A 55,194-nucleotide genomic window follows, 5' to 3' on the forward strand; every position below is an offset into this window, starting at 1 on the left:
CAGCAACTGGAGATCATCCAGGACCGTGACGCGGTAGGGGAAGCTTTCGGTTACTACTTCAACAGAGCAGGTGAAGTTGTTCATAAAGTGAGAACGGTGGGACTTCAATTAGAAGATCTTAAGCACGCCGATCATGTCATTGCGGTAGCAGGTGGGAAATCTAAGGCAGAGGCTATCGCCTCCTATTTCCAACCAGGTCAAAGCAATGTATTGATCACCGATGAAGGCGCAGCAGAAGAGTTAATAAAGGGTTTTTCCCTTTAAATATATTAAGGCATTCACTCAAGGAGGAATTTTAGCATGACAGTAAGAATTGGAATTAACGGTTTCGGACGTATCGGACGTAATGTGTTCCGTGCAGCTCTGAACAATGACGAAGTAGAAGTTGTAGCGGTTAACGATCTAACAGATGCGAACATGCTTGCACACTTGCTTCAATACGACTCTGTACACGGTACACTTCCAGAAGAAGTGACAACAAACGGAGACAACTTGATCGTAGGCGGAAAAGAAATCAAAGTACTTTCTGAAAAAGATCCAGCACAGCTTGGCTGGGGCGATCTTGGCGTTGAAATCGTAGTTGAATCTACTGGTCGCTTCACTCAGCGTGACGATGCTCAGAAACACTTGGATGCAGGAGCGAAGAAAGTTGTTATCTCTGCACCAGCTAAGCAGGAAGATCTTACTGTTGTTATGGGTGTTAACGAAGACCAATACGACAAAGATTCTCACCACGTTATCTCTAACGCTTCTTGTACAACGAACTGCCTGGCGCCATACGCTAAGGTACTTAACGACAAGTTCGGTCTTAAGCGCGGTATGATGACAACTGTTCACTCTTACACGAACGACCAGCAGATCCTTGACCTTCCACACAAGGACTACCGTCGTGCGCGTGCTGCAGCTCAAAACATCATCCCAACAACAACGGGTGCTGCACAAGCAGTAGCGAAAGTTCTTCCAGAGCTTGATGGTAAGCTTTCTGGTATGGCTATGCGTGTACCAACTGCTAACGTATCCATCGTTGACCTTGTTGCAGAACTTGACCAAGACGTAACAGCTGAAGAAGTGAACGAAGTACTTCGTCAAGAAGCTGAAGGTAACCTTAAAGGTGTCCTAGGTTACAGCGACGAGCCACTTGTATCAACTGACTACAATGGCAACACGCACTCTTCTGTAATCGATGGCCTTTCTACTCTTGCACTAGAGAAGAACATGGTTAAGATCGTTTCTTGGTATGACAACGAAACTGGTTACTCTAACCGTTGTGTAGACCTTGCTGTTTATCTTAAAAACCAAGGACTGTAAGAAGACCTGAACGAAAAGAATAAGGAAAACAGGTAAAGGGGGAGGTCTCATGTCCTCCTCCTTTATCCGTGTTTCAGGCGGTCCTGTGTTTCCGTTCGTTTCTAATGTGGAAACGTACATAGGGGAGCAGGAATCCCTGACCATAATAAGGAGGTTGCAACTCATGAATAAAAAAACCATTCGTGATGTAGAAGTACAAGGGCAGACGGTCTTTTGTCGCGTAGACTTCAACGTTCCAATGAGCGGTGAAGAGGTTACAGACGACACGAGAATCAAAGCAGCTCTTCCGACAATTCAACATCTAACAGGCAACGGAGCGAAAGTCATCTTGGCGAGCCACTTAGGCCGTCCGAAAGGTGAAGTTGTTGAAGAACTTCGTTTGGACCCTGTTGCAAACCGCTTGAGTGACCTTCTTGGCCAAACCGTTACAAAAACGGATGAAGTACATGGCGCAGAAGTGGACAAAGCGATTTCTGAAATGGAAAACGGAGACGTTCTATTGATTGAGAACGTTCGCTTCCACCCTGGTGAAGAGAAGAATGACGGAGAACTTGCGAAAGCATTTGCTGAGATGGCAGATCTTTACGTGAACGATGCATTCGGTGCGGCACACCGTGCGCACGCTTCAACAGCCGGAGTAGCAGAACACATCCCTGCTGTTGCTGGATTCCTTATGGAAAAAGAAATCAACGTCCTAAGCAAAGCTTTAGATAATCCGGAGCGTCCGTTCACAGCGATTATCGGCGGAGCAAAAGTAAAAGATAAAATCGGTGTGATCGATAACTTGATCGACAAAGTAGATCACTTGATCATCGGTGGTGGACTTGCGTACACATTCGTAAAAGCGCAAGGTCATGAAATCGGTAAGTCTCTACTTGAAGAAGACAAGATCGATCTAGCGAAAGAATATATGAAGAAAGCAGACGAAAAAGGCGTTCACTTCCACATGCCTGAAGATGTAATCGTAGCCGATGACTTCTCTGACTCTGCCAACACGAAAGAAGTGGCGATCGACAGCATCCCGGCTGACTGGGAAGCGCTCGATATCGGGCCTAAAACGCGTGAGAAATACGCACAAATCATTCAAGACTCCAAGCTGGTCATCTGGAATGGTCCAATGGGCGTATTCGAACTTGAAACATTTGCAAATGGTACGAAAGCCGTCGCAAATGCACTTGCAGGCACCGAAGGTTATACTGTAATCGGTGGCGGGGATTCTGCTGCAGCCGTTGAAAAATTCGGCTATGCGGATGCCATGGATCACGTATCAACAGGTGGCGGTGCGTCACTTGAATTCATGGAAGGTAAAGAACTTCCAGGTGTAGCACTACTAAACGACAAATAATCAAGGAGAGGTGATGAACGATGCGTAAACAAGTAATTGCAGGTAACTGGAAAATGAACAAAACACACCGTGAAGCGGAAGAGTTCATTCAAGCAGCTAAAAACGAAGTACCATCATCTGACCAGGTTGAATCTGTCATTTGTGCCCCATCACTGTTTCTACAGAAGCTAGTTGAAGAAACAAAAGGGACAAGCCTGAAGATCGGTGCTCAGAACATGCACTTTGAAGAAAGCGGTGCGTTCACTGGTGAAGTGAGCCCTGTCATGCTGAAAGAGCTTGGCGTTGAGTATGTTGTTCTTGGCCACTCCGAACGTCGTGAAATCTTCAAAGAAACAGATGAAGAAGTAAACAAGAAGACACATGCTGCGTTCAAGCATGGTTTGGTTCCAATCGTTTGTGTAGGGGAGTCCCTGGAGCAGCGTGAAGCGAACGAAACGATGAATGTAGTTGAGACTCAAGTGAAAAAAGCACTTGACGGTCTAACAGACGAACAAAGCCAGCAAGTCATCATTGCTTATGAACCAATCTGGGCAATCGGTACAGGACGTACGGCTACAGCTGAACAAGCGAACGAAGTATGCTCTCACATCCGTAAAGTGGTTGCAGACTTTGTAAGTGCTGGAGTTGCAGAAGCTGTACGTATTCAATACGGTGGTTCTGTTAAGCCGGCGAACGTTGAAGAGATTGTTGGTCAATCTGATATCGACGGTGCACTTGTCGGTGGCGCGAGCCTTGAAGCCGATTCTTTCTTAAAGCTGGTGGAGGCAGGTAAGCATGAGTAATCAGAACTTAGCTGCACTCATCATTCTCGATGGATTCGCACTGCGCGATGAAGAGAAAGGAAATGCGGTAAAGCAGGCCAATACGCCGAACTTCGATCGTTACTGGAACCAATTCCCCCACTCCGAGCTTCAAGCATGTGGGGAAGCTGTAGGGCTGCCTGAGGGCCAAATGGGGAACTCAGAAGTCGGACACTTGAATATCGGTGCCGGACGCGTGGTGTATCAAAGCTTGACTCGTATCAACCTTTCCATTCGTGAAGGAGATTTCTACGAGAACGAAACACTGCTTAACGCAGTGAAAGAAGCAAAATCGAAAGATAAAGCCCTTCATGTCTTCGGCTTGTTATCTGATGGTGGTATTCACAGCCACATTGAGCACATGTTTGCTACATTGGAACTTGCTAAGAAAGAAGGCTTAGAGAAAGTATATATTCACGCCTTCCTTGATGGACGTGACGTTGGTCAACAATCAGCGAAAACGTATATCAAACAGACGCAGGATAAAGTGAAAGAACTCGGCGTCGGTCAGCTTGCTACGATTTCAGGGCGCTTCTATGCGATGGATCGTGACAACCGCTGGGAACGTGTGAAAAAAGCCTATGACGCCATTGCTCATGGTGAAGGGAAAACGTACGAAGACCCGATCCAGGCAGTAGACGACTCATACGGTGAAGAAGTATATGACGAATTCGTCGAGCCGGTCGTATTGACCGGAGAAGACGGGAAGCCAGTCGGCACAGTGAATGATGAAGATTCAGTGATCTTCTTCAACTTCCGACCTGACCGTGCGATTCAAATGTCCAAGACGTTTGCAAACGACGATTTCAATGAATTCGATCTTGGGGAAGCTCCGAAGAACCTTCACTTTGTCGGGATGACACAATACAGCGATGCGGTGAATGCCGAAATCGCATTCCCTCCAAACGACCTGAAAAATACGGTCGGTGAGGTATTGGCTGACGAAGGTATGAAGCAGCTGCGCATCGCAGAAACGGAGAAATACCCACACGTAACCTTCTTCATGAGTGGTGGACGTGAAGCGGAATTCGATGGGGAAGAGCGCATCCTGATCGATTCGCCTAAAGTATCCACTTATGATCAGAAGCCTGAGATGAGTGCTTATGAAGTGACAGACGCTCTACTCGGTGAGCTGGATGCGGACAAGCACAACGCGATCATCTTGAACTTCGCAAACCCTGATATGGTCGGACACTCAGGTATGCTTGAGCCGACAATCAAGGCGATCGAAGCTGTGGATGAGTGTCTTGGTAAAATCGTAGACAAAATCCACGAAAAAGGTGGACATGCCATCATTACAGCCGATCACGGAAACTCGGATGAGGTCATCACTGAAGATGGCGACGCGATGACAGCGCACACGACGAATCCAGTGCCTGTAATCGTGACAAAAGAAGGAATTGAACTGCGCGATGGAGGCGTTCTGGGAGATCTATCTCCTACACTGCTTCAATTGCTGGATGTTCAACAACCGGAAGAAATGACAGGAAAGTCATTAATCAAAAAATAAGGAGAGATTATTCAATGCCATATATTACTGACGTATACGCACGCGAAGTCCTTGACTCCCGTGGTAACCCAACAGTAGAAGTTGAAGTTTATACAGAATCAGGAGCATTCGGTACAGCACTTGTACCAAGTGGTGCTTCTACAGGTGAATACGAAGCCGTAGAACTTCGTGACGGTGACAAAGAACGTTACCTAGGTAAAGGGGTTCTTACAGCAGTCGATAACGTAAACGAAAAGATTGCTCCTAAGCTACTAGGAATGGACGTAACTCAGCAAGTCATCATCGACCAAATGATGAGAGAGCTTGACGGTACAGAAAACAAAGGAAACCTAGGTGCAAACGCAATCCTTGGTGTTTCCATGGCGGTTGCACACGCAGCAGCTGACGTTGTAGGTCTTCCACTTTACAAGTACCTTGGTGGATTCACGGCTACTACTCTTCCAACTCCGATGATGAACATCGTAAACGGTGGAGAGCACGCGGATAACAACGTAGACATTCAAGAATTCATGATCATGCCTGTTGGCGCGCCAACATTCAAAGAAGCACTTCGCACAGGTGCTGAAATCTTCCACGCACTTAAGAAAGTACTTGGTAACAAAGGGTACAACACTGGTGTAGGTGACGAAGGTGGATTCGCTCCAGACCTTGGTTCAAACGAGGAAGCTCTTTCTACAATCATCGAAGCCATTGAAGCAGCTGGTTACAAGCCAGGCGAAGAAGTACAGCTTGCGATGGACGTTGCCTCTTCTGAAATTTACGAAGACGGTAAGTACAACCTGAAAGGCGAAGGCGTAGTCCGCACTTCTGAAGAGATGGTTGACTGGTACGAAGAGCTTGTGAACAAGTATCCAATCGTATCCATTGAAGACGGTCTTGACGAGAACGACTGGGAAGGTACGAAGCTTCTTACAGACCGTATCGGCGACCGTGTTCAGCTTGTTGGTGACGACCTATTCGTTACAAACACTGAGAAACTAGGCCGCGCGATTGAAGAGGGCGTAGGAAACTCTATCCTGATCAAAGTGAACCAAATCGGTACGCTTACTGAAACATTCGAAGCGATCGAAATGGCGAAGCGCGCTGGTTACACAGCGGTTATCTCTCACCGTTCTGGTGAAACAGAAGATGCGACAATCGCTGACATCGCTGTAGCGACGAACGCTGGTCAAATCAAGACTGGTGCTCCTTCCCGTACAGACCGTGTTGCGAAGTACAACCAACTTCTTCGTATCGAAGATCAGTTGTTCGGTACAGCGCAATACGCTGGAAGCAAAGCATTCTACAACTTGAACAAATAATTTTCAATCTGAGCCTCTCTGATTATTCAGAGAGGCTTTTTTCTATGGTATGATGAAAGACGTAATGAAAATTGGGAGAGGTCCTAAACATGAAATCAATGATCCGACTATTACTCTTAATAGGCCTTGCCTATATATGCTTTACAGGCATCTCAATCTGGACATACGGTACAGGGGACGAAGAGCCGACGGCCGACGCTGCCATCGTTTTAGGGGCAGCACAATGGAACGGCAAGCCAAGCCCTGTATTTGAAGGTAGACTGAAACAAGGAATTGAATTATATCAGAACGATCAAGTTGACTACCTCGTGTTCACGGGTGGGGCCAGTGAGAATGCTGTTTCCTCCGAAGCGCAGGTTGGGATGAACTATGCGGTGGCGAATGGTGTTTCAAGAGACGATATCCTATTAGAAGAGAAATCCTTATTTACAAAAAGCAATGTGATTAATGCGAAAGAAGTAGCAGACAACAAAGGAATCGATTCTTACTTGCTTGTGAGTGATCAGCTTCATTTAAAGAGAGCGGTCTATCTTGCTGAAAGTCAGGGGATGGAAGTGCAGGGAGTGCCGACGAAATATTCCGCTTATCAGTCATTGGAGACCAAATTCCCGTTTTTCTTAAGGGAGTGGGGGGTTCTTATGGGACAACAGGTAAGTGATCTCATATGGCCGTTTGAGGGCTTCTGAGCATGTGTTGAATGGTAAGGATGAGGTGTTATCAATGGAATTAATCGATGCTGTAAAGAATAGACGTTCCATACACGAATTTGAACAAAAGCAAATACCGAAGCCCGACCTTCAAACTCTCTTTTCACAAGCAGCATGGGCTCCGACTCACCGAATGAAAGAACCTTGGAACCTGCGCTGTTATCAGGGTGAAGGCATTGAAGCTTATACGTCAGCTGTTCTGGCAAGTTATGAGCGTCAAGGGTTCTTCTCAAGCTATGAACAAGAAAAACGAGACAAAATGAAAACGGGGATTGAGCGGTTTCTCCAAAGTATCCCGCACCATGTTCTTGTATATATGGAACGTGAAGAAGACCTTGTGAAGTACGAAGAGGATTATGCCGCAGTCTGTGCCTTTATTCAGAACACGCAGTTGCTGGCATGGGAAAAGCAAATCGGGGTTCTATGGACGACAAGCCCGTACCTTCATGACCCTCAATTCGCATCGGATCTTCAATTAGACCCGGAAACAAAAAAGTTGGTCGCTGTTCTTCAAATGGGATACCCCAAGAGGATTCCAAAAGCGAAGGCGAGAACCCCAGTAACTGAAAAATTGACTTTTATTGAATAAAAAAAGAGCCATGAATTGCCGGAAGCAATTCATGGCTCTTTTGTATAAGAATGGTCTACTTTGCATCTGTATCACGATGCTGTTTTTCTGCGTCTTCAGGTAAAGGGTCGACAGTGTGCTTGTAGTCATAGCCCTTTGAAACCGCAGCACCAAACATCGCAGCGATTCCTAATACAATGGCGACACAAACGATCATAATAAGTGTGAAAGTCATCGGAACACTTCTTTCTGTGAAAGTATTTCTCTCCTCACACGTCTTATTGTGCCACACTTATTGGAGGATTACTACTACGATTGTGTTTTTTCCTTCACGAAGGCCACAACTTCTTCTGCTGTACCCATTGAAAGAATTTCATCTTTATAAGAAGTCATTTCTTTCTTAGAAAGCGTACGGATCTGCGTACGTGCAGGAAGAATGGATGTAGCACTCATGCTGAATTCGTCGAGACCAAGTCCAAGAAGGATTGGAATCGCGATTTCGTCTCCTGCCATTTCACCACACATACCAGCCCATTTGCCTTCTGCGTGAGCGGCTTCGATCACATTGTTGATCAAGTTCAGGATAGCCGGGTTGTATGGCTGATACAAGTAGGATACGCGTTCGTTCATACGGTCAGCAGCCATCGTGTATTGGATCAGGTCGTTCGTTCCGATACTGAAGAAGTCGACTTCTTTAGCGAATTGACGGGCAATCACAGCAGTAGCCGGGATTTCCACCATCATTCCAACTTCAATCTTGTCGGATACTTCCTGTCCTTCTGAAACAAGCTTTTCGCGTTCTTCGTCAAGAATCGCTTTCGCTTGACGGAACTCTTCCAGCGTTGCAATCATCGGGAACATGATCTTCAGGTTACCATGGACGCTTGCGCGTAGAAGAGCACGCAGCTGAACGCGGAAAATGTCATCGCGCTCAAGGCAAAGACGAATGGCGCGATACCCTAGGAATGGGTTCATTTCATCCGGAAGCTCCAAGTAGTCAAGCTCTTTATCTCCACCAATGTCCAATGTACGGACGACAACAGGCTGATCACCCATCTGCTTCAATACAGAAGAGTATGCATCATACTGCTCTTCTTCTGTCGGAAGCTGGCTTTTGCCCATATAAAGAAATTCGGTACGATAAAGGCCGACACCTTCGCCACCGTTGTTGATGATGCCTTCTACGTCGTCAGGCGTTCCGATGTTGGCTACAAGCTCAACGTGGTCACCTTCAGATGTAACGGTAGGCTCGTCTTTAAGCTTCGCCCATTCTTTTTTCTGTTGTTCGAATTGGTCCTGCTTTTCTTTATATTCTGCTACTTGCTCATCCGTCGGATTCACAATCACGTCGCCGTTGATTCCATCTACGATGATCATGGAATCCTTCTCAGCTTGTGAAGTGATGTTTTTCGTACCGACGACAGCAGGGATCTCAAGGGAACGTGCCATGATAGCGGAGTGGGACGTACGTCCACCGATATCTGTCGTGAACCCTTTAACGTACTGCTTGTTTAGTTGAGCTGTGTCAGATGGAGTCAGGTCATCTGCTACGATGACAACTTCTTCGTTGATCAAAGCAGGGTCAGGGAACGTGACGTTCAAGAGGTGAGCCATGACGCGCTTTGTTACGTCCTGAATGTCTGCAGCACGCTCGCGCATGTACTCGTTGTCCATGCTCTTGAACATGTTGATGAACATGTCCGCCGTTTCGTCGAGAGCCGCTTCCGCGTTCACATTCTCTGATTTGATTTTGTCTTCGATCGGTTGGATCAATTCAGGATCACTTAGGACAAGCAGGTGTGCAGAGAAAATCTCAGCATGCTCGTCCCCGAGTGATTTCTTAGTATGTTCCTTGATCTTTTCAAGTTCTGACTTCGAGATGTCCAATGCTTCGTGCAGACGCTTCACTTCTGCTTCTGGTTGCTCGATCTTTTCTTTGCTGTATGAGAGGTCAGGCGCCTCCAGCGGATAAACTTTCGCAATGGCGATTCCACTGGACGCAGCAATTCCTTGAAGGTGTGTCATTTATTTATTCCCCCAGGCCTTCGTTCTTCATTGTTGTAGTAAGGTGGTCGATCGCTTCCTGCTCATCGTCACCTTCCGTTGTGATCTTCACTTCTGCTCCAGCAGGGATACCAAGGCTCATGATACCCATGATGGATTTCAAGTTTACAGCCTTCTCTTTGTAGTGAAGGTTGATATCAGACTGATACTTACCTGCGTTTTGTACAAGGACAGTTGCAGGGCGTGCGTGCACGCCATCAGATGAAGTAATGGTAAATGTTTGTTCTTTCATTATCTATTCCTCCTAAAAAAGTACTTATTTTGAGAGATACCCTAACTCTCTTATTTTAAGCCTTTCTAAGGTCTTTTTTCAACAATCCTACAATAATTGCGCTGAGAATTGTTCCAGCAATAATTGCCACAATATACAGAAGAATCTGCGTGATGCCGCCTTCGATCAATGGAATGATGATCGCGCCGCCGTGTGGGGCAGGAAGGCTGATTCCGAACATCATAACGAGCATACCCGTAAGGGCACTACCAGCTACCATGGATGGAATGACACGGGCAGGGTCTGCTGCAGCGAATGGAATCGCTCCTTCTGTGATGAAGAATGCGCCAAGCGGCAGGGCAGAAATTCCTGTTTCTTTTTCTTGTGCAGTGAATTTGTTTTTGAAAATAAGTGTTGCGACACCCATCGCAAGTGGTGGAACCATTCCACCAGCCATAGCGGCTGCAATGAAGGTGAAGTTTCCGGCATCAAGTGCAGCAATACCGAATGTGTAGGCTGCTTTGTTGACGGGACCACCCATGTCTACGGCCATCATACCGCCGACAATCAGTCCGAGCAGTGCTAAGTTGGAACCGCTCATGTTTTCTAAGAAATTGAACAATCCAGTGTAAATGCTTGTTAATGGTTGGTTGATCAACAGCATAATCATACCTGTTGCAAAAATTGATAGAACCGGATAGAAGAGAACGGTCTTCAGACCATCCAATACGGCAGGAAGCCCTTCAAGAGCTTTCTTAATCAACAGTGTTAAATAACCAGCAAGGAAACCGGCGATCAAGCCGCCAAGGAATCCGGAGCCATTTCCTGCGTTCTCAGCAGATGTCTGTGTAATGGCAATCAGACCACCGACCATACCTGGAGCAAATCCTGGACGATCCGCGATACTGGACGCAATGAAACCGGCAAGTACAGGTACAAGTAAGAAGAATGCATTAGCGCCGCCGATAATGTTCAGCATCTCTGCGAAGCGGTTGTATTGGTCACTGTCAGGGTTCGCTGAGTTGATTCCCCAGAAGAACGATAGGGCAATCAGAATTCCGCCACCGACAACAAATGGAAGCATGTTGGAAACACCGTTCATCAGGTGCTTATAGAAACCTTTACGCTGTCCTTTTTCGTCAGATGAGTCGGAAGAGGATTTCCCGCCGCCTTCATAGATCGGTGCATCTTTATTGACAGCTTTCTTAATTAAGTCTTCGGCTTCGTGAATCGCTTTTGCAACGGGAACCTCAATGACGGGCTTACCGTTGAAGCCACTCATATCGACATTGACATCGGCAGCCACGATAATGGCATCTGCTTCTGCAATGTCTTCATCTGTCAAACGGTTCTTGACTCCGCTTGAGCCGTTCGTTTGAACTTTGATTGGAACATTCATTTCTTTTGCTGTTGCTTTCAATTTATCGGCTGCCATATACGTGTGGGCAATACCTGTCGGGCACGCTGTAACGGCAAGAATCTTGCCTGCAGCACTTGAAGTTTCCGGCTCTTCATCGCCTTCTTCTTCCGCTTCTTTCGCATTGATCGCTTCAATGACATCAGCTTCCGTCTTAGCAGCTTCAAGCTTTTCACGGAAAGACGTGTCCATTAGGAAGGAAGACAAGCGTGATAGAGTCTCTAAGTGTGTGTTATTCGCGCCTTCTGAGGCGGCAATCATAAAGAATAGGTTCGTCGGTTGTCCGTCAAGGGATTCATAGTCGAGCCCATCTGCAGAACGCCCGAAAGCGATAGCAGGATCCTTTACAGCGTTTGTTTTGGCGTGTGGAATCGCAATTCCTTCGCCAATTCCTGTTGTGCTTTGATCTTCGCGGGCTTGAATCGCCTGCTTGAATTCGTCACGATTACTTAGTTTACCGGCAGCATCCAGTTTGCCGACAAGCTCATCAATCGCCTCTGGCTTAGAACTTGCCTTCATGTTCAACAAAATCGTATCTGTTGTCAGCAAATCCGTAATTCTCATTTTTGTTCCTCCTCTATTGATGTAAGGCTGATTTCATTCAGCAATTTATCTACATCTTCTTTTTGACATAAATCATCTTGGAAAGCTGTTGCGCTTCCTGAGGCGACCGCGAATCGGAAAGCTTCTTCTACCGGTTCCCCTTTATGAAGAGCAGAAGCAAATCCAGCAACCATCGAATCGCCGGCACCTACAGAGTTTTTCACCTGTCCCTTAGGCACTTCAGCAAAAAGCTGTACATCTTCCCCAATATAGACAGCTCCTTGTCCCCCCATGGAAACAATGACGTGTGAGACGCCTTGTTCAAAGAGCTTCCGCCCGTAATGAGCAGCCTGCTCTTTCGTTTCGACCTCTGCTTGGAAAAGGTCGCCGAGCTCATGGTGGTTCGGTTTGATCAAGTGTAGGGATGAACCGATTAGTTGCTTCAACGCTGATCCGGATGTGTCAGCAATCAGTTTCGTTCCCTGCTCCTCGCAAAGCTTAGCAATGGTGACATAAAAGTCATTAGGCAGGGAAGAAGGGACGCTTCCGGCAATGATCAGCGTATCTTCATCGGTCATCTCTTTGATTCGTCCGATCAGCTGATTTTGTTGTTCCTCTGTAATGACAGGGCCGGGACCATTGATTTCGGTTTCATCCGAACTTTTCAATTTTACATTGACCCTGGTCTTTCCTTCTGTAGAAATAAACTCACTCTTGATATTTTCTTTTTCCAAAGACTCTTGAATGAAGGCTCCTGTGAATCCGGCTTTGTAGCCAAGAGCAATCGTTTCAACTCCGAGCCTTTTCATCACGCGGGAAACGTTGATTCCTTTACCCCCCGGGTAGAAGAACGTTTCCTTCGCTCTGTTCAATGACCCACCCTCGAATTCATCAACATGCATGATGTAATCGATTGAAGGGTTCAGCGTACATGTGTAAATCATGTTGTCACAACCTTTACTGTCGTTTTTTCCTTGTAAGGGTTCAACTCCAATTCGAAGTCATCTGTAATAATATCCGCCTCATGAAGTTCAGCAAACTTCGTGAATGAGACTTGTTCGAACTTTGTGTGATCAGCAAGAATATAGCGCTGTCTGGAGTGGTGGATGACGGCCTGCTTGATGGCCGCTTCTTCTGGGTCTGGTGTTGTATATCCGTCTGTTGCGTGGATCCCGTTCGCACCAATAAAGCATTTGTCGAAGCGGTACTGTTGTAAAGTCTGCATCGCTCCTGTACCGATGACCGCTTGTGTCCGGTGTTTGACAAGACCACCCAGGACATATGTTTTAATATGGTGTTCACTTAATAGGTCCAAATGATTCAGACCATTCGTTACCACAATAATTTCTTTATCTCGAAGGTGAGGGATCATGGCATACGTAGTCGATCCAGCATCAAGGAAAACACAGTCCCCATCTTTAATGAGAGAAGCAGCATGAAGAGCGATGCTTTCTTTCTCCTGAGCGTTTTTGATTGATTTCTCTCCCATGCTCAGTTCTTCGCTCGCCGTCTGCAAAAGGGAAGCTCCTCCATGAACACGTTGGAGGAGTCCTTTTTGCTCCAGCTGATCCAGATCTCTGCGGATCGTCGATTCGGATGACCCGGTTTGATTCACTAAGTCTTTTATTTTGACTGTATGATGGTTTTTGACAGATTCTAGAATGAGTTGTTGTCTTTCTGGAGTAAGCATCATGGCGCCTCCTTAGAACTTTCTATGTATATCATAAAAGAAAACCCTTTCATTTGCAATCAAAAACTATCAAAAACTTTCAAAACGCATCAAAAAAGTGACCACAGCGCTTCACTGTGGTCATGACGGGATATGGAGGGAAGGATTCTCCCACTCAACAAATGACTCTCCATACAATAAATGGTAGGTTTTGATGCGGTCAGGCGGTGAGTGGAACATATGATACGAGCACTGAATCGCTGACCGACAGTAGTGCTCGATTTCCTGTTTCTTCCTTTGTAATACGAATTTTTTGAATGTACGCTCGTTTTCTGTTTCTTCTATAATCACGTGGTTCAACGTCAGCTTATTTTCCTGATCGAACGTCTCCCAATATTTACAGAACCAAGAAAGATCGGGACGGGTATCTAAAGCGGCTTGCAGGAAATGATCGACGATTTGGGCGAGCTGCAGGTAATAGCATCCGTAATCGGGAAAGTTTCCTTTATTTAAATGACGCTGCTTCCGTTCAATTAATTGAAGGATTCGAACTGTGGACCGTTCGTGAACAGGCCACTGGTAAACGTGTTCGATAAGTTCATCAACAAAAATCTGAAGTTCATGTTTCCAGCATGGTTTCATATGTAATCACCTCTGATTTTATATTAATTGAAAATGATTCTCAATGTCAACTAAACTTCAGATTGTTGTTGATGCGTAAAGGCTTTTATGCTACATTTAAACTAGTCATTTGTACGTCTTTAGGAGGTGTGGCACATCATGGAAACACTCGCGATCACGCTATTAGCGATTGATACGATTGCTCTTATCGTACTTGTATTGCTTCAGTCTGGTAAAAGTGCCGGTCTTTCAGGAGCTATTTCCGGTGGGGCTGAGCAGTTATTCGGAAAACAAAAAGCACGAGGAATCGACGCTGTTCTTCACAAAGCAACGATTGTAACAGGTGTACTTTTCTTCGTATTGGCTTTCTTATCCGCTTATATCTTAGGGTAAATAGAGTAAATAAACCGCGCTTGTTTAAGCGCGGTTTTTCTATATGGTTCATAACTTCCATTAATATCCAATAAACGTATGCATTTACGCTTTTCACTATAGTGGGATAAACTAGAAAACGTATGGAATAAGAATGAAAATTATAAATTTGGAAATAGATGAAGTAAGGAGAATCAATCATGAAAATTAAACAACCTAAACCCTTTACGTTTGAGGAAGGCGAGCGTGCGGTATTATTATTACATGGCTTTACTGGGCATTCAGCAGACGTTCGGATGCTCGGACGATTTTTACAAAAGCATGGATACACAACGCATGCTCCGATCTACCGAGGACATGGGCAGGAGCTCGAAGCTTTAATTGATGCCCGTCCTGAACAATGGTGGGCGGATGTGCAGGACGCATTGAACCACCTCAAGGAACTTGGATATGAGAAGATCGCCGTAGCTGGACTTTCGCTCGGTGGAGTGCTCAGCTTGAAGCTCGCGTATTCTGAGCCGATCAAAGGCGTTGTGACGATGTGTGCGCCGATGTTCTTTGATAATGAAAAACAATTAACACAAGGATTCGAATTCAAAGCAAGACAGTACAAGCAGCTGGAAGGTAAAGATCAGGAAACGATCGATCAAGAAGTGGAGCAGATGCTCGAACGTTCCGAACCGATGTTTCATGAACTTGGCAAACTAATCGAAAGTGTTCATGACGATGTCGATCAAATCTATACACCTACCTTTGTGGTACAAGCAGAACAAGATGAGATGATTAATACAGATAGTGCACAGTACATTTATGATCAAGTAGAAGCCGATCAAAAAGATATGAAATGGTACAAAAACTCAGGACACGTGATCACCATGGATAAAGAGAAAGAAGAGCTGCACGAAGATATACTTGCCTTCTTAGAGTCTCTGGACTGGTCGTGAACGTATTCCTATACCAAAGGAGGTACGAGGAAATGAACGAAGAATTAAAGCAGCAGATTTTGGACTACTTTAAAGAATCCGCATCGAAGCCTTTGTCTGTTCAAGAACTGGAAGATGAGCTTCAACTGGAGGACGGTGCAGGCTTCAGAGAGCTTATGAAGACGTTGAATGCTCTTGAAGAGGAAGGAGAATTGGTTCGGACAAGAAAGAACCGGTTCGGGCTTCCTGAAAAGATGAATCTGATCCGAGGGAGAATCCAGATGCACGCAAAGGGGTTCGCCTTTTTAATCCCGGATGAAGAGGACAAAGACGATGTCTATCTTCACCACTCTGATTTGCATTCTGCCATGAACAACGACAAGGTGCTCGTACGCATTGAAAAGAGAGACGAGCAAGGGCAGAGACCGGAAGGGACGGTCATCCGTATCTTGGAACGTGCCACGAATCGTGTGGTCGGAACATATGAGTCGAGCCGAAACTTCGGATTCGTAGTAGCAGATGATAAACGAATACCGAACGATATCTTCATTCCGAAGGGTCAGACGAATGGAGCGGTTGATGGTCACAAAGTGATTGTTGAGATCACGAAGTTCCCGGAAGAGCGTATGAGCGCAGAAGGGGAAATCATTGAGATTCTCGGTCACAAAAATGATCCGGGTATCGACATTATCTCGATTATTTATAAACACGGAATCAAAGTGGACTTCCCAGATGAAGTGCTGCAGCAGGCAGCTGAAACGCCTGATCAGATTTCAGAAGATGAAATCAAAAACCGCCGTGATTTGAGAGACGAGACGATTGTTACGATCGATGGCGCAGATGCCAAGGATTTGGACGATGCCGTAACCGTCAAAAAATTGGATAACGGTCACTTCAAATTAGGCGTTCACATTGCGGATGTCACGTATTATGTGGACGAGAACTCCCCGATTGATAAAGAAGCACGGGAACGCGCTACAAGTGTGTACTTAGTGGATCGGGTGATTCCGATGATTCCGCACCGTCTTTCGAATGGAATCTGTTCCTTGAACCCACAGGTGGACCGCCTTACGTTGTCGTGTGAAATGGAAATCGACCAGAACGGAGACGTTGTCGGTCACGAAATTTTCCAAAGTGTGATCAAGACGAATGAACGTATGACCTACAAGGATGTGAACAGCATTCTGGAAGATGAGGATGCGGAACTGATCGAGAAATACAAAGAGCTCGTGCCGATGTTCCGTGACATGGCTGGGCTTGCTAAAACGCTGAGAGAGAAGCGGATGCGCCGTGGTGCCATTGACTTTGATTTCAAAGAAGCCGGTGTTGTCGTCGATGAGGAAGGAAAAGCCGTAGACGTGCGCTTGCGTGAACGTTCAGTGGCAGAACGCTTGATTGAAGAATTCATGCTGGCTGCAAACGAAACGATTGCCGAGCACTTCCACTGGATGGAGGTTCCGTTCATTCACCGCGTCCACCAGGATCCGGATGAAGGCAAACTGCAGAACTTCTTTGAGTTCGTCGCAAATATGGGCTATGTCGTCAAAGGAACAGCAGATAACGTTCACCCACAGGCCCTTCAAAAGGTGCTGGAGGAAGTGAAGGGAACGCAGGAGGATATGATTATATCCAAGCTGATGCTTCGTTCCATGCAGCAGGCGAAATACGACCCACAGAGTCTTGGTCACTTTGGTCTTGCGACAGACTTCTATACGCACTTCACATCACCGATCCGACGTTATCCGGACTTGATCGTCCACCGTCTGATCCGCACTTATGTGGTGGAGAAGCAATTGGACGACCGTACGCAGAAGCACTGGAAGGATCAAATGCCTGAAATCGCCCGTCACTCTTCTGAAATGGAGCGTGCCGCTGTAGATGCGGAACGTGAAACCGATGACCTGAAGAAGGCTGAATTCATGCAGGATAAAATCGGTGAAGAATACGAAGGCGTCATCAGCTCTGTGACAAGCTTCGGTATGTTCGTCGAGCTGCCAAATACAGTGGAAGGTCTCGTTCACGTCAGCACGCTGACAGACGATTACTACCAATTCCATGAAAAGCAGTTTGCGATGATCGGGGAACGGACAGGGAACGTATTCAGGATCGGTGATGAAGTCACCATTCGAGTGACGAACGTAAACTTGGATGAACGCGTCGTGGACTTTGAGATTGACGGCATGAAACCGAGAAAAGAACGCCCTCGTAAAGACCGACCGAAGCAGGTTGATTCCAAGTCCCCAGACCGTAAAGTCCGGGATCGGAAAAAGAAGAAAAAGAAAAACAAGCAGAAAGGCAACAAGCCTTTTTACGCAAATAAAGGAGTCCCGAAAAAGGGACGCAAAAAGAAGAAGTAATGCTTGTAACGCAAGGGGTGAAGAGCCTCTTGCGTTTTTTCTGCACTCAAAACGGTCTTGAAAGATGATCTCACGACCGTTTCGGAAGTGGGGCATGATGAAAAACGTCTAGAGGATGAATCTCACAACCACTTCAGCAGGAGGAGGTTGCTGAAAACGACAAGAGAGATTGTCACGTCGATTTTGGTCAAAAAAAGTGCAGGGGAGCCATTCCCCTGCACATGTTCATCTATATTAGGCACTGACAGCACTTTTTACCTGCGCAACATCCTGCTCATTCAAGTAAGCAGCGGACTGATTGAAGTCGATTTCTACACAGCGGGACCACGTGCACAAGTCGCTTTCGTCAATCTGGTGATTGTTTTTCACTAATCCGTTCTCTTTCGAGCAGATTTGGTAAGAAACGAACAGCTTGTCTTTGACTAGTTCAGCATCGTGAGCGACAGAGACGATCGTCCAGCTATCCTTCGTCGTTTCGCCCCAATCATCCGCCAGCGTATCCTCAACAGATGGCTGGTAAATGTGTGGCTCATTATGGTCAAAAAACTGTAGACGTCCTTTTTCATCTTTGAAAATATACCCTTTGTCTTCCCAAGCTTTACGTGACAATGCATGTCCCTCATCCAATAGGCGAGCGGCAAATAAAAAGTTCATATTCATGTTCCTTTCTTCGCGTTAGAAATTTTTCCTTTAAGAATTTTATTCACGACGCCAAGCAATGTCAACGGTTGTCACAGAACCATCACAATGAAAAGGCTTTATTGAGGTGAAGGGGTAAAATCAGGCTCTCATCTCTGGTTGTTTTTAACAAAAGCCCCTCTCTATCCAACATAGTCGAGGGGCTTTCATTAAGGATTAATTTATCTTTGCCAGTTTCCATACAGGATCCATGGTTCTTGTACATCATATGCCGATAAGTCCGGGATATTCTTAAAACCTTGGTCGGAAAAGTCAATCCAGCAGCCTACGTTCTCAGGGTTGTTCTTCCAATGATCTTGAAGGGTTTCAAAGAATCCAGGCTGTTCATAATGGTCGTTCCAGAAATACTTCACATGGGAATAGTCATATTTTTTCGTGTCATTGCGGATGATGACAAATCGTTCCCGGTCCGGACTGACGTAAATGCTCGACTCTTCTACATACTCATCTGTAAACAGCGCTTGATCGTATGGGAACGGATAGTAGCACTCATAAGGGAACATGTCGAGCGCATTCGTCTGTAGAGAGTGGAGCAAGGCGTACTTTTCTTCGAGTGTTTCGACAGAATGCCATACAGGACCTGGGGTGTGTCCTGTGAGCTTATCAGGCTCCTGCAGCGTCAAGTAGTGAATGACCGGTCCTTGCTCGATGCCGAGCTTTTGTAAGACACGGCGTGCCGGGATGTTGCCTAAGTGCGTGTTGGCACCGATCCACTCCACATCAGGTACTTGTTTCAGGTGATCGACAATCGGTTGAAGAAGCTTTGTCGCATGCCCCTGCTTCTGAAAACGGCGGTCGCTGCGCAGGCGGCCGAGCATCGCGAATTTCTTTTGTCCGAATAAGCTGTATCCTGCAACGGCAAGCATCTGCCCGTCCTGGAACAAACCGAACAATTCATGTGTATCCGATTCGATCAGGCGGTCATATATACGGACAACATAATCGTCCTCGATCCCTGTTTCCATGGCGGTCAGGGCGGGTAAATCATCTATTGAAAGCATCTTGACGTGTGCGACTTGTTCCATTTGTATCGCTCTCCTCTAATTCGAACTTTTCCAAAATTATAGTCTCATATCACGAAAGAAAAAGTCCACAAAAATGGCTGATAGGGAGCAAATCGAGAACTGGCTGCTTTACCATTCGACCTCCTTCCTTGGAAAGAGAATCTGAGTGTAAGTCATTGTATAGGAAGGAAGGTTTCAATAAGGTACATCGTGAGATCCCGGAAGGCGAAGCTCACAGTACCCCAAGGAAAGCGATCGATTCCCCCGACCTCCTCGGTCTCCCAATCAGTAGTGGAAAACGAGAACGCAAGAGGATGAATTGGAAATCACGTCATCATTTGATAAAATAGAAGCTACGCAATAGAGGAGGAAGACCGTTATGCCAAGAGGACACGGGAAGACAATCGCACAAAACAAAAAAGCAAGACATGACTTTGCCATTGAAGAAACCTTTGAAGCTGGAATTGTGCTTCAAGGTACCGAAATCAAGTCGATCCGTAATGGAAGAATCAACTTGAAAGACAGCTTTGCCCGGATAAATAAGGGAGAAGTATTTTTGCACAATATGCATATTTCTCCATACGAGCAGGGTAATATTTACAACCATGAACCGACGCGCGCCCGCAAGCTTCTTCTGCATCGTAAAGAGATCAACCAGCTGATCGGCCAAACCCAGCAGAAAGGTTATTCGCTCGTGCCGTTGAAAGTTTACATTAAGAATGGTGTGGCGAAAGTGTTGATTGGACTTGGACGAGGTAAGAAGAAGTATGACAAGCGTGAAGATCTGAAACGCAAGCAGCAAAACCGCGAGATTGACCGCGCGATTAAGGACAGCTTACGTTAGACTTGAAATTCGTCATGATTGTGCTATAATATTAATTGTCGCTTGAAGCGGCACACGCACAAGAGCTTGACGCTCTGTTTTAATCCTAACGGGGACGTTACGGATTCGACGGGGATAGGTCGAGCTCGGGTCGCAAGTCGAGGCGACGACTCGTAAACCGTCATTTGCCTAAATATAACTGGCGAATCTAACGAAAACCTAGCTGTAGCTGCGTAAGTAGTCTATAGCTGATCCTTCCTGGTATCGCCCATGTGCTAGATGAAGGGTCTCAAACTGAAGTGGGCTACGCGTTCTTCCACCGCCTGAGGAAGGACGAAGAGACTAATCAGGCTAGCACCTTGGAAGCCTGTCGATAGGTCGAAGAGGCTGCGAAATATAATATATCGACTACGCTTGTAGAAGCCCGAGTGCCGATATCTCCGGACGTGGGTTCGACTCCCACCGTCTCCACCAATACATACTATTGGTGGTTTTTTTATGCCTTAAGGTTCTGTTTCTTAAAACTTTCTTCCACTTATCTAAAATAAATCGAGACCAAATCCAAGTAGAGAACTGGATTTGGTCTTTTTTTAGGAAATAAATCCCCTGTTGCATATATAAGCATATACTTATATACTGATTGTCGAGGTGATGTTATGGAGAAAGCTGCAATCGAGTTAGAAGCCACTGCCAGAACATTGAAGCTGTTAGGAGATAATACGAGACTTACTGTGATGGGTCTCTTGAAAGATAGTGAATGCTGTGTTTGTGAATTTGTTGAAGTTCTGAAAATGAGCCAGCCTTCCGTAAGCCAGCATCTGAGAAAGCTTAGAGATGCTGGACTTGTAAAAGAAAGAAGAAAAGGACAGTGGATTTTTTATTCGCTGAATACAGAACATGAAACATACCCGGTGATCAGGCACGTGTTAGAACAGATACCGGATCAAAAGGAAAAATTAAGAGCGTTGGAGGAAGCAGGATTGCGTATCCAATGCGACGTGTAGGGGGATTCATTTGAATTTGGCTATTATAGCAACGATTATTTTTGTACTTACTTTAATTTTTGTCATTTGGCAGCCGAAGAATTTAGGGATCGGTTGGTCTGCCTGTGCAGGGGCGATCCTTGCCTTGATCTTCGGAGTGGTAGATTTTCAGGATGTTCTTGAAGTAACGAATATCGTCTGGAATGCAACTCTTGCCTTTATCGCCATCATTATCATCTCTTTAATTCTTGATGAGATCGGGTTCTTCGAATGGGCGGCTCTTCATATGGCGCGTGTAGCTAAAGGGGACGGGAAGCGGATGTTCATCTACGTCACGCTGCTTGGAGCTGTTGTAGCTGCGTTGTTTGCAAACGATGGTGCCGCGCTGATTCTAACACCGATCGTCTTGGCGATGGTGCGTAATTTGAACTTCAAGGAAGCCATGATTTTACCCTTTATTATGGCAAGTGGCTTTATCGCGGATACGACCTCTTTACCTTTGATTGTGAGTAACTTGGTCAACATTGTATCAGCAGACTTCTTTGATATCGGATTTATCGAATATGCTTCACGTATGATCGTACCGAACTTTTTCTCATTAGGAGCAAGTATTCTTGTGTTGTTCATATTTTTCCGAAAAGATATTCCGAAACAGTATGACCTTTCGCAACTTAAAAAGCCGAAAGAGGCGATACAGGACCACAAGATGTTCCGCCTTTCCTGGGGAGTACTGGCGGTGCTACTAATCGGATACTTCGCGAGTGAGCCACTGCATATTCCGGTTTCCATCATCGCGGGGGTTGTTGCGATTTTCTTCTTGATGATGGCCAGGCGCAGTTCAGCTGTGAAAACGGGTGAAGTCATTAAAGGAGCTCCGTGGGCGATCGTCTTCTTCTCCATAGGAATGTATGTGGTCGTATACGGCCTTAGAAACGTAGGCTTAACGGATGTACTTGCGAGTATCATCCAGGCAACAGCCAATCAAGGGTTATTTGTTGGAACGATCTCAATGGGATTCATTGCAGCGATTCTATCTTCCATTATGAATAACATGCCTACTGTCATGATTGACGCTCTCGCCATCGCTGACACGAACACAACGGGTACGATGAGAGAGGCACTGATCTATGCCAATGTCATCGGCTCTGATTTAGGACCTAAGATTACGCCAATTGGTTCCTTAGCAACGTTGTTGTGGCTCCATGTCTTATCTCAAAAAGGGATGAAAATCTCTTGGGGATACTATTTTAAAGTCGGAGTGATTCTAACCGTTCCGACGTTGTTCATTACGTTAGTCGGCCTTTACTTATGGCTGCTAATTATATAATTATTTTTTGAATAAAGGAGAAATGAATCATGTCTAATAAACCAGTTATTTACTTTCTATGTACAGGGAACTCTTGCCGTAGTCAAATGGCAGAAGGGTTCGGAAAAAAATATTTAGGGGATAAATTTGATGTTCGTTCTGCTGGAATTGAAGCACACGGACTTAATCCGAATGCTGTTAAAGCGATGAAGGAAGTGGATGTAGATATTACAGACCAGACTTCTGACATCATCGATCCTGATATTTTAAATAACGCAGCCTTTGCGATCACGCTTTGTGGGGACGCGAATGATAAGTGCCCGATGACGCCAGCGCATGTTACCCGTTTCCACTGGGGATTCGATGACCCGGCTAAAGCAGAAGGAACAGATGAAGAGAAATGGGCTGTCTTCCAGCGTGTACGTGATCAGATTGCTGAGCGTATCAAGCAGTTTGCGGAAGAGCAATAAGAGTGAAGAGCCAAGGCAAGTTTTGCCTTGGCTCTTTTTTGTTGTAATTAAATCAAATTTTTTTGATTTAATAATTGACTTTTGCTTTTGGTAAATGTATCCTTTGATTTACATCAAAAAAAATTGATGAAAGGAGAGAACATCATATGAAGAAAGAAATACAAGCAACAGATGTGTCATTAGATCAAACATTCAGCATGTACAAGAACAAATTTAAAGCATTAGCTGATGAAAGAAGGCTCCATATCCTTCATGAGATCACCGAAGCTGGAGAGGTCTGCGTATGTGACTTATCAGAAAAGCTTCATCTTCCGCAATCCAAACTCTCTTACCATTTAAAGATTCTTGTTGATGCGAACCTCATCCACAAGGAGACACAAGGGACGTGGAGTTACTATAGGTTGAACCATGATGAAATGAATCACCTTTTATCTGAAGAGTTATGTTGTTTATTTAGAAAATAAATTTTTTTACTTAATACATCAAAAAAAATTGATTAAAGGGATGCTCATATGAATTCAGATTTAATTAAATTGAAACAGCAGGAAATGAAATCAACCATTTATCGATACCGTCAAACGGAAAAGAAAGTCAGGAGCCGTTCTTCTTTGTTCACTCGTCAGCCTGCCTTCCAACCTTTCTTGCAAGACAAACAAAAAGAAGTTTGCTGTTGCTGCTAGGTTTTATATTTTTTAATTCATTAATCAAAAAAATTGATTTAAAGGAGTGAGGGTATGGAAGAAGTGGTACATAGTTTCTTCAGTATTGCGCTGGAGCTTACACTGCTATTTGTAGGAGTATCATTTGCCATAAATTTATTGCAAGGATTTATTCCGTATAAACGAATGGAGGAGCTATTAGATAAAAGTCATCCTCTCGTTAGTGCCGGGATTGCTATTGGCTTTGCTTTTGTTACACCTTTTTGTTCCTGCTCCACAATACCGATTGTCGTCAATTTACTAAGAAATCGTGTCAGGTTCTCAATCGTCATGATATTCTTGTTTGCTTCACCTGTCTTAGACCTCACGATCCTCACCTTGATGACAGCGATTCTCGGCTGGAAAGTATCTTTAACATACTCGATCGTCACAATTGTGCTTTCGACTATAATCGGCTTCTCCTTGAGTGCACTGGGTTTCCGCGACCAATTGAAAAATGTGCTGGTCGAAAACTTCTCCTATCCTGAAACAAAGAAACTAAATATCAGATACGCTTTTTCGGAAACGTGGACGCTCATGAGGACAGTGTATCCATTCCTTTTGATCGGGGCAGGGATTGGCTCCATTATTCACGGCTCAATCCCAAGTGAATGGATTTCAACCTATATGGGAGGCGAGAACTGGTGGCTCGTTCCCATTGCGGCCATTATCGGGATCCCGTTATATATACGTTTGGCTACGATGATCCCTCTGTCGCAGATCTTAATTGCGAAAGGAATGGCGCTGGGTCCTGTTATGGCACTCATGATCGCTTCGGCGGGAGCGAGCTTGCCGGAGGTGACCCTGCTCCACAGTATCTTCAAACGAAAGTTAGTGTTTGCGTTTGTCACTTCCGTTCTTATGATGTCTACAATCTCGGGATTCTTATTTTATCTTATTTAAAAGGAGTGCATGGATATGAATTGGTTAAGAAAATGGCTAGGGTCGAAAGAAGAGAAGGATTGCTGTAAAGTGCAGATCAAAGAAGTAGAGGGTAAAGGGAGGGAAGAGAACAATGAAAGTGAGACGGGTGGACCTCGAACAAGGTAAGGAACTCCTGATCAAGTTTCAAAAAGATACGGAAAGAATAAGCGTTGGAACAGACGAACACTTTAATAAGGTTGATTACTCAAAAAGGATTGAAAGAAGGCTTCTTCAACAACAGTAAGAACAAAATTGGCTCATGGCGAAGAGAATTTAACTTACATTCGTTTTGTGACTTCTGATATAAGACGTATGTAACTAGCCGTAAAAACTTGACAAAGCTCAGCCATGCCAAAAAGTAATCCTCTACCTTTTGGCGTGGCTGACTAAATAGTTGAACAGCTCATGGTTCTGATGTGTAACCAAATCATAAGATTCATAAATCTCACTTTGAACAAGTGGCTCATTGAGAAAACGGACTGCCATGAGAGAAGGGATCTTTTCTTTGAGAGCTTCGGGGAGATGCTCCACGTCTCTTGTGTGTGTTCCGGTAACGATCAATTTACGAATGGCAGAATCTGAGAAGTAATCCGATAGATCTTCCAAAGGCAGCTCATTTAAGTCATTGACTTCGATTAAATCGACTTTGTATCCGGTGGAAAGAAGAAGGTCAGCTAAGATGTGAGTGCGGATTTCGCCTTTCTCTCCCACTGATAGTAGCATGATAGCCTCTTGTTCCGTCGTAATGGCCTGACTGTATTCATTGCTTTTGATTCCCATAATTCTTCTCAGCTTAGGAAGAGCGAGAAGACGTTGCGACCGTTTGACTTCTTTATTCCTCTCCTTTTGTTCCATCTCTTTAACAGCTTTCGTGAAGAGATTCTCAAACACTTCTTCAATTTGATAGCCATCCTCAAGTTCAGAAAGGGATTGTAGTGCGCGGTTGTCGTCTTCATAAAGTAGTGATTGGATAAAACGATTCCAATTCCGCTCATCTATGGTATCTTTCTTCTCATCCCAGCTCACGATTTCTTCAATGTATAAAGACTGATCCACAGGGAGTTGGAACGTTTTATCTTCTATTCTTATCGTACTGAGTGTCGGAAGCGAATGGGTAACCTCTATGACCTCTCCAATTTGTCTGTCACTTAGTCGAACTAAGGATTTGGCAGGGAAGATCTTCAATGTATTGATAAATGTATAAAGCATCCGCTGATCATAGTCTTCCTGTTCAGATAACAGGATGGTCAGGGCTTTCGGTGCACTGAAGGCATCACGATAGGGACGGTCCAGTGTGAGGGCAGAATACACATCAATGATCATGAGTAGTCGGAGCGGATCGGAAAAATGATCGACGTCCTCGTGCAGCTGATCAGGATAGCCGCTTCCTTTCAATTTTTCATGATGCGAGCGGGCGAGGTTCAGGTTTTCCAACTCGAACCCTTCTTCATCCAATAAGTTCTGACCTTTTATAGTGTGGTTCTGAATCATATCGAATTCATATTCTGTAAGCTTTGTCTGCTTCTTCAGCACGTCCCCCGGTACCTGCAGTTTCCCGATATCATGAAGAAGGCAGCTGGTCGCAAAGGATTCAATATCCTCTTTCAAAACCTTCCTTCCTATAAAATAGCCTAGAATGAAGACATCCAGAGAATGGGTGAAGGTATATTCGTCATGGTGGAAGAGGTTCATCAGTAAGCGCTTGACGCTTGGTCTTTTTAAGACGTTGATAAAGAGGTTTTGTGCTTCCTTTAATGTCTGAGTCGGTTTTAATAACTCCCCGTATCTTGTCTCTTTTACAAACTTCACGATCTCCTGGTGAAAAAGCTTGCGAAGGAACCTTTCTTCCTGTGATTCCTCTTTTTGTTTATTCTTCTCAACCTGATTAGGAGGCGGTTCTGGATCTGAGGTATCGGTTACTGAAATTAATTCGATCTTCCAGTTTATAAATTTGTTGATATGCTGGTTGGATATTTTCGTTCCTTTGGGTAGGACAAGTGTGTTGTTACGATAGAGGTCCTCGGCTAAAATATGGTCCGTGGACAACTCTTTTGGATGTAATTTTAGACTCATGATACATTCTCCTAAAGGTATTGATACTTCCTCAATCAGTACCCTTAGCGATTGTTTTTCATGCGAGAAACAACGTGGCGTCTAGCCACATTTTTTCTTGCGGTTAATTCGATGAGCGGATTAAAGGCAGCGTCATGCATCTTATACCTCCACCGCCTTTTTCAAGTTCGTCGATTTCAACTTCGATCAGTTTATGCTTTTTCAGTACTTCATGGTGTTTTAGTATCTTTTTGTTCATTTTCGAGCTGACCAGAAGCGTCTCTGGATTCAGGTTCAAGAAGTTCAAGTCTGGGAGTGTGCTTTTGACCGAGTCTGTCCATACCGGTTCGATTCCGTGTCTTTGCAAGAAGTCTCCTAGCATGAAATATTGTCCTCCTGTACGGGTAAGAACGCGGACGGGGAAATAACGCATGTAAGCTTTGGCAAGAAAATGACTGGCTCCCACCATATTGGCGTTCATATCTAAATGCATCGTATCTGCCCGCCTTGGGAGGTCGATGGCTGCGACTTCGTTAAATCCTGCTTCAAAAAGTGTATGCTGTACGGCTTCCACGCTCTCCATGCTGCTTCTCATGCCTACATTGATAAGGACAGCATCTTGGTTCAAGACGTACACATCCCCGAATTCAAGGGCTTTCCATTTCTCATTCTTGATGATCTGGAAGCAGTCCCTCGGGAACCATCTTTCAAATAATTTGTGGGATAAAATGTACTCCGGTTGTCTCATGGAAGTCGCGGCTTCCCCGGGGATGACCGTTTTTCCACATACCCCAGCCAAGTCCCGGGTGAACAGCCTGTTGATCAATTGACTGTGAAAGGGTTGATCCTGCGTGCTGATTTCGGTGGAGTAATCGATGACCAATGCCCCTGATTCTTTCATGGCCTCTATCATGTTTCGGTGTTGATGCTCGGCTTTCTGATAATCAAACGGTTTTGCCCATTGGACGTCTTCAGCGGTTTGTTGGTCGGGCACGTCTAATGGGGCAGGAGAGCAGACGAGTACCGCCTCGAGTTCATCATGCTCATTAAAGCAGCTTGGTCTAATTTCCATGATTCCAACTCCTCACTATGGTTATGTCACATATTCTCTCCCCTTTTTCCCACACTAAACGAAAAGGAGAGGTGAACGTGGAAGAAAAAGGACTGTCTTGGTGGAAGCTCTCGCTGATCGGAGTCGGCTGCATGATCGGGACCGGGTATTTTCTCGGCTCGAGTCTAGCTGTCCAGCAGGCGGGGGCATCGGTGTTATTCGTCTATTTCATTGCGGGCATCATCACATGGTTCGTGTTTCAGGCACTGGCTAAGATGACGGCGGATCATGTGGAGAAAGGGTCATTCAGAACGTATGCAAAGCAGGCGTTTGGTCCGTGGGCAGGTTTCAGCAACGGGTGGATGTACTGGTCTGGAGAAGTGCTCATTATGGGGAGTCAGCTTACGGCTCTGGCCATTTTCGCGAAATTTTGGTTCCCTTCTGTACCGGTTTGGATTTTTGCGTCTATTTTCTCCCTGGCAGGGCTTGCAGTGCTTTATTTAGGTGTGAAAAAGGTCGAGGATATGGAAAACATATTCGGTCTCATGAAGGCGGCTGCGATTGTCATGTTTATAGGGCTTGGGTCTGCTGTTCTCTTTGGGTGGATCAACATTCAAGACCCGGCTTTCAAGGTACAGACCATGGACTTCGGAACAGGAGAGTGGACCGGTATCTTGGTCGCATTATTGTATGCCTTTTATGCATTCGGAGGAATAGAAGTGATGGGCTTGATGGCAGGAGAATTGAGAGACCCGAAGGAAGTAGAAAAGTCGGGACGGATTATGATTTTACTTCTTACGGGGTTGTACTTGGTCTCGTTTTACCTAGTCGTAAAACTTGCTCCAGTTGAAGAGATCGATACGGAGGAGAGTCCTTTTTTAACGGCATTGAAGACGGTGGATTGGGGATGGGTATCTCATGGGTTCAACGGTGTTCTGATTATTGCCGGGTTTTCGACGATGGTCGCTTCCTTGTATGCGGTAACGGTTATGGCTTCAACGTTGGCAGAAGAAGGGGACGCGCCTGCCTTCTTAAAGAATAAAGGTGATCGCAACATCCCGCTTCCTGCTTTTTTACTGACGACATCCATGGTTGCGGCTTCTGTCGTATTGGCGCTCTTATTACCAGATAAAATTTTTGCCTATATTACCACCGCAGCAGGACTCATGCTGCTATACAACTGGCTGTTCATCTTGTTTTCTTATCGTAAGCTGATGAATGTGCGAGGCGTAAGCAGCCTGAAAGTTTGGATCGGCGCAGGAGCTCTCTTACTCGGTGTGATCGGCACATGGTTTGATAAAACGAGCCGGACAGGGCTTTGGGTAAGTTTCGCCTTTCTTGCTGTGATTGCTGCCGCTACGTTAGTCAAACAAAGAAGGAATCAACGTTGAATCCGGTTCATCCTATTCATAAACGGGCACTTTGGAGGAGTGTTCTCATCATCCGCTAAAAAATATTGCTCCCACTCCAGGTTGTCATTTTGTCCGTACCATTTAAGAGATGGATGAGGTGGGCGGGAGTCATAGTCTTCGAGTCGCTTTCGAATGGCTGATTTCAGTTTTCTTCCGTAAGCCGTGCCATCATGTATATCCTCAAATACCCACCTTGGCTGGAGGGCGATTAAGAAGTGGGGGAACTGGCGGCTTTTCCTTTTTTCGTGAGCAGGTGTTGCACAGAAAATGAAGTAAGGTTCCCCGTCGAAGCAGAACTCCCATGAAGAATCGTCAGGGTTTGGGGAAACATGCTCAGGCCAAGGTGCTTGATCGAGTTCATGGATGCGCTGAATCAATGACCAGAAAACAGACTGATAGTGGTCAATCGTTGTTTCTGAAGAAAAGGATCGTGTGTCAAAAAACACCACAAGTGAGGCGTAGGGACCTGTTTCTCGTGATATTCTCCCGTAATCCTTGAGTAAATCTGCGAATTGTTCGGCGGCCTGTTCAGAACGGGGGTCACCCGTGAATCCGAAGCGGAGGGAATCTTGAAGAAACCCCTGGACCCCGGGGACACAAGGATAAGGCGCTGTTCGATCGGTCATCATATGAGCAAAATAGTCATAGGCGGACTGCTGCCATGATTGGAGAAGACTATTCTCAGTTTCCAAAGAGGTTTTGGTGAATAAACTCAAAACCGCTCCCTCCTCTACACGTTGTCACGTTATCGTATGAAGGAGCGGGCATTAGGTGTATGTCTAACTAATCAGCTGATTCAGAGCCTGAAAACCGAAATACACTCCGAATCCGATCAGGATAATGCCTGAGACAATAGAAATCCACTGAAGGAATGCTGGACTCACCCATTTTCTTGCCCCGGCAGCAGCAGAAGCCATGGTGAGATCCCACGCCATAATGCCGATGAAAATGGCACCACTGTACAAAAGAAGCTGGCGGCCTTCGTAATTCTCTGCGGTTTGAGCAAGCATGGATCCATATATGCCGAGCCAGAACAATAGATTCAACGGGTTGGAAATTGCCAGTAGAAACCCTGATAGGAATGACCTTCTTCTAGGTTCCCTCGCTAAGCCTTCAGCTGAAGGGGACGGAGCAGACGCCTTCACGATACTTTCAATTCCCGTATAGCATAGGACGAAGAACCCGAACGCAAAGAGAAAGGTTTGGATAAAGGGACGATCCAGCCAATTTGAAATACCGAAAAATATCATGAGCATCATCAGAGCGTCAGCGATCATCGCTCCAAGACCGATCAACCATGCATGTATGAAACCGAAGCGGATGCCTTTATCGAGTTGTGCCGCGTTGATGGGTCCCATAGGTGCTGATAGAGTGACCCCGAGTAATATATAACTTAGTAACACTGCCATCTGTTCTCCCCCTTTACCCATTCTCTTTCTACTATATCTTAAAAAGGACGAGCTTATGAAAAAAAGATGGAAGTCCGTTTCATTGGACTTCCATCTTTTTGTTAGTGCATAGGGTTGTTCGGGTTTGTTTGGGCAGGTGCTTCTGTGTAGCTTTGGAGCATAGCGTTCATATCCTGTGCGTTCAGCTGTGGTACTTGATAGTAGCCGTGTTTGTTTTGATATAAGAAGGTTTCGTAGCTCATCTCGATAAAGTTCGGAATGCTGTCTGCGATGACACGTCTCAGAACAGGGTTCGTCATTTCAAGAGATGTCATGGAAAGAAGGGAAGCGAGTGATTTCGTCTGACCCAGCATGTAGGCGGAAAGCCCTTTGTCCGACAGGTCGCTGACGGATTGGTTCGGCTTCTTCGGCTGTCCAGGCTTCACTCCATATACGGCATCGTTGTTCTGCGTCATTTTGTACTGCTGGGTAGGTGTTGCAGGATCCTGTCCACTTGAGAAGCTGTGGACAATCGTGTTGTACGTTTGTGTAACAAAATCGGATTGACGCTTCAGAATGTCTTTCAGTTCAGGATCTTGAATGTGCTGATCATACATTTGGTATTGATCGAGCAAGCTGATCATACCGGCGATGACTTCGTGTGCGTCAAACAGTTCATGACCCCCGTGGTTTTGATTCATCATAGGCTGTTGGTTCTGTTGGTTAGCGGGTTGTTGTTGATTCTGCATGAAAATCCTCCTCTAATGTTATACGTCTTCATCTTTCCCTAAGGAAGGAGAATCATGTGCTTCATTGAAAACGTTATAATATATTCACACAAAAATGTCGATTCATGTTAAGCTGAGGTATATGAGTGAATTTTCAAACAATAGGAGGCGTAGGGTTGAAAATATTAAGTTATCGACATGTGACATCGGTGGATTCGGTGAAAGAAAATCGCTGCGAAAGAAAAGTCCTTCAGGTGATTGTGGACGACGCAGAAGAGTTTGCTTTAATGGCTAAATCAAATGGACTGGAATTAGAAGGGCCATTCGTCCAGGAAGACAAACGCGTTTACACTTTGACAGCACATGATCGTATGCCCGTTACGATTCATTCAGAAAAATGACACTTTTGATACATAAATAGAAAAGGGATTCATGATAAAATTGAGGGAAAGAGGATCGAAAGGGAGACTCAGAAATGACAACTTGGGGAAGAAAGTTATTTGTAATACTCGTATCTGTATTGACGCTGGGACTCTATATCCCGCCAACCTATGCTGCTGATGCACCAGAAAATAAAGAAATCGCACCTCAAGAGCCTGAAGAACAGGGCAGGGAAGCGTTTATTGAGGAATCTGTGCAAACAGAACAGGACGAGCTGACTGAAGACATCCCTCTGACGGCTGACGATTATGTCCATCAAATGAAAGAACAGGCAAAAGAACAAACCCTGACAAAAATGGGACCGCGTATTATCCAGAAAGTAGATCGTGACATGACGGAAGAGATCTTACCAAAGATTGAGGAAATCGTGGATTCTATCCTGGATGAAGTAGGGGAGGACGAGCTTCCTTACTATGAAATTACAGAAGAACTCACGCCAGGTTATGGGGAGAAGATCTTCACAGTGATCAATCATCATACAGGCGAAGAACTAGCCCGCTTTGATGTGAGAAGAGACAAGAGACCTGGGGACGGTTACTGGTTCAACTTCCACTATCACTTACAAGAAGACAATTTTGCTAAACACCATGCGATTGGTGAAATCTATTGGGAAAAGAATACACCACCTAAGTGGATGTCATAGAAGATGAGGGCGATTGAATCAATCGCCCTCATTTTTTTGGCTTCTGTGAGATTCACCCCAGTCGTGCATGGCTTCGAGGATAGGAAGAAGCGTCTTTCCTTCCTCCGTCATCGAATATTCGACTTTCGGTGGGATCTCATCATATTGCTTCCGCTGAATGAATCCATCTTCTTCTAATTCCTTCAACTGTTGACTCAACATCTTGTGTGCTACACCTGGAAGCAGCCTTCGCAGTTCGTTGTAGCGGTGTGTCCCATCCATGCCAAGATGCCATAAGATCACGCTCTTCCACTTTCCGCCGATTTTTCTTAATGTATATTCAATCGAGCATTTCAACTTTCCGTTTTCATCGACAGGCGTTTGATCCATAGATTATCTCTCCTTACTAACCTTTACGTTAGTTTCTCACAAAAAAGTGCATTCTTTCGCTACTTATCGTAAGCGTGTAAGATAAAAGCGTCAAATCATTTACAAGGAGGAATTGCACATGCAACCTTATCCAAGAAGTTTTTCTCATATTGGTTTATCCGTTCCAGATCTTGATGAAGCCGTGAAATTTTATACAGAAGTATTCGGGTGGTACACCTTAATGGAACCGTCTATGGTGTATAACGACGATACGCCAGTCGGGCAGATGTGTCGTGATGTCTTCGGCAATGACTGGGAAGAGTTCAGAATCGCCCACTTGTCTACAGGGGACCGCATTGGAGTAGAATTATTCGAGTTCGGTCATAATGAAAAGCCGGAGGATAATTTCGAGTATTGGAAGACAGGCATTTTCCATTACTGTATCCAAGATCCCGACATCGAAGGAATCGTTGAAAAAATCAAAGCTTACGGCGGTAAGCAGAGAATGCCGATCCGTGAGTATTATCCAGATGAAAAGCCATATAAAATGGTGTATGTGGAAGATCCGTTTGGAAATGTATTCGAGATCTATACGCATAGTTATGAGCTGACGTATTCCAAAGGGGCTTATTAATCAATATAGAGTTTTACTGGAAGGGGGAGTTCGGTTTGTGGCTGAGCTCCCTACTTATTGAATTAAGGCTGTGTTTGGTCTTGATTCAGTGATGAAGCATCTTTTGTGGCAAGTCTTTTCTTTGAAGTGGCCGTAGCAGGGGTGATCTTTTCATAGCCTGAAGCTTTCGATAATCCAAATGGAGGCATGTTGACGTAGATGCCTTCGCGGTTCTCTTTTGGCACGATATAGGTCTCGTGATAAATGCCTACAGAACCGTTTGTTCCGATCCTTCTATTGAAGTTCTTCCATGCATGAAGGTGTTGGTGGCCTTTGGCATAAGCGGACAATTCTTCATAAGAGCGCCAGTACTGAACGAGCATCACTGTTCGACCGAAAAACATTTCAGTTGATAAGAAGCCGAGGCTTTTGTTGATGTACAATTCTTTAATCATCCCGGGCATGGCACTGAAAACGGGCAGCCATTTATGAACCGCCCACCACTTATTCACACGCATCCCGATAATAAACACGACAACATCCCCTTCATGGGCATCCGTGAAACGCTCAGCAATGACCTTCTTCATCGTTTCTCCTCCTTAAAAGCTCTTATGGTATCTTCACTCCACTCAATGGCGGCATAGGTCGTACGTTTTCCGTAATCCAACGTGAACAGCCAGTACATCGCATCTTCATCGTCTTGATGATTGCTGCGGATCATCTCTTCAATCGCCTGATAATTCGTATAGACGCTTTGCAGGTTCTGGTGATAGTTCTTGAGTAATTCAAGGGTGTTCGAGCGGTCCTGGTGACGGCTGAAAAACAATTTCAAAAGCCATTCGTTCTTTTCCTTAGGAATGCTTTCCAAGGGTTCAGCGAGCCAGGCGTGAAGAGCTTCCTTGCCTTTGTCGGTCAGGTGGTATTCTTTTTTGTCTGGTTTGTCTTCCTGCGCATGCTCTTGTACAGAGGCCAGTCCTTCATCTACGAGTTTTTTTAAAGTAGGGTAGATTTGTCCGTAACTGATTTTCCAGAAGTGATTCAAAGATGTGTCGATCATCTGTTTAATGGAATAGCCTGATCGGCATCCTGTAGTCAGTACGCCGAGAATGGCGAATTTCGTATGGTTCGTTGTCATATCTTCATCACCTATATCTAATTGATATATATCATCTTACTATATATGATAAACCTACTTGAGCCTGAAGGCAATACGCAAAACCGATCGGAGCGTATTAAAAGGTGTGCCCTGGACAAGGGAGGGAATGAGGAAGGAAACAAAATGTTGAAGGTGGGATTGTGATGAAGAATGTTTTAGTAACGGGGGCAAACCGAGGGATCGGATTCGAGGCTGCCCGGCAGCTGGCAGAAGCAGGGTTTAAAGTCTGGCTTGGAGCAAGAGACGAGGAAAAAGGCAAGAAGGCGTCGTCAATACTGCAGGATGAAGGGTTAGAGGTTCATTCCATTTTTTGTGATGTCGCTCAACCCGATCGAATAGGGGGTCTTAAAGAACACATATTAGCGGAGGACGGAAAGCTCGACGTATTAATCAATAATGCCGGAATCTTCCCTGATAAAAAGCAGTCGATCCTCGATGTAGACACTGTGACCTTCGAGGACATTCAGTTGGTCAACTACTTCGGTCCTTACTTTCTTATGCAGGCTTTCCTTCCCGTTATGTTGGAGAATAACTACGGAAGAGTGGTCAATCTTGGGGCGGAAATGGGCGTCAGCTCAGCGATGGATGCTCCAATGGCGGGCGCCTATAAAGCATCGAAGTACAGCTTGAATGCTTTGACCCGTTTGTTCGCAGGTTCAACACGACGAAAGAATGTCAAGGTCAATTCAGTGAGCCCAGGGTGGGTGAAAACAGACCTTGGAGGCGAAAAAGCGAAGCGGGAACCGAGCGAGGCTATGGAAGGGATTCTCTGGCTTTCTCAGCTTGATGAGGACGGCCCGAATGGGAAGTTCTTCCGAGATCGGGAAGAGCTGTCCTTCTAGAAAAAAGAGCTGCGCGTGGCAGCTCTTACATTTGTTATTGATGAGCCATTCGGTGAACGTGTGCATAGGCATCCTCATAGACGAAAGGGGTATCCGGACATTCAAGCTTTTTCGAAGTAATGACGGACAGTTTGTTCACTAACTTGGATAACGCTGCTTCCTCGACTTCGCTGACACTGAATTGCACGCCATAATCATACGTATCGTATTTCATTTCGTTTTTCCACATGATTTGTCCTTGAACATTCAGAGTCTGTCCTAATAAACTCAACTCGAACTGAATTTTCACATCTGGACGAACCGGTATATTAAGCGCAGAGACAAATTTCAACCCGCCTATACTTAAGTCTTTCATCAGTACTTCTGTGAAGCCGACATCTACGTCTTTTCCGCGTACCTGTGTCAATTTCATTCTCGTTCTGACGGGTGAGTCGAACTGCACCCTGTAATGCTCCCGCTGTTCTACATCGGGTTTGATCGGTGCAGGGCATGGCAGGATTTTCCCAGATTCCAAAAGGTCGAATATTTCGTCTGCAGGCTTCGGTTTTGAATATAAATAGCCTTGGATTTCATGGCAGTCCTTCTGGGTCAGGAAGGTCAGCTGTCTTCTCGTTTCGACTCCCTCTGCAACGACCGTCAGCTTCATGGCATGGGCAAGGAAAATAACCGTCGACACCAATTGCTCTTCCTTATTGGTATGAGTATCCTTCTGGGTTGTTCCAATCTGATCGATAAAGCTTTTATCAATTTTGATCGTATCAATCGGGAAATCTTTAATGTAGCTTAATGAAGAATAGCCTGTCCCAAAATCATCAAGGGCGATTTTTACACCTAGAGCTCTTAGCTCGTTAAAGCACTGAATCAGCTGTTCGTGATTCTTTAACAACGTCGTTTCCGTAACCTCTACTTCCAGCCACTTCCCATTTAGATTATGAGAGTGTAAAGATTCCTTCACGGCTTTCATGAAGTTCTTGTCAAGAAAGCAGCTTGGTGAGACATTGACAGAGATGATGCGATAGGGAAGCCCGGCCTCGTGCCATTCATGAAGCTGTCGGCAGGCCTCTTCCACTACGAAGACTGTTAAATCAGAAATCAAGTAACTTTCTTCAGCAAGTGAAATGAATTCATTCGGGGTCACAATCCCCCACGTCGGGTGCTCCCAACGTATCAACGCTTCGAGCCCTGCAATCGTGTGATTCGCGGGTCTTACCTTTGGTTGATAATATAAAATCAGTTCTTTGTTTTGAATAGCATGCCGTAAATCCTTCTCCAACTCATATCGCTTCTGGGCGAAAAGGTCATTGGACTGGTGGTAAACCTGCATATTTGAAAAATCCAGTTCTTTTGCCCTTTGCAGAGCCAAGCCTGATAGCTGCAGCAGTTTGCTCGCATGCTCGGAGTCATTCGGAAAGAAGCTGACGCCCATCCGCACTTCAACAATAAGTTCAAAATGGCTCACTTGGAAGGACGGTTCAATTTTTTCCAAAATGTCCTGGGTGACTTGGTAGACGTCTTCCTCGTTCTCGAAATCACGTATCATAAGCGCAAATGTACCTCCACCAACTCTTGCTGTATATACTTCTTCAGACAGGACCTCTTGGATTCGATGCGCCATCTGTCTCAGGATTCCGTCCCCGACATTAAATCCAAGTGTTTCATTAATAGAAGCCAGTCTTTTCAGATCAAGGTAGATAAAGCTGAATGGTCGATCAGGTTCCTTCGACCACTCTTCCATTGTTTGATAGCAGTGCAGACGGTTGTGTAAACCTGTTAAATAATCATGGGTAGCATTGTATTCAATGATCGCTTTCATCGCTTTCGATTCCGTAATGTCACGGACGCAGCCGAATAGTTGATACAGGTTTCCCTTTTTATCTAATTTGGGAATGCACTCAGATTCGACCCAGATGATGTTTCCATTCTTGTGGTGGATCCGGTGCTCATAACAAACGGACTCGCCAGCTTGTAATTTTTTATAATGCTCATCAATTTTATCTTGGTCTTCATCGGGAACATGGTCATTCCATAGGTTCGGGTTTTCGATAAATTCTTGATGAGAGACTCCATAAATGTTCTCAATGCCCCCTGAAACGTACAAAAAGCGGTTCGTTTTTACATCTAAGTTCCATACGACACCGTTTAAGTGGTCGTGCATATTTTTGAGTTGAGAAATATCAAAGTTAAGGTCGTCCTCTAATTCTCTTTGGACAGTCGTGTTTTCTGCGATACCGATTAATTTATGATGGCAGTCGTCTGACATAAAGGTACGCCAAACCGCTCTTATATATTGCTTGCCCTGCTCAGAGTAGTTGATGGAAAACTCTTTTGAAAACGTGTCTTGACTGGATATGGATTGATAGGTCAGTTGGATGAACTCATCATAGTCATCTTTATGAATAAGAGAGTAAATATCAGAAATATTGAGGCGGGAGGCTGTATCCTTGGGTACATAGAACATGTTGTAGAAGCTTTTCGTACCTTTTATATCACCGGTGGTAAAATCACATTCCCATGAACTTAGTCGGATGGTCGGCTTGGGAGGAGGCTGTACGATCTTATTGAAGTGCAAATTTTCTTGAGACAGTTTTGACTTGCTGCAATCTTTAATGACGATGCATGCGCCGATTGTGGAGTGTTCGAATTCAATCGGTGTACAATCAAAGTGTAGGTGCAAAGAGTCTTTTTGTTTCGTTTTAACCAGAAGGTCGAGTGAGACGGGATGGCCGTTAAGGGCTTTACTGATCATAAGCAGGTATTTGTAATGGTCATTCCGGCTTAAGTATGTTCCGAGTTTACCTGACAAATCGCTGTGATAACCGAGCAGATGATTAAGGTTCTGATTGTACCTTACGATCCGAGACTCCTTATCAAGGATATAGGTGATTTCCTGATGCTTTTTAAATGCAGAAGCATACATGTTCAGTACTTCAAGATCTCGTTTAGGATCATGTTTAGAGCGGCTGAGTAAGGTCTGAATCAAGGATCGGTTGCCCAGCATACGTTCACAGCCCTTCAGGTGGTATTTATGGATCAGGTAAATTAGACTATTCACCCTCCATATTCCCACATATGATGTAGAAATTACAAGTATATTAGCATATTGAGTAGAAAAATAAAAAAGCTCAGCAGATTTTGCTGAACTTTTCATTAACGATTCGATTCAATTTATTAATACGTTGTTAATGTTTCTCATCTCCAATGATTCGAACTTCTCTTTCTAACTCTACACCGAATTTTTCTCGGACTGTCTTCTGTACGTGTTCGATCAGTGAGATGTAATCAGATGTGGTAGCATCGTCCTTATTGACAATGAAACCTGCGTGTTTGGTGGACACTTCCGCACCGCCTATATTGGTCCCTTGCAGGTCGCTGTCTTGAATGAGTTTGCCTGCAAAATATCCCGGTGGGCGCTTGAACACGCTGCCGCATGACGGGTATTCCAGTGGCTGCTTGGATTCCCGCTTGTGAGTCAAATCATCCATGACTGCTTTAATCTCTTCGAATGAAGCAGGTTTCAGGTGGAAGGTAGCCTCTACCACGATATCTCCTCGCTCAGGGATGTTGCTGGTCCGGTAATCCAGATCCAATTCAGAAGCTTCACGCTTTACGAGATTTCCGTCTCGATCGACCACGAGGGCATGGTCGAGGACGTCCTTGACTTCTCCCCCGTAGGCTCCTGCATTCATATACAAGGCTCCGCCGACAGTCCCCGGAATTCCACATGCAAATTCGAGCCCGGATAGGTTCTGACGTAGAGCATATCTCGAAGCATCAATGATTCTGGATCCACTTTGAGCGACGACTGAATGCCCGTCACACGTAATCTGATTCAAGTGTTTTAAGTTGATGACAATACCACGAATGCCGCCATCTCGAATGATCAAGTTCGATCCGTTCCCGAGAAGGGTGAACGGGATGTGGTCTTCCTTGGCAAGCTTGACGACATGCTGTACTTCTTCATATGAAGTCGGAGTGATGAAAAAGTCTGCTTTTCCACCTAGTTTGGTGTACAAGTGGTCCTTCAGCATTTCATCGACTTTGACATTTTCTTTTTGAACAAGTTCCATCAGTTTATGATAAATCTTTTCTTTGCTTTTCATAACACCAATCCTATTTGAGTTGTTTTTTCTTCACGCTGCTTAGTCACGGATGTAAAGAATCCGCCTTTTATGCTTATAGTATGTGTATTTTTGTCAGAAAGTTCGTTTACGCCTTTTATATTTTATCATATTTCTAACGAAAGTGACGGGAGGAATTGGTGGGATAACTTTTCTCTTATGTCGCATAGTAAGCGTGTAGGGAGGTGTGTGATGATGGCAAAGGATGTACTCTGCGAAGTTTCAAACTGTGTCCATAACCTTCACGGTAAGAGTTGTGGAGCGGATGAAATTTTTGTCGTTAGTCACAGCGGGCGTCAGGCTCATAACAGTCAGGAAACCGACTGTAAGACGTTTGAGCCTGCTCGTTAGTCAAAGACCTGCACAAGCTCACCCATAGATCGGGTGGGCTTTTTTGTAAGCGTTTCAATATATAGAATCTTGATTATTTTCTGAAAAATGATTGCCAAGTCCACTTCAAGTTAGTATCATCATTATAAACAACACGGATAAAGGGGTGGAACCAATGGATAAAACAAAAAAAGACCTACGAATCAGAAGTAAAGCGATCAGTGAAGGTGTAAACAGAGTACCGAACCGATCGATGCTGAGAGCAGTCGGTTTTACAGACGAAGACTTTAAGAAACCGATGATCGGTGTAGCGAGTACGTGGAGTGAAGTAACACCCTGTAACGTACATATTGATCGTTTAGCACGGGAAGCGAAGAATGGTGCACGTGAAAGTGGCGGAGCACCGATGATTTTTAATACGATTACGGTAGCTGATGGTATTGCGATGGGGCATGAAGGCATGAACTATTCCCTGCCGAGCCGTGAAGTCATCGCAGACTCCATTGAAACGGTTATGAATGCAGAGCGGTTGGACGGTGTTGTTGCAATCGGTGGCTGTGACAAGACCACTCCAGGGTGTTTGATTTCAATTGGTAGAATGAACCTTCCTGCGGTATATGTGTATGGGGGAACGATTCAACCAGGTAAACTGAATGGAGAAGACATTGATATCGTGTCATCCTTTGAAGCAGTCGGGCAATACCACGAAGGGAAGATAAATGACGAACAGCTTCACAAAGTGGAATGTTCAGCTTGTCCGGGTGCAGGTGCCTGCGGTGGGATGTACACGGCAAACACGATGGCTTCAGCTGTAGAAGCATTAGGAATGAGTATTCCGGGTTCTTCTTCTACTCCGGCCATTGCAGATTACAAAGAGCAGGAATGCCACCAAGCTGGAGAGATGGTTCTTGAACTGTTAGAACGTGACATCTACCCTCGCGATATCATGACAAAAGAAGCCTTTGAAAATGCGATTACGGTCGTGATGGCACTTGGTGGATCGACTAATGCGTTCCTCCACCTGTTGGCGATTGCGCACTCTGCTGGTGTTGACTTGACGTTGGATGATTTCGAACGTGTTCGTCAAAATGTTCCACATATTGCCGATATGAAACCAAGCGGAAAATACGTGATGCAGGACCTATATGAAAGTGGCGGGGTCCCAGCTGTTATGAAGTTGTTGCACGAGCATGGTCTTCTGCACGGCGATTGCCTGACAGTTACAGGGAAGACGGTCGCGGAGAACCTGGCGGAAGCGGCTCCGCTGAAGGAAGGTCAGAAAGTCATCCTTCCGTTAGAAACGCCGATCAAACCGAACGGACCACTTGTCGTATTAAAAGGAAACCTTGCCCCGGAGGGCGCCGTTGCGAAGATGTCCGGGCAGAAAATCTCCAGATTTGAAGGTACGGCCCGCGTGTATGATAGTGAAGCTGAGGCAACCGAAGCCATTGAGAAGGATGCCATCAAAGCAGGAGATGTATTGGTCATTCGTAATGTAGGGCCGAAAGGTGGACCGGGTATGCCGGAGATGCTCTCCATTACAGCGATGATTGTCGGGAAAGGTCTTGGTGGTCAAGTCGCCCTGATCACGGATGGCCGCTTCTCAGGAGGATCCCACGGATTTGTCATTGGTCACGTTGCTCCTGAAGCGGCTGTCGGTGGGCCGATCGGTCTCCTGCAATCCGGAGACACCGTGATTATTGACAGCGATACACAGGAAATGAATATGGATGTATCAGACGGAGAACTTGAACGACGCAGACAAGCGTGGCAGCGTCCAGAGCCGAAGTTCAAGACAGGTGTCTTGGCCAAATACGCTCGTCTCGTATCTTCTTCTGCCAAAGGTGCTGTAACGGATTTAGATTTAGATTGATGAGAAGCAGAGGTCGCATAATGCGGCCTCTGCTCTTTATTTGAAGGAGGGAAAGCCGTGATTCGAACAGTGCGGGATGTTGAATCAGAGAAAGATGAATACCTTCGAATGAGAAAGACCCTTTGGCCACATGCTTGTGAGGATGAGCATGTTGAGGATATTCATAACATGGTGAATGGCATCCCGTTCTATGAGGATGAAATCACATGGAAGGTGTATGTGGTGGAAAGGCCGGGTGGCCGTTTAGGGGGATTCATTGAGATTTCGCTGCGCCCTTCTGTTTCGTTTGCTGTCTCCACGCCTGTTGCCTATGTCGAAGGATGGTATGTGGATGCTGAACACAGAAAGCAAGGGGACGGTCGTCTATTAATGGAGGCCGCAGAGATATGGGCGCTGGAGAAAGGGTGTCGTGAACTAGTTTCAGACGTCGAAGTGGAAAACGTCAGAAGTCATCAAGCGCACAAGGCTCTTGGTTTTAAAGAAGCCTTCCGTAATGACGAGGAAGTCTATTATAAGAAGATAGTGAAGGGAAGCGATTAGATGACCAGGTTAGGGATTATTCGTCATGGAAGCACACAGTGGAATAAAGAACGTAGAGCGCAAGGCTCTTCCGATATCCCCCTTGATGAAGAGGGAAAGCGTGAGGCAGAAAAGCTTGCTTCAAGACTTGCGGAAGAACAATGGGACAGGATCTATACGAGCCCACTTTCACGTGCCAGTGAAACGGCCCGTATCATTCAAGAACAACTCCAGGTTCCCCTTGTTGAAGATGCGCGGTTAGTGGAAGTAGGCGGAGGACAAGTTGAAGGGACGACAGAAGAAGAGAGAATAGAGAAATGGGGACCTGATTGGAGGGACCTTGACCTCGGGGCTGAGAGGAAAGAACAGTTCTTACATAGAGGGAAACAATTTGTAGAGGACATGCTGGTTCATCATAAAGGTGAGAAGATTTTAGTTGTCAGCCATGGTGCGTTGATTAGTCACCTTATTCGAGATCTGATCGAAGGTGATGTGTTAGATGGACATATACACAACACGTCGATTTCAGAAATTGTCGATAGCACAGGACGTTGGTCACTGGAGACCTTTAACTGCGTGGAGCATCTGGAATTTTGATAGTGGTACAGAATTGATGGATTTTGGGGCAGAGTTTGGAGGTCTAAACTCTGCCCGTTTATATTTCTGCCTACAAGCTTTGGATCAAAGGTGGGTTTTTAAGGTTTTTCAAAATTTAAATCCCATATTATTCCATGGGCATCTTTAACTTTTGCAAAAACAGCACCCCAGAACGTGTCCTGAAGTTCCATTAATACTGTGCCATTCTCCCTTAGACGATCATAGTACGTTTGAATTTCTTCTGAGCTTTCAAGTTCAAGAGCAAGAGATATGTTTGTCCCTGGAACGATTTCTTGATCCAGGAAAGAGTCGGAGACCATGAAGTGAAAATCACCTTTTGTGAATCGAGCGTGCATGATTCGTTCGTCCATTTCCGGGGGCGTTTCAAATTCAGCCTGTCCGAATGTCTGGAGATGAGTAATCTCTCCATTGAACACCTCTTTATAATAATCCAGTGCTTTTGCTGCTGATCCGTTGAACGTGAAATAGGGAGTTGCTTGATGCTTCATGAAATCACTCCTTCAAAGATTATAGATTTATTGTATCCAATATCACCCAGAAAATCAAGAACATTTGTTCGTATTTGTGTTTAGTTTTCTTCTCAAGTGGAATGAGAGTTATGAAATATTATGAGGAAAGGGATGTTACGCGTGAATGAAAAGATTCAGTTAGGGAAATCTGATTTGTCCATTAACCCGATCGGTCTAGGAACCAATGCGGTCGGAGGTCATAATATTTACCCGAATCTAGACGAAGAAGTTGGGAAGGACGTTGTTCGTACTGCCCTGCATCACGGCATGAACTTTTTAGATACGGCGTTTATTTACGGCCCGGAACGCTCAGAGGAGCTTGTGGGTCAAGTTGTGAAAGAGAACGGGGGTCGCGGTGACATCGTGCTTGCGACGAAGGGAGCTCACCAATTCAAAGGGGATGACGTCGTATTCAACAACCGTCCTGATTTCTTGAAGGAACAGGTGGAAGCAAGCTTGAGAAGGCTGCAGACGGATTATATCGACTTGTATTATATACACTTTCCGGATGAGGGCACTCCGAAGTATGAGGCTGTTGGTGCACTGAAGGAATTGAAGGACGAAGGAAAAATACGTTCCATTGGTGTATCGAACTTCTCTGTGGACCAATTGAAGGAAGCCAACCAGGACGGTTATGTGGATGTCATTCAGTCGGAGTATAATCTGTTTAAAAGAGATGCAGAAAAAGAAATGCTGCCGTACACGGCATCGAACCACATTTCATTTGTTCCATACTTCCCGTTTGCATCCGGCCTGTTAGCAGGAAAGTATGATGAGCATACAATATTTGATGATTTTCGTGCTGAAAATCCGCTCTTCCAAGGTGAGGCTTTCAAAGAAAATTTAGCGAAGGTAGAGAAGCTGCGTCCGATTGCTGAGCGTAACGAAGTGGATGTCCCTCATATTGTTCTGGCATGGTACCTAACTCAGCCGTCTATTGATGCCGTCATTCCAGGAGCAAAAAGAAAAGAACAAGTGGTGGATAATCTACATGCATTAAAGGTCGAATTGACAGATGGAGAACGTCAAATGATTGACGAGATTTTCTCCTGATCGAGAAACCTGCCCGTGGGCAGGTTTTTTTATGTAATCCTTGTCCAGGCACGCAAAGCACGTCCGCCCAATATAATACCCCCAATCGATATTTTGGCATGGGGAGTGGTGAATATGATCAACGGAGCTGCGTACAAGACCCGTATTCAATCATTAAAGAGCTCTGTTTGGTATGACGGCAAGGAAGTTAACGATGTGATTGACCATCCTGCTTTTCGAGGTGTGATCCATAGCCAGGCAGAGCTCTACGATTTACAAAAGGATCCTTTGCACAAATCTGTGATGGTCACATCAGAAGACGACAGCACTTTTGGAACTTCATACTTAATCCCTCGTTCGAAAGAGGACTTGGTCCGGCGTCGGGAAATGGTTCAGACATGGGCAAAGTATTCAGCGGGAATGATGGGGAGGAGCCCGGATTATATGAATACAGTCCTTGCTGCGTTTGCGGCGTCGGCAAATCTCTTGGAAAATGAGCAGAACTGTTTCCCGGATCGTCTGCTCCATTTTTATAAAAAAGCTAGGGAAGAAGATTGGTCCTTTACACACACCTTTATTAACCCACAAAATAATCGTTCCAGTTTATCGTTTTTAGATGAAGTCGATTTAAATGCTCGAATCGTGGATCGCAACGAGGAAGGTTTGGTTATAAGAGGGGCTAAGCTTCTGGCTACACAAGGTGGAATGACAGATGAAATTATCGTGTATTCCGCACCTAATGCTGCTAAGCGGGAGTATTCCTATTTGTTTTCGATTCCGACTGATACTTCGGGGCTTCGATTTGTGTGCCGGTCTTCGTTCAAACAGGATGACAATCGTTTCAATTCACCGCTCTCCTCACGGTTTGATGAAGTGGACTCTGTAGTTTTCTTTGATGACGTAGTGGTCCCGTGGGAGCGTGTTTTTCTGCATGACAATATTCGGGCAGCAAACGATTTTTATATCAAAGGAAAATTCGCTCCTTTCACTCTTCATCAGATTGTATCCAGGCAGGTCGTGAAAACCCAGTTTGCTTTGGGGCTTGCGTTAAATATGGTTGAGGAGATTCAAATCAGTGAATATCCTCATGTTCAAAGCAAAGTGGCGGAGATCATGAAGGCGTTGGAATCAATGGAAGCTCTTCTTCATGCGTCCGAAATGAAAGCTGAACAAGATGAGGCAGGTGTGATGGTGCCTGCTCGTATGCCTTTATATACGGCGATTAATGAATTCCAAAAGAACTATCCACGGTTTATGGAAATCATCCAGTTGCTTGGAGCAAGCGGACTCGTCACGCTTCCTTCTGATGCGGACTTCCATTCTTCTCTAAAGGACGATTTAACCCACTATCTCCGGACGGACGAATCAAACGGGCAGGACAAAGTCATGCTGTTTCGGCTTGCCTGGGACGTATCCATGAGTTCTTTTGGTTCCCGGCAAACACTCTATGAACGATTTTTCTTCGGGGATCCAGTGCGCCTGGAACAGATGATTTACCGTTCCTTTCATAAAGAAGACGTCATGGCATATGCCAAAGAATTTCTTCATAAAAAAAGCTGACGTATAGACGTCAGCCTTTTCTATTGGAGTGCTTTGCCCGTTGTTCGGGCTGGGAGGAGGGGTGTTGATCCGCTGTGTCTTCTGTCAGACCCTGCGGATTTACACTTTCGTTTCTTTTTCTCTTCTGTGCATTGCTTTTCTTGCTCATGTCGATCACCTCCGCACTTAGTTTAGGTAAACGGAGTGTTTCTTATCTATAGCTTTTTCTGGAATTTCAAGATCAGCCACGCTATAAAGTTTGCCGGAAGGAAGAGAGGATTGACTTGACTGTTTGCATGGAGTACCTCTTCTTGGATAGGCATCTCTTCATAGTACTGGTTTTGGGATTTGTTCTTTTTCTCTTGCTCTTCCTTCACGCCTATCAGGTAGCGGTATTGGATGGGGACCATCATCAGCGTTATTAAACTAAATACGATTAGAATTATAAAAATGGCTCTTATCAACATAGGAAAAAACTCCCTTCTCTAATAGATACGATCTTCCGTCTAATCCGTTTCAATCGAATGATTCTTTCTTTTTCGCAGAACCTAATGAAGAAGGAGGAATGAAGGATGCGAAATGAAAAAGATCAGCGTATTACAGAAGAACAAGCCTCTGACTCTTATATGGAGGGAACGATTGATGGAAAGATCGATCAGGTGGACAAGGATGGAAACTTGATCAGCCATGAAGGCGAGGAAATTCCTCGAGAGGGATTTCCTAAAGGGAAAAAGAATCATGAGCAGAAAAAATAAAATACTTGTACCAGAAGCACGTGCGGGGTTGGATCAGCTTAAATCTGATATTGCCAACACGAGTAACCCTGAAGAAGCGAAATACGAAATAGCGAAAGAAAAAGGGATTCCGATGCAGAAAGGGTACAACGGTCAAATGTCGACGAGGGATGCAGGCAAAGTCGGAGGATCCTTAGGTGGGCAGATGGTGAAAGAGCTTGTCCGTCGGGCTGAGCAGCAATTACAGCAAACTGACGGAAAGTAAGCATTGCTTTGTAAAGAGAGGCCAAAATTGGCCTCTCTTTGTCACGAGATAAAACGTGCCAATTCCTCCATCGCTTTTTGGATCGCCGTAATGGAGGATTCAGCGTCCATCCCTACATCCAGCGAGTGGTTCGCGCCAGGAATGATTTTTTTAGGAGAAGGTACACCCCTCCAAGCTTGATCTGAAAAATGAGGGTCCTCATCACCCATGATTGTAAGCATGTGTGATGGATGGGTTAAGTATGCCTGCCTGATGGATTCCTCTTTTAATAACGGAGTGAGCAGGATCAAGGCTTTAGCTGGTAAAGGCTTAAGAAGTAAAGGAACTGTTCCTATGGATTTTCCTAAAAATAGCTGTTCCTCGTAGGTCGGCATGACATGAACGAGTGAATGAAGGTCGTGATACATAAGGTCTGCCAGGTCGACTTTAGGTTGTTGGAGCTGCTCTTTTGAATAAGGATAGTGGACGTGCACAACATCTATCCCATGACGTAACATCACCATGGTCGAATAATATAATAAAGGGCGGTCAAACGAATAACTGGCTCCGGACAGCATGATACAAACACGTGAAGAGCCTTGCTGGATATGTGTGTATGAAAGCCTGTCTGTTTCTTTTTCTTCAACAAGCATAGGTCGTTTCTCCTTTTTAAGAAGATTCTAACACATGTCGAAGCAAATTCCGTAAAAAGGGCTGAGCGTTCTGATATAATAAGCTAAATAAGACAAATGCATTCATGGGGGAGAGCATGATGAAAGCATTCGTTGAGCAAGTTATCTTCCATAATGATAGCCTTGCCTCATATCCCGACCGCTTCGAATGGATTGGCCAGGGGAGAAGTGCGGTTGTATTTAAATGTAAAGAAACGAACCGTGTTGTGAAAGTATTCTATCCGTCGTGCCAGGCTATTGCTGAAGTGGAAGCGGACGTATATCAGAGAATTTCCAAACATGATCTTTTTCCGGAAGTGTACGAAGCGGGAGAAGGTTATTTAGTAATTGAATATGTAACGGGGCGTACGCTTTACGACTGCTTGGTCGAAGGAATCCCGATTACAGAAGACATGATCCATGAGGTTGACCGGGCGCTCCAATTTGTCAGGAGCCTTGGACTCAATCCATCCGATACCCACTTGAAAAATATTATGCTGACAGAAGACGGTCGAATCAAAGTAATCGATGTCGCCCGCTTCACGCAGGAGGAAGAATGTCCTCAGTGGGAAGATTTGAAGAAAGCTTACTATATGTACTATCAGCGACGTTACTTCCCGAAAAAATACCCGAGATTATTCATTGAATGTGTCATCCAGCTTTATCGAAAAAGGCTGCTCCCGATCTAGTTTAGAGAAAGACCTTCCTGGGAATGGAATGGAAAAAGGGAGGAAGATACACATGACAGCTTATCGTTTGAGTGACTTGGAAGTGGGAAAGAATTATCAAGCTAAGGAATTAGACAGCTTCGTCTCGACCACAGATGTTGTGCTCGTTTCCAACAATGAGAATCAATTGTTCAACGAACCTGAGCGGGAATACAAAGTGTTGGACGCTTACGAAGGGTTCTTCGAACACAATGATGACGACGGTGAAAAATATTTCCGTGAGAAAAAAGTATATAGGGTAGAGAAAGTATAATCCCGGCCATGGCCGGGATTTTTTAATATCTCAATTTCATTAGAATACTTTGGATCTGTTCGTCTTTCTTCAACGTATCTTCATACTTCTTCGTAATCTCCGTAAGGGCTACATCATGGTAGAAGAACTCGGTAAAAAATTTGACGAGTGGACTGGACTGAGTTTGGATGCCCTGCCATTCATCGTGTTCGACTCCAGCGAGTACAATTTCTTTTCCATCAATGATGAGCAGTTGGTGCCTCTCGAGTGCTTGGTGATTTTGATCAGGCATAAGGATATGGGCATCTGAAAGCCTCGTACTCATCTCTCCAACTGACAGCAGTTCGACCGTAATGCCTTCCAGTTGCTTGTGCTCCAATAATGGAAGCAGTCGACTCAGGTCATCGCTCCATCCTGAGATGTGAATGCTCGACTCTGCTCTCTCCACAAGATCCTGAGAAAGAGAAGAAATGGCTTCTGCATTTTGAATCGTCCAGACCCGATCATCATTTGTTGTCATCGTGTATTCTTTGCTTTTCAATTCTTCCACATTCGCTTCAAATTCCGCTGTCAGTTTTTTGATTGTGGTGTCTAACGGGAGCGCTGTATAAAGCTTCTTTCGGTTGGTAAAGGAGGTTTTCAATAGACCTTTGTCCATGAGGCGGTTCAACACTTCATAAACTTTCGACTTTGGGACTTGTGAATACTTCCCGACCGTTGTCGCATCAAGAGGCTCCTCGCTTGCAGTCAGAACCTCAAATACCTGGCTTTCGTACTGGGTGAATCCAAACTTTTGTAACATCTGATCCCTCTTCTCGCAGTAATCCTCACTTAAGAATACACGCTTCCTTCTTGTACGTAAAATTTCCTCTTGTTTTAGTTAGTATTAATGGTTACCATTGTAGTGGTAACTAAAACAAAAGGGGATCATTTTATGAATAAAAAAGTATATTTGCTTGCCATTGTTTCGTTTGTTGTCGGGACAGTCGAGCTGATTATTGGGGGGCTTCTGGATATTGTCGCAAATGATCTGGGAGTCAGCCTTGGTCGGGCTGGACTGTTGATTACGATTTTCTCCGTCGTTTTCGCCATTGCGTCTCCTATTCTGTTGACGGCAACGGCTAAATACGAGCGGAAAAAGCTGACGTTGATTACATTGTTCATCTTTTTCCTCGGCAATCTGCTCGCTTTCTGGAGTCCGAACTATAGTGTCATCATGGCCGCACGAATTATAACAGCGGCTAGTGGGTCGCTCTTAGTCGTACTGGCTGTCACCATTGCCTCACAAATCGTTGAGGCGAAATACCGCGGGCGTGCGATTGGAATTATATTTATGGGGATCAGTGGCTCCCTTGTACTCGGTGTACCGATTGGACTGACGATAGGAAATGCATTCGGCTGGCGCGCACCATTCTTATTCATTGCCGTTCTCACGCTTCTATCGATGGCAGCCGTTGCGTTTACACTCGGGTCAATTCAACCGAAGCCGATCATCCCGATTAAAAAGCAACTGCAGACATTGAAGGATCAGAAGATTTTCTCTGCACAGCTGACCTCCTTTATTTTCTTAACAGGACACCTCACGTTATATGCTTATTTAACACCATTCCTTAAGTCAGAATTAGGACTGGGCGCTACATGGGTAAGCATTGTATATTTTGTCTTTGGTGTTGCTGCTGTCCTTGGTGGCGGAATTGGGGGCACGTTATCGGATCGCTTCGGGTCAGAGAGAAGCATCATCGGCATCATTATCGCGTTCGCTGTTGCGATCTTCCTCATCCCGTATGTGACGTTCTCGCTGCCGTTGTTCTTAATCGTCATGGTGGTTTGGAGTGCTCTTAGCTGGGCGATTACACCTGCTCAACAGAACTATTTGATCACATCAGCTCCAGAAACTTCTGACATTCAACAGAGCTTGAATAACTCTGCGTTGCACTTTGGTATTGCGGCAGGGTCGTCTGTTGGTGGACTGGTCATCGAACAGGCATCCGTCTCGAACAACGCAACGGTAGGAGGATTCTTCATTCTTCTGGCACTCGCTACGGCTTATTTCTCGATTACGAGAGGGCAGAGTAGTGTAGTTGCGGCAGGTTCAGAGTCCTGAGTGTGTTGAACAGAATACTACGTGCAAAGAGGCTGACCACTTGTGGGTCAGCCTCTTTTTGGAGATTAAGTATAAGGAAAGCTTGTAAGAGGGAAAATAAGCGTGTTCCAAACAAGGAGGGAATCATAATGGGTAGAGATGAACATCGCCATTCAAAAGGGAAGAAAAAACAAAACCTTCCCCAAACTCCTGACCAGGAGAAGCATCCGGGTATTGATGTAGAGTTTTCTGAGCAAATTGCCGATCAGGATGACTTTGAAGCGCTGGAAAGAAGTAGGGAAGCAGACGAACGAGCTCATAAACGACAGAATAACCAATAAGTCTCTAAAACAGAGGCAGTTCATATTCTGCCTCTGTTTAATTTGTACAGAATACATTGTTTGAACTAAATTCCTTTTATGCTATAATACAAAATTGTGATTTAAAACATAATACTTATAAACATAGGGAGGAAATGACGTGAAAAACTTACGTACATGGATGCCTGCCCTTCTATTGGGCGCACTTCTAGTCCTTCTCGCCGCGTGTGGTGGGGAAAATGAAGAGCCGGATGAAGCGACAGGTGACTCAGGTGAAGAAGCCTCTGAAACAGCAGAAGATAAAGGCAGCATCAGCATTGGAATGAACAACTGGGCTGAGAACGTTGCCGTATCAAACATGTGGAAGCTGATCCTTGAAGAGCAGGGTTATGAGGTCGAGCTTAAGAATGTAGAGAAAGGCTTCTTATATGAAGCACTCTCTTCAGGTGATTTGGATATCGGTACAGAAATCTGGCTGCCGAACACAGATGCACCATACTATGAGAAATACGAAAATGAAATTGACTGGCGCGAAACATGGTACGAAGGAACAGAGCTTGGCCTTGTTGTTCCGACGTACATGGAAGACGTCAATACGATTGAAGACTTGAAGACGACAGACGCTTTTGAGGAAAACCAAATTGTTGGAATCGACGCTGGCGCAAGCTTGATGACTCTGACAGAAGAAGCGCTGACAGAGTATGACCTGGATTGGTCTCTTGCTCCTTCCTCTGGTCCGACGATGACAGCAGAACTTCGGAATTCCATCGAAGACGAGGAGCCGATTGTGGTAACTCTATGGAAGCCACACTGGGCATTTGCAGAAATGGACCTTAAATTCCTTGAAGATACAAAAGGCGTATATGGAGAGAAAGAAGACATCTCCTATGCTGCACGTCAAGGCTTTGCTGAGGACTACCCAGAAGTTACACAGTGGTGGGACAACTTCAAGTTGAACGACCAACAGCTCGGAAGCTTGATGGCTGCTCTGAATGAAGCCGATTCTCCTGAAGAAGGAGCTCAAAATTGGATCGATGAAAACCAAGATCTCATCAACTCTTGGATGGAATAATACGAGAAGCCCCTTTTGTCCATGGCGGACAGAAGGGGCTTCTTTTGTAGAATGTTGATGGATTGACAGAGAAATACCATCTTAAACGTGTTACACTGTAAAAAGTCAGATTTTTTACATAATAAGGAGAGAGAAGCTATGACGTTACATAAAGAAGAGGTGTCCCGTGCCCAGGAGGCCATCAATAAAGTTATTTTAGGAAAAGAAGATACAGTTGAACTTTTGTTTACAGCGTTGATTGCAGGTGGACATGTGTTACTTGAAAGCGTTCCGGGTTCGGGGAAGACGAAGCTCGCGAAGAGTTTTGCGAAAGTGATGAACGGTAAATTCAGCCGCGTGCAGTTCACGCCGGACGTGCTGCCAAGTGATGTCACAGGTATTCAATTTTTTAACCCGAAGACTCAGGAGTTTGAGCTGAGAAAGGGACCTGTAATGACAAACATCTTACTAGCCGATGAGATCAACCGTGCAACACCGAAGACCCAGTCGAGTCTGCTCGAGGTCATGGAGGAGAAGCAGACGACAGTCGATGGTGAAACCCTTCAAATCGATGCGCCCTTATTTGTTGTGGCGACGCAGAACCCTGTAGAAGGGAACCAGGGAACGTTCCCGCTGCCTGAAGCACAGCTTGACCGGTTCTTATTTAAGCTGGATATGGGCTACCCGTCAGATGAGGAGGAGAAGAACATCCTTCTTGCCTATCAGATGGACGAACCGATGGACAGCCTTTCGCAGGAAATCAGTATCGAAGCGGTACTGAAGTTAAGAGAGGAAGCGAAAGAAGTAACGCTTGCAGATGATACGATGAATTACTTGCTCGACTTAGTGCGATTGACGAGAAAAAACGATGACGTTGCACTAGGGATGAGTACCCGTGGTGCGCTTGCGTTCATGAGGGCTTCACAAGCACGAGCGTTGTTGCAAGGTAGAACGTACGTAATCCCAGAGGACGTGAAATTCCTTGCTCCTTATTTATTTGAGCATCGTATCGTGCTCTCAATGGAAGGAGCGATTCGTAAGTCAAACGAACAGGTGGTCAAAGAGATTGTGGAGTCGGTACCCGTACCGGTGGAAGTAGGGTCCGCGAAGTGAAGGAATGGAAAAAGGTATTAGGACAGGAAAGTGAACGATACTACGACTTCCTTCTCGCGCTCATTTTGTTAACCGGGCTGACTGGTTTTGTGCTCAACCAATCTCTTCTTTTCATCCCAACGGCCCTTCTTACAGCGGTTTGGCTGCTCAGTAAAGCGTATGACCGCTTCGGTGGAACACAGCTAAGTTTGAAAAATGAGAAGAGGTCTGTCCGCTTGTTTCCAGGTGAGAAGACGGAGTTGACGTTTTGGATGAGCAATGGATCAAGAGCTCCGGTATTGAATGGGCAGCTATCCTTTAAATCAGATGAAATGGTGAAAGGGCATGAATCCTTCACGCGTGAAGCTCAGAAGGGGTACCAATACCAACTGCCTCTCTCCTTGATTGAGAAAGGGGATTCAGGTGTGACCGTTCCAATCACAGCTGAAAAAAGAGGGGTTACGAAATTTTCGGAGATGAAATTCAAGTATCCTCACCTTATTAAGTTCCAGCCCGTTCATTTGGATTACCAATTCAACTATGAAACGGAAGTGATCGTCTACCCGGAACAGAAGCCCGTTTATGGGATTGATGATGTGTTTCATCTTTCGATCGGAGAGCAGACTGCCACAGTCTCTCCCTATGAGGATTTGTTAACACCCATCGGAACAAGGGATTATGTGTCATCAGATCCCTTTCATCGGATTCACTGGAAAGCAAGTGCTAAAACGCAGGAGCTGCAGACGAAGGTTTATGAGCGTCAAGTGGACAGGAGCTGGACGATTTTAGTAAACACCTCTCAGCGGACGAGGCTGGGTAACCAATACCCCTCCGAGCACTTCGAGGATTTGATGTCTTACGCGAGCTATATCTGTCATGAAGCTTCGAAGCGTTCCTACACGTTTGATATGGCGCTGAATATGAGAAGGCCGCACCATCGACCATTTTTCTATCAACCAGAAGGGCAGGGCGCCCAACAGCTGAAACAGTCGCTGGAATTGCTCGCGAGAATGATGAAAGACCGTCTCATCATGCCGATGGAAGAGCTGATGTATCGGATTGATAAGTCGATGTATAAGCGGAGAACGGTACTGCTGTTGGGAGAAGTGCCACCAAGCTGTGAGCGTTACATCACTAAGTGGCAGACCCAGGGGATTTCCGTATTTATCCTTGATGTCGAACAGGAACAGCCTATCCTTGTCAGGGCAGGGAAAAGGGGGAATATCGCATGATACAAGGTCGGAAATGGATGACGGTATCCTACCAATTCTTAAGTCAGGCGTTACTTGCATACTTCCTGCTTTATCTTCTGGCAGACTGGCTAAGCCTTTCTTTTTCTTTAATTCCTTATCTGACAGTGATCGTCACTGCTCTAGTCGCACTGCTTCTGACTTCACGTTATGAAGCGTATCGGATTAGAGTAGTCGCTGTGCCCATTCTCATTATCGCGGTAAGCCTGCTTACAGGCATTTACTGGCTCGTGGGATTGGCGTTGGCTGGTGCTGCGGTATGGCGGTATCAATCACTGGAAGTGGATCCCGATTTTGAAAACGAACATGCGCTGCTTCTTTCAACATCGATCATCGCCTTTGTCGGGCTGATCTTCTATAAAGACGCAGCATTGCTTGTTGCGCTGCTTATTCAATTTGTCGTATTACTTGGAGGATACAATCTATCGCATTATTACCAAGTATCAAAGGCAGATCGCTCGAAAGGAAAAGGAAGCCTGTCGATCTATGCGGTTGCTGTGCCGGTCACAGTCATCCTTGTCATGGTTCTTCTCCCGGGCCTGAGGTCCGTCATAGGCGTTGTGTGGAGCGTCATCAGCTTCATCTTTCTGAAAGGATTCACCGGATTTTTGGACGCCTTAGCCTTTTTTGGAATCGATGTTTCCCAAATCCGTCCTGCTGAACAGCAGTTAGGTGAGGAGCCAGTAGAGGTGGAGGAAAACATGACACCATTTCGACCTGAGGAAGGTGCAGAATACGATGGAACTGTCGTGAATGCTGTTGGAGAAGCAACGCAATGGGGAGTCATCCTTGCGGTAGGTGGGGCTGTGCTGATCGCTTTATTTGTTCTTTACAGATTCAACAAAAGAAGAACACGGGAAGTGGAAGAGGATGCCGGGCTTACGTATCAAAGCTATCAATGGGCCACAGATGGACAGGATGGGATGTCGTCCGGGTTCAAGTTCTCCCGCTCAA

The 55,194-nt window shown here is 45.3% G+C and carries 64 protein-coding genes and 1 other RNA gene (2 of these 65 running past the window's edge); 41 read left to right on the top strand and 24 right to left on the bottom strand.

Features of this window, described 5'->3' with window-relative positions:
• The 8 genes from LCM20_RS13705 to LCM20_RS13740 all read left to right on the top strand — a co-directional run.
• Positions 1–264: the 3' portion of a sugar-binding transcriptional regulator gene (locus LCM20_RS13705; RefSeq protein WP_225196043.1), read on the top strand. Its footprint begins 765 nt before the window's first position; only the last 264 of its 1,029 coding nucleotides appear in the window; the start codon falls outside the window, past its left edge; the stop codon is at positions 262–264.
• Between the two features lie 36 nt (positions 265–300).
• Positions 301–1,308 (top strand): type I glyceraldehyde-3-phosphate dehydrogenase, encoded by a 1,008-nt coding sequence (gap, locus tag LCM20_RS13710; protein ID WP_225196044.1) that lies wholly within the window; start codon positions 301–303, stop codon positions 1,306–1,308.
• A gap of 163 nt (positions 1,309–1,471) precedes the next feature.
• Positions 1,472–2,653, top strand: a complete 1,182-nt coding sequence (locus LCM20_RS13715; protein WP_225196045.1) for a phosphoglycerate kinase — start codon at positions 1,472–1,474, stop codon at positions 2,651–2,653.
• A 20-nt stretch (positions 2,654–2,673) separates the two neighbouring features.
• Positions 2,674–3,435, top strand: a complete 762-nt coding sequence (tpiA, locus tag LCM20_RS13720; RefSeq protein ID WP_225196046.1) for a triose-phosphate isomerase — start codon at positions 2,674–2,676, stop codon at positions 3,433–3,435.
• A complete protein-coding gene (gene gpmI / locus LCM20_RS13725) occupies positions 3,428–4,963 on the top strand; it encodes a 2,3-bisphosphoglycerate-independent phosphoglycerate mutase (protein WP_225196047.1) in 1,536 nt (511 codons plus the stop codon). Before tpiA ends, gpmI begins: the two co-directional genes overlap by 8 nt.
• Before the next feature lie 14 nt (positions 4,964–4,977).
• Positions 4,978–6,264: a phosphopyruvate hydratase gene (gene eno, locus LCM20_RS13730; RefSeq protein ID WP_225196048.1), complete on the top strand. Its 1,287-nt coding sequence runs from the start codon at positions 4,978–4,980 to the stop codon at positions 6,262–6,264.
• Positions 6,265–6,353: 89 nt separating this feature from the next.
• The gene (locus LCM20_RS13735) at positions 6,354–6,950 is read left to right on the top strand and encodes a YdcF family protein (RefSeq protein ID WP_225196049.1); all 597 of its coding nucleotides are present in this window, start codon (positions 6,354–6,356) and stop codon (positions 6,948–6,950) included.
• Positions 6,951–6,984: 34 nt separating this feature from the next.
• Positions 6,985–7,560, top strand: coding sequence for a nitroreductase (locus LCM20_RS13740; RefSeq protein WP_225196050.1), 576 nt, complete (start codon positions 6,985–6,987; stop codon positions 7,558–7,560).
• A gap of 55 nt (positions 7,561–7,615) precedes the next feature.
• Here LCM20_RS13740 and ytzI read toward each other — a convergent pair whose 3' ends face one another.
• The 7 genes from ytzI to LCM20_RS13775 all read right to left on the bottom strand — a co-directional run bounded on the left by ytzI (position 7,616) and on the right by LCM20_RS13775 (position 14,085).
• Complete coding sequence (gene ytzI, locus LCM20_RS13745) at positions 7,616–7,774, bottom strand: YtzI protein (RefSeq protein WP_225196051.1); 159 nt, start codon at positions 7,772–7,774, stop codon at positions 7,616–7,618.
• Positions 7,775–7,848: 74 nt separating this feature from the next.
• The gene (gene ptsP / locus LCM20_RS13750) at positions 7,849–9,564 is read right to left on the bottom strand and encodes a phosphoenolpyruvate--protein phosphotransferase (RefSeq protein ID WP_225196052.1); all 1,716 of its coding nucleotides are present in this window, start codon (positions 9,562–9,564) and stop codon (positions 7,849–7,851) included.
• Between the two features lie 4 nt (positions 9,565–9,568).
• Entirely contained in the window at positions 9,569–9,835 is a 267-nt protein-coding gene (locus LCM20_RS13755; RefSeq protein WP_225196053.1) for a phosphocarrier protein HPr, read from the bottom strand.
• Between the two features lie 55 nt (positions 9,836–9,890).
• Complete coding sequence (locus LCM20_RS13760; RefSeq protein WP_225196054.1) at positions 9,891–11,795, bottom strand: PTS fructose transporter subunit IIABC; 1,905 nt, start codon at positions 11,793–11,795, stop codon at positions 9,891–9,893.
• Positions 11,792–12,718, bottom strand: coding sequence for a 1-phosphofructokinase (pfkB, locus tag LCM20_RS13765; protein ID WP_225196055.1), 927 nt, complete (start codon positions 12,716–12,718; stop codon positions 11,792–11,794). The genes LCM20_RS13760 and pfkB overlap by 4 nt, the downstream gene beginning before the upstream one ends.
• Positions 12,715–13,464: a DeoR/GlpR family DNA-binding transcription regulator gene (locus LCM20_RS13770; protein ID WP_225196056.1), complete on the bottom strand. Its 750-nt coding sequence runs from the start codon at positions 13,462–13,464 to the stop codon at positions 12,715–12,717. Before LCM20_RS13770 ends, pfkB begins: the two co-directional genes overlap by 4 nt.
• Before the next feature lie 120 nt (positions 13,465–13,584).
• Complete coding sequence (locus LCM20_RS13775) at positions 13,585–14,085, bottom strand: hypothetical protein (RefSeq protein ID WP_225196057.1); 501 nt, start codon at positions 14,083–14,085, stop codon at positions 13,585–13,587.
• Between the two features lie 138 nt (positions 14,086–14,223).
• Between LCM20_RS13775 and secG the strand changes: the two genes are divergently transcribed.
• The 3 genes from secG (at position 14,224) to rnr (ending at position 17,716) form a co-directional block, all read left to right on the top strand.
• Positions 14,224–14,457, top strand: a complete 234-nt coding sequence (gene secG / locus LCM20_RS13780; RefSeq protein ID WP_225196058.1) for a preprotein translocase subunit SecG — start codon at positions 14,224–14,226, stop codon at positions 14,455–14,457.
• Positions 14,458–14,636: 179 nt separating this feature from the next.
• Positions 14,637–15,380, top strand: a complete 744-nt coding sequence (locus LCM20_RS13785; protein ID WP_225196059.1) for an alpha/beta hydrolase — start codon at positions 14,637–14,639, stop codon at positions 15,378–15,380.
• A 32-nt stretch (positions 15,381–15,412) separates the two neighbouring features.
• The gene (gene rnr, locus LCM20_RS13790; RefSeq protein ID WP_225196060.1) at positions 15,413–17,716 is read left to right on the top strand and encodes a ribonuclease R; all 2,304 of its coding nucleotides are present in this window, start codon (positions 15,413–15,415) and stop codon (positions 17,714–17,716) included.
• A 234-nt stretch (positions 17,717–17,950) separates the two neighbouring features.
• On the opposite strand, the gene LCM20_RS13795 is transcribed toward rnr, so the two are convergent.
• Entirely contained in the window at positions 17,951–18,370 is a 420-nt protein-coding gene (locus tag LCM20_RS13795; RefSeq protein WP_225196061.1) for a DUF2829 domain-containing protein, read from the bottom strand.
• Positions 18,371–18,576: 206 nt separating this feature from the next.
• Entirely contained in the window at positions 18,577–19,440 is an 864-nt protein-coding gene (locus LCM20_RS13800; protein ID WP_225196062.1) for a GNAT family N-acetyltransferase, read from the bottom strand.
• Between the two features lie 358 nt (positions 19,441–19,798).
• Here LCM20_RS13800 and smpB point away from each other — a divergent pair, with 358 nt between their 5' ends.
• The 9 genes from smpB to LCM20_RS20105 all read left to right on the top strand — a co-directional run bounded on the left by smpB (position 19,799) and on the right by LCM20_RS20105 (position 24,749).
• Positions 19,799–20,263, top strand: a complete 465-nt coding sequence (gene smpB / locus LCM20_RS13805) for an SsrA-binding protein SmpB (RefSeq protein ID WP_225196063.1) — start codon at positions 19,799–19,801, stop codon at positions 20,261–20,263.
• A 90-nt stretch (positions 20,264–20,353) separates the two neighbouring features.
• Positions 20,354–20,716: a transfer-messenger RNA gene (gene ssrA / locus LCM20_RS13810) on the top strand.
• A gap of 182 nt (positions 20,717–20,898) precedes the next feature.
• Positions 20,899–21,246 (top strand): ArsR/SmtB family transcription factor, encoded by a 348-nt coding sequence (locus tag LCM20_RS13815; protein WP_225196064.1) that lies wholly within the window; start codon positions 20,899–20,901, stop codon positions 21,244–21,246.
• Between the two features lie 10 nt (positions 21,247–21,256).
• Positions 21,257–22,552 (top strand): arsenic transporter, encoded by a 1,296-nt coding sequence (locus LCM20_RS13820; protein ID WP_225196065.1) that lies wholly within the window; start codon positions 21,257–21,259, stop codon positions 22,550–22,552.
• A 29-nt stretch (positions 22,553–22,581) separates the two neighbouring features.
• Entirely contained in the window at positions 22,582–23,001 is a 420-nt protein-coding gene (arsC, locus tag LCM20_RS13825) for an arsenate reductase (thioredoxin) (protein WP_225196066.1), read from the top strand.
• 146 nt (positions 23,002–23,147) lie between these two features.
• The gene (locus LCM20_RS13830) at positions 23,148–23,465 is read left to right on the top strand and encodes an ArsR/SmtB family transcription factor (RefSeq protein ID WP_225196067.1); all 318 of its coding nucleotides are present in this window, start codon (positions 23,148–23,150) and stop codon (positions 23,463–23,465) included.
• A gap of 48 nt (positions 23,466–23,513) precedes the next feature.
• Positions 23,514–23,681 carry a hypothetical protein gene (locus LCM20_RS13835; protein ID WP_225196068.1) on the top strand — a complete coding sequence of 56 codons (168 nt, stop codon included), beginning with the start codon at positions 23,514–23,516 and terminating at the stop codon, positions 23,679–23,681.
• Positions 23,682–23,735: 54 nt separating this feature from the next.
• On the top strand, positions 23,736–24,602 hold the full coding sequence (locus LCM20_RS13840; RefSeq protein ID WP_225196069.1) for a permease: 867 nt from the start codon (positions 23,736–23,738) through the stop codon (positions 24,600–24,602).
• Between the two features lie 15 nt (positions 24,603–24,617).
• Positions 24,618–24,749, top strand: coding sequence for a hypothetical protein (locus LCM20_RS20105; protein WP_263622103.1), 132 nt, complete (start codon positions 24,618–24,620; stop codon positions 24,747–24,749).
• Positions 24,750–24,989: 240 nt separating this feature from the next.
• On the opposite strand, the gene LCM20_RS13845 is transcribed toward LCM20_RS20105, so the two are convergent.
• On the bottom strand, positions 24,990–26,696 hold the full coding sequence (locus LCM20_RS13845) for an HD-GYP domain-containing protein (RefSeq protein WP_225196070.1): 1,707 nt from the start codon (positions 26,694–26,696) through the stop codon (positions 24,990–24,992).
• 103 nt (positions 26,697–26,799) lie between these two features.
• On the bottom strand, positions 26,800–27,747 hold the full coding sequence (locus LCM20_RS13850) for an arginine deiminase family protein (RefSeq protein ID WP_225196071.1): 948 nt from the start codon (positions 27,745–27,747) through the stop codon (positions 26,800–26,802).
• 77 nt (positions 27,748–27,824) lie between these two features.
• On the opposite strand from LCM20_RS13850, the gene LCM20_RS13855 reads away from it, so the two are divergent.
• Positions 27,825–29,117: an amino acid permease gene (locus tag LCM20_RS13855; RefSeq protein ID WP_225196072.1), complete on the top strand. Its 1,293-nt coding sequence runs from the start codon at positions 27,825–27,827 to the stop codon at positions 29,115–29,117.
• On the opposite strand, the gene LCM20_RS13860 is transcribed toward LCM20_RS13855, so the two are convergent.
• From LCM20_RS13860 to LCM20_RS13870, 3 genes are all read right to left on the bottom strand, one after another.
• Positions 29,108–29,830 carry a YqcI/YcgG family protein gene (locus LCM20_RS13860; protein WP_225196073.1) on the bottom strand — a complete coding sequence of 241 codons (723 nt, stop codon included), beginning with the start codon at positions 29,828–29,830 and terminating at the stop codon, positions 29,108–29,110. The two genes, LCM20_RS13855 and LCM20_RS13860, sit on opposite strands and share 10 nt — an antisense overlap.
• A gap of 87 nt (positions 29,831–29,917) precedes the next feature.
• Positions 29,918–30,547, bottom strand: a complete 630-nt coding sequence (locus LCM20_RS13865) for a LysE family transporter (protein WP_225196074.1) — start codon at positions 30,545–30,547, stop codon at positions 29,918–29,920.
• 101 nt (positions 30,548–30,648) lie between these two features.
• Positions 30,649–31,275 carry a spore coat protein gene (locus tag LCM20_RS13870; protein ID WP_225196075.1) on the bottom strand — a complete coding sequence of 209 codons (627 nt, stop codon included), beginning with the start codon at positions 31,273–31,275 and terminating at the stop codon, positions 30,649–30,651.
• 155 nt (positions 31,276–31,430) lie between these two features.
• Here LCM20_RS13870 and LCM20_RS13875 point away from each other — a divergent pair, with 155 nt between their 5' ends.
• Entirely contained in the window at positions 31,431–31,655 is a 225-nt protein-coding gene (locus LCM20_RS13875) for a hypothetical protein (RefSeq protein WP_225196076.1), read from the top strand.
• A gap of 74 nt (positions 31,656–31,729) precedes the next feature.
• Positions 31,730–32,338 carry a YpjP family protein gene (locus LCM20_RS13880; RefSeq protein WP_225196077.1) on the top strand — a complete coding sequence of 203 codons (609 nt, stop codon included), beginning with the start codon at positions 31,730–31,732 and terminating at the stop codon, positions 32,336–32,338.
• Between the two features lie 18 nt (positions 32,339–32,356).
• On the opposite strand, the gene LCM20_RS13885 is transcribed toward LCM20_RS13880, so the two are convergent.
• Positions 32,357–32,707 carry a winged helix-turn-helix transcriptional regulator gene (locus LCM20_RS13885; protein ID WP_225196078.1) on the bottom strand — a complete coding sequence of 117 codons (351 nt, stop codon included), beginning with the start codon at positions 32,705–32,707 and terminating at the stop codon, positions 32,357–32,359.
• A gap of 118 nt (positions 32,708–32,825) precedes the next feature.
• Between LCM20_RS13885 and LCM20_RS13890 the strand changes: the two genes are divergently transcribed.
• Positions 32,826–33,320: a lactoylglutathione lyase family protein gene (locus tag LCM20_RS13890; RefSeq protein WP_225196079.1), complete on the top strand. Its 495-nt coding sequence runs from the start codon at positions 32,826–32,828 to the stop codon at positions 33,318–33,320.
• Between the two features lie 62 nt (positions 33,321–33,382).
• On the opposite strand, the gene LCM20_RS13895 is transcribed toward LCM20_RS13890, so the two are convergent.
• Positions 33,383–33,886 carry a DUF4188 domain-containing protein gene (locus tag LCM20_RS13895; protein ID WP_225196080.1) on the bottom strand — a complete coding sequence of 168 codons (504 nt, stop codon included), beginning with the start codon at positions 33,884–33,886 and terminating at the stop codon, positions 33,383–33,385.
• The gene (locus LCM20_RS13900; protein WP_225196081.1) at positions 33,883–34,434 is read right to left on the bottom strand and encodes a PadR family transcriptional regulator; all 552 of its coding nucleotides are present in this window, start codon (positions 34,432–34,434) and stop codon (positions 33,883–33,885) included. The genes LCM20_RS13895 and LCM20_RS13900 overlap by 4 nt, the downstream gene beginning before the upstream one ends.
• A 164-nt stretch (positions 34,435–34,598) precedes the next feature.
• Here LCM20_RS13900 and LCM20_RS13905 point away from each other — a divergent pair, with 164 nt between their 5' ends.
• Positions 34,599–35,297, top strand: a complete 699-nt coding sequence (locus tag LCM20_RS13905) for an SDR family NAD(P)-dependent oxidoreductase (protein WP_225196082.1) — start codon at positions 34,599–34,601, stop codon at positions 35,295–35,297.
• A 34-nt stretch (positions 35,298–35,331) separates the two neighbouring features.
• Here LCM20_RS13905 and LCM20_RS13910 read toward each other — a convergent pair whose 3' ends face one another.
• Complete coding sequence (locus tag LCM20_RS13910; RefSeq protein WP_225196083.1) at positions 35,332–38,349, bottom strand: EAL domain-containing protein; 3,018 nt, start codon at positions 38,347–38,349, stop codon at positions 35,332–35,334.
• 127 nt (positions 38,350–38,476) lie between these two features.
• On the bottom strand, positions 38,477–39,397 hold the full coding sequence (murB, locus tag LCM20_RS13915) for a UDP-N-acetylmuramate dehydrogenase (RefSeq protein WP_225196084.1): 921 nt from the start codon (positions 39,395–39,397) through the stop codon (positions 38,477–38,479).
• 213 nt (positions 39,398–39,610) lie between these two features.
• Between murB and LCM20_RS13920 the strand changes: the two genes are divergently transcribed.
• From LCM20_RS13920 to LCM20_RS13935, 4 genes are all read left to right on the top strand, one after another.
• Positions 39,611–39,766: a DUF1540 domain-containing protein gene (locus LCM20_RS13920; protein WP_225196085.1), complete on the top strand. Its 156-nt coding sequence runs from the start codon at positions 39,611–39,613 to the stop codon at positions 39,764–39,766.
• A 154-nt stretch (positions 39,767–39,920) separates the two neighbouring features.
• The gene (gene ilvD / locus LCM20_RS13925) at positions 39,921–41,618 is read left to right on the top strand and encodes a dihydroxy-acid dehydratase (RefSeq protein WP_225196086.1); all 1,698 of its coding nucleotides are present in this window, start codon (positions 39,921–39,923) and stop codon (positions 41,616–41,618) included.
• A 57-nt stretch (positions 41,619–41,675) separates the two neighbouring features.
• Positions 41,676–42,158 (top strand): GNAT family N-acetyltransferase, encoded by a 483-nt coding sequence (locus LCM20_RS13930; protein ID WP_225196087.1) that lies wholly within the window; start codon positions 41,676–41,678, stop codon positions 42,156–42,158.
• Entirely contained in the window at positions 42,159–42,734 is a 576-nt protein-coding gene (locus LCM20_RS13935) for a histidine phosphatase family protein (RefSeq protein ID WP_225196088.1), read from the top strand.
• A gap of 98 nt (positions 42,735–42,832) precedes the next feature.
• Here LCM20_RS13935 and LCM20_RS13940 read toward each other — a convergent pair whose 3' ends face one another.
• A complete protein-coding gene (locus tag LCM20_RS13940) occupies positions 42,833–43,243 on the bottom strand; it encodes a VOC family protein (RefSeq protein WP_225196089.1) in 411 nt (136 codons plus the stop codon).
• Between the two features lie 141 nt (positions 43,244–43,384).
• Between LCM20_RS13940 and LCM20_RS13945 the strand changes: the two genes are divergently transcribed.
• Positions 43,385–44,317: an aldo/keto reductase gene (locus LCM20_RS13945; RefSeq protein ID WP_225196186.1), complete on the top strand. Its 933-nt coding sequence runs from the start codon at positions 43,385–43,387 to the stop codon at positions 44,315–44,317.
• A gap of 114 nt (positions 44,318–44,431) precedes the next feature.
• Complete coding sequence (hpaB, locus tag LCM20_RS13950) at positions 44,432–45,856, top strand: 4-hydroxyphenylacetate 3-monooxygenase, oxygenase component (RefSeq protein WP_263622105.1); 1,425 nt, start codon at positions 44,432–44,434, stop codon at positions 45,854–45,856.
• Positions 45,857–45,866: 10 nt separating this feature from the next.
• On the opposite strand, the gene LCM20_RS13955 is transcribed toward hpaB, so the two are convergent.
• Together LCM20_RS13955 and LCM20_RS13960 are read right to left on the bottom strand one after the other, a co-directional pair.
• A complete protein-coding gene (locus tag LCM20_RS13955) occupies positions 45,867–46,004 on the bottom strand; it encodes a hypothetical protein (RefSeq protein ID WP_225196091.1) in 138 nt (45 codons plus the stop codon).
• 46 nt (positions 46,005–46,050) lie between these two features.
• Positions 46,051–46,302: a DUF3949 domain-containing protein gene (locus tag LCM20_RS13960; protein WP_225196092.1), complete on the bottom strand. Its 252-nt coding sequence runs from the start codon at positions 46,300–46,302 to the stop codon at positions 46,051–46,053.
• A 105-nt stretch (positions 46,303–46,407) separates the two neighbouring features.
• Here LCM20_RS13960 and LCM20_RS13965 point away from each other — a divergent pair, with 105 nt between their 5' ends.
• Positions 46,408–46,590 (top strand): YozQ family protein, encoded by a 183-nt coding sequence (locus tag LCM20_RS13965; protein ID WP_225196093.1) that lies wholly within the window; start codon positions 46,408–46,410, stop codon positions 46,588–46,590.
• Positions 46,574–46,834 carry an alpha/beta-type small acid-soluble spore protein gene (locus tag LCM20_RS13970; RefSeq protein ID WP_225196094.1) on the top strand — a complete coding sequence of 87 codons (261 nt, stop codon included), beginning with the start codon at positions 46,574–46,576 and terminating at the stop codon, positions 46,832–46,834. Before LCM20_RS13965 ends, LCM20_RS13970 begins: the two co-directional genes overlap by 17 nt.
• A gap of 41 nt (positions 46,835–46,875) precedes the next feature.
• Here the strand turns inward: LCM20_RS13970 and LCM20_RS13975 are convergent, their stop codons facing one another.
• The gene (locus LCM20_RS13975) at positions 46,876–47,466 is read right to left on the bottom strand and encodes an alpha/beta hydrolase (RefSeq protein ID WP_225196095.1); all 591 of its coding nucleotides are present in this window, start codon (positions 47,464–47,466) and stop codon (positions 46,876–46,878) included.
• A 119-nt stretch (positions 47,467–47,585) separates the two neighbouring features.
• On the opposite strand from LCM20_RS13975, the gene LCM20_RS13980 reads away from it, so the two are divergent.
• Together LCM20_RS13980 and LCM20_RS13985 are read left to right on the top strand one after the other, a co-directional pair.
• Positions 47,586–48,173, top strand: a complete 588-nt coding sequence (locus tag LCM20_RS13980) for a serine/threonine protein kinase (protein ID WP_225196096.1) — start codon at positions 47,586–47,588, stop codon at positions 48,171–48,173.
• A 52-nt stretch (positions 48,174–48,225) separates the two neighbouring features.
• A complete protein-coding gene (locus LCM20_RS13985) occupies positions 48,226–48,465 on the top strand; it encodes a hypothetical protein (RefSeq protein WP_225196097.1) in 240 nt (79 codons plus the stop codon).
• 22 nt (positions 48,466–48,487) lie between these two features.
• Here LCM20_RS13985 and LCM20_RS13990 read toward each other — a convergent pair whose 3' ends face one another.
• Complete coding sequence (locus LCM20_RS13990) at positions 48,488–49,246, bottom strand: TrmB family transcriptional regulator (protein ID WP_225196098.1); 759 nt, start codon at positions 49,244–49,246, stop codon at positions 48,488–48,490.
• Between the two features lie 132 nt (positions 49,247–49,378).
• On the opposite strand from LCM20_RS13990, the gene LCM20_RS13995 reads away from it, so the two are divergent.
• The 6 genes from LCM20_RS13995 to LCM20_RS14020 form a co-directional block, all read left to right on the top strand.
• The gene (locus LCM20_RS13995) at positions 49,379–50,548 is read left to right on the top strand and encodes an MFS transporter (RefSeq protein WP_225196099.1); all 1,170 of its coding nucleotides are present in this window, start codon (positions 49,379–49,381) and stop codon (positions 50,546–50,548) included.
• A gap of 128 nt (positions 50,549–50,676) precedes the next feature.
• On the top strand, positions 50,677–50,868 hold the full coding sequence (locus LCM20_RS14000; RefSeq protein ID WP_225196100.1) for a YfhD family protein: 192 nt from the start codon (positions 50,677–50,679) through the stop codon (positions 50,866–50,868).
• 139 nt (positions 50,869–51,007) lie between these two features.
• Positions 51,008–51,919, top strand: coding sequence for a glycine betaine ABC transporter substrate-binding protein (locus LCM20_RS14005; RefSeq protein WP_225196101.1), 912 nt, complete (start codon positions 51,008–51,010; stop codon positions 51,917–51,919).
• Between the two features lie 138 nt (positions 51,920–52,057).
• Positions 52,058–53,011 carry an AAA family ATPase gene (locus LCM20_RS14010; protein ID WP_225196102.1) on the top strand — a complete coding sequence of 318 codons (954 nt, stop codon included), beginning with the start codon at positions 52,058–52,060 and terminating at the stop codon, positions 53,009–53,011.
• Positions 53,008–54,222, top strand: coding sequence for a DUF58 domain-containing protein (locus LCM20_RS20195; RefSeq protein WP_225196103.1), 1,215 nt, complete (start codon positions 53,008–53,010; stop codon positions 54,220–54,222). The genes LCM20_RS14010 and LCM20_RS20195 overlap by 4 nt, the downstream gene beginning before the upstream one ends.
• Positions 54,219–55,194: the 5' portion of a hypothetical protein gene (locus tag LCM20_RS14020; protein WP_225196104.1), read on the top strand. It continues 272 nt past the right edge of the window; the window shows 976 of its 1,248 coding nt (coding positions 1–976); it begins with the start codon at positions 54,219–54,221; its stop codon lies beyond the right edge, outside the window. The genes LCM20_RS20195 and LCM20_RS14020 overlap by 4 nt, the downstream gene beginning before the upstream one ends.

Source organism: Halobacillus litoralis (genome assembly GCF_020171725.1).
Classification (GTDB): Bacteria; Bacillota; Bacilli; order Bacillales; family Halobacillaceae; genus Halobacillus; species Halobacillus litoralis_F.

What these genes read in the sequence shown, in the direction of transcription:
- LCM20_RS13785 (WP_225196059.1), top strand. Translation starts at nt 14,637, where the DNA reads ATGAAAATTAAACAACCTAAACCCTTTACGTTTGAGGAAGGCGAGCGT.
- LCM20_RS20105 (WP_263622103.1), top strand. Translation starts at nt 24,618, where the DNA reads ATGAATTGGTTAAGAAAATGGCTAGGGTCGAAAGAAGAGAAGGATTGC.
- LCM20_RS13880 (WP_225196077.1), top strand. Translation starts at nt 31,730, where the DNA reads ATGACAACTTGGGGAAGAAAGTTATTTGTAATACTCGTATCTGTATTG.
- LCM20_RS13995 (WP_225196099.1), top strand. Translation starts at nt 49,379, where the DNA reads ATGAATAAAAAAGTATATTTGCTTGCCATTGTTTCGTTTGTTGTCGGG.
- gpmI (WP_225196047.1), top strand. Translation starts at nt 3,428, where the DNA reads ATGAGTAATCAGAACTTAGCTGCACTCATCATTCTCGATGGATTCGCA.
- smpB (WP_225196063.1), top strand. Translation starts at nt 19,799, where the DNA reads ATGCCAAGAGGACACGGGAAGACAATCGCACAAAACAAAAAAGCAAGA.
- LCM20_RS14010 (WP_225196102.1), top strand. Translation starts at nt 52,058, where the DNA reads ATGACGTTACATAAAGAAGAGGTGTCCCGTGCCCAGGAGGCCATCAAT.
- LCM20_RS13760 (WP_225196054.1), bottom strand. Translation starts at nt 11,795, where the DNA reads ATGAGAATTACGGATTTGCTGACAACAGATACGATTTTGTTGAACATG.
- LCM20_RS13940 (WP_225196089.1), bottom strand. Translation starts at nt 43,243, where the DNA reads ATGAAGCATCAAGCAACTCCCTATTTCACGTTCAACGGATCAGCAGCA.
- LCM20_RS13845 (WP_225196070.1), bottom strand. Translation starts at nt 26,696, where the DNA reads ATGAGTCTAAAATTACATCCAAAAGAGTTGTCCACGGACCATATTTTA.
- LCM20_RS13895 (WP_225196080.1), bottom strand. Translation starts at nt 33,886, where the DNA reads ATGAAGAAGGTCATTGCTGAGCGTTTCACGGATGCCCATGAAGGGGAT.
- LCM20_RS13890 (WP_225196079.1), top strand. Translation starts at nt 32,826, where the DNA reads ATGCAACCTTATCCAAGAAGTTTTTCTCATATTGGTTTATCCGTTCCA.
- LCM20_RS13850 (WP_225196071.1), bottom strand. Translation starts at nt 27,747, where the DNA reads ATGGAAATTAGACCAAGCTGCTTTAATGAGCATGATGAACTCGAGGCG.
- gap (WP_225196044.1), top strand. Translation starts at nt 301, where the DNA reads ATGACAGTAAGAATTGGAATTAACGGTTTCGGACGTATCGGACGTAAT.
- LCM20_RS13920 (WP_225196085.1), top strand. Translation starts at nt 39,611, where the DNA reads ATGGCAAAGGATGTACTCTGCGAAGTTTCAAACTGTGTCCATAACCTT.
- hpaB (WP_263622105.1), top strand. Translation starts at nt 44,432, where the DNA reads ATGATCAACGGAGCTGCGTACAAGACCCGTATTCAATCATTAAAGAGC.
- LCM20_RS13715 (WP_225196045.1), top strand. Translation starts at nt 1,472, where the DNA reads ATGAATAAAAAAACCATTCGTGATGTAGAAGTACAAGGGCAGACGGTC.
- LCM20_RS13965 (WP_225196093.1), top strand. Translation starts at nt 46,408, where the DNA reads ATGCGAAATGAAAAAGATCAGCGTATTACAGAAGAACAAGCCTCTGAC.
- LCM20_RS13985 (WP_225196097.1), top strand. Translation starts at nt 48,226, where the DNA reads ATGACAGCTTATCGTTTGAGTGACTTGGAAGTGGGAAAGAATTATCAA.
- LCM20_RS13960 (WP_225196092.1), bottom strand. Translation starts at nt 46,302, where the DNA reads ATGTTGATAAGAGCCATTTTTATAATTCTAATCGTATTTAGTTTAATA.
- LCM20_RS13980 (WP_225196096.1), top strand. Translation starts at nt 47,586, where the DNA reads ATGAAAGCATTCGTTGAGCAAGTTATCTTCCATAATGATAGCCTTGCC.
- LCM20_RS13770 (WP_225196056.1), bottom strand. Translation starts at nt 13,464, where the DNA reads ATGCTTACTCCAGAAAGACAACAACTCATTCTAGAATCTGTCAAAAAC.
- eno (WP_225196048.1), top strand. Translation starts at nt 4,978, where the DNA reads ATGCCATATATTACTGACGTATACGCACGCGAAGTCCTTGACTCCCGT.
- secG (WP_225196058.1), top strand. Translation starts at nt 14,224, where the DNA reads ATGGAAACACTCGCGATCACGCTATTAGCGATTGATACGATTGCTCTT.
- LCM20_RS13840 (WP_225196069.1), top strand. Translation starts at nt 23,736, where the DNA reads ATGGAAGAAGTGGTACATAGTTTCTTCAGTATTGCGCTGGAGCTTACA.
- LCM20_RS13835 (WP_225196068.1), top strand. Translation starts at nt 23,514, where the DNA reads ATGAATTCAGATTTAATTAAATTGAAACAGCAGGAAATGAAATCAACC.
- ytzI (WP_225196051.1), bottom strand. Translation starts at nt 7,774, where the DNA reads ATGACTTTCACACTTATTATGATCGTTTGTGTCGCCATTGTATTAGGA.
- arsC (WP_225196066.1), top strand. Translation starts at nt 22,582, where the DNA reads ATGTCTAATAAACCAGTTATTTACTTTCTATGTACAGGGAACTCTTGC.
- LCM20_RS13795 (WP_225196061.1), bottom strand. Translation starts at nt 18,370, where the DNA reads ATGAACTTTTTATTTGCCGCTCGCCTATTGGATGAGGGACATGCATTG.
- LCM20_RS13935 (WP_225196088.1), top strand. Translation starts at nt 42,159, where the DNA reads ATGACCAGGTTAGGGATTATTCGTCATGGAAGCACACAGTGGAATAAA.
- LCM20_RS13815 (WP_225196064.1), top strand. Translation starts at nt 20,899, where the DNA reads ATGGAGAAAGCTGCAATCGAGTTAGAAGCCACTGCCAGAACATTGAAG.
- LCM20_RS13740 (WP_225196050.1), top strand. Translation starts at nt 6,985, where the DNA reads ATGGAATTAATCGATGCTGTAAAGAATAGACGTTCCATACACGAATTT.
- LCM20_RS13800 (WP_225196062.1), bottom strand. Translation starts at nt 19,440, where the DNA reads ATGGAACAAGTCGCACACGTCAAGATGCTTTCAATAGATGATTTACCC.
- murB (WP_225196084.1), bottom strand. Translation starts at nt 39,397, where the DNA reads ATGAAAAGCAAAGAAAAGATTTATCATAAACTGATGGAACTTGTTCAA.
- LCM20_RS13900 (WP_225196081.1), bottom strand. Translation starts at nt 34,434, where the DNA reads ATGACAACGAACCATACGAAATTCGCCATTCTCGGCGTACTGACTACA.
- LCM20_RS13885 (WP_225196078.1), bottom strand. Translation starts at nt 32,707, where the DNA reads ATGGATCAAACGCCTGTCGATGAAAACGGAAAGTTGAAATGCTCGATT.
- pfkB (WP_225196055.1), bottom strand. Translation starts at nt 12,718, where the DNA reads ATGATTTACACATGTACGCTGAACCCTTCAATCGATTACATCATGCAT.
- LCM20_RS13870 (WP_225196075.1), bottom strand. Translation starts at nt 31,275, where the DNA reads ATGCAGAATCAACAACAACCCGCTAACCAACAGAACCAACAGCCTATG.
- LCM20_RS13865 (WP_225196074.1), bottom strand. Translation starts at nt 30,547, where the DNA reads ATGGCAGTGTTACTAAGTTATATATTACTCGGGGTCACTCTATCAGCA.
- ptsP (WP_225196052.1), bottom strand. Translation starts at nt 9,564, where the DNA reads ATGACACACCTTCAAGGAATTGCTGCGTCCAGTGGAATCGCCATTGCG.
- LCM20_RS13830 (WP_225196067.1), top strand. Translation starts at nt 23,148, where the DNA reads ATGAAGAAAGAAATACAAGCAACAGATGTGTCATTAGATCAAACATTC.
- rnr (WP_225196060.1), top strand. Translation starts at nt 15,413, where the DNA reads ATGAACGAAGAATTAAAGCAGCAGATTTTGGACTACTTTAAAGAATCC.
- ilvD (WP_225196086.1), top strand. Translation starts at nt 39,921, where the DNA reads ATGGATAAAACAAAAAAAGACCTACGAATCAGAAGTAAAGCGATCAGT.
- tpiA (WP_225196046.1), top strand. Translation starts at nt 2,674, where the DNA reads ATGCGTAAACAAGTAATTGCAGGTAACTGGAAAATGAACAAAACACAC.
- LCM20_RS13975 (WP_225196095.1), bottom strand. Translation starts at nt 47,466, where the DNA reads ATGCTTGTTGAAGAAAAAGAAACAGACAGGCTTTCATACACACATATC.
- LCM20_RS13755 (WP_225196053.1), bottom strand. Translation starts at nt 9,835, where the DNA reads ATGAAAGAACAAACATTTACCATTACTTCATCTGATGGCGTGCACGCA.
- LCM20_RS13990 (WP_225196098.1), bottom strand. Translation starts at nt 49,246, where the DNA reads ATGTTACAAAAGTTTGGATTCACCCAGTACGAAAGCCAGGTATTTGAG.
- LCM20_RS13905 (WP_225196082.1), top strand. Translation starts at nt 34,599, where the DNA reads ATGAAGAATGTTTTAGTAACGGGGGCAAACCGAGGGATCGGATTCGAG.
- LCM20_RS13955 (WP_225196091.1), bottom strand. Translation starts at nt 46,004, where the DNA reads ATGAGCAAGAAAAGCAATGCACAGAAGAGAAAAAGAAACGAAAGTGTA.
- LCM20_RS13735 (WP_225196049.1), top strand. Translation starts at nt 6,354, where the DNA reads ATGAAATCAATGATCCGACTATTACTCTTAATAGGCCTTGCCTATATA.
- LCM20_RS13775 (WP_225196057.1), bottom strand. Translation starts at nt 14,085, where the DNA reads ATGAAACCATGCTGGAAACATGAACTTCAGATTTTTGTTGATGAACTT.
- LCM20_RS13970 (WP_225196094.1), top strand. Translation starts at nt 46,574, where the DNA reads ATGAGCAGAAAAAATAAAATACTTGTACCAGAAGCACGTGCGGGGTTG.
- LCM20_RS14000 (WP_225196100.1), top strand. Translation starts at nt 50,677, where the DNA reads ATGGGTAGAGATGAACATCGCCATTCAAAAGGGAAGAAAAAACAAAAC.